Source organism: Flavobacterium pokkalii (genome assembly GCF_014596575.1).
In the GTDB taxonomy this organism is placed as follows: Bacteria; Bacteroidota; Bacteroidia; order Flavobacteriales; family Flavobacteriaceae; genus Flavobacterium; species Flavobacterium pokkalii.
Genome location: NZ_NASZ01000007.1, coordinates 1 through 57,671, shown reverse-complemented (window position 1 = coordinate 57,671; position 57,671 = coordinate 1). Strand labels below are relative to the sequence as shown.

General features: G+C 35.0%; 48 protein-coding genes and 3 tRNA genes (1 of these 51 running past the window's edge). 26 read left to right on the top strand and 25 right to left on the bottom strand.

Features of this window, described 5'->3' with window-relative positions; genetic code table 11:
- The 3 genes from B6A10_RS06735 to B6A10_RS06725 form a co-directional block, all read right to left on the bottom strand.
- On the bottom strand, positions 1–1,168 hold the 5' portion of the coding sequence (locus tag B6A10_RS06735; protein ID WP_188220248.1) for a sodium:solute symporter family transporter. It extends 554 nt beyond the left edge of the window; the window shows 1,168 of its 1,722 coding nt (coding positions 1–1,168); its start codon is at positions 1,166–1,168; its stop codon lies off the left edge, out of view.
- Between the two features lie 121 nt (positions 1,169–1,289).
- A complete protein-coding gene (locus B6A10_RS06730) occupies positions 1,290–3,824 on the bottom strand; it encodes a PIG-L family deacetylase (RefSeq protein WP_188220247.1) in 2,535 nt (844 codons plus the stop codon).
- 131 nt (positions 3,825–3,955) lie between these two features.
- A complete protein-coding gene (locus tag B6A10_RS06725) occupies positions 3,956–4,405 on the bottom strand; it encodes a YhcH/YjgK/YiaL family protein (RefSeq protein ID WP_055092478.1) in 450 nt (149 codons plus the stop codon).
- Between the two features lie 255 nt (positions 4,406–4,660).
- On the opposite strand from B6A10_RS06725, the gene B6A10_RS06720 reads away from it, so the two are divergent.
- Positions 4,661–5,308, top strand: coding sequence for a M15 family metallopeptidase (locus tag B6A10_RS06720; RefSeq protein WP_188220246.1), 648 nt, complete (start codon positions 4,661–4,663; stop codon positions 5,306–5,308).
- A 90-nt stretch (positions 5,309–5,398) separates the two neighbouring features.
- Here B6A10_RS06720 and B6A10_RS06715 read toward each other — a convergent pair whose 3' ends face one another.
- Together B6A10_RS06715 and B6A10_RS06710 are read right to left on the bottom strand one after the other, a co-directional pair.
- Positions 5,399–6,160: a C40 family peptidase gene (locus B6A10_RS06715; protein WP_188220245.1), complete on the bottom strand. Its 762-nt coding sequence runs from the start codon at positions 6,158–6,160 to the stop codon at positions 5,399–5,401.
- Between the two features lie 12 nt (positions 6,161–6,172).
- On the bottom strand, positions 6,173–7,351 hold the full coding sequence (locus B6A10_RS06710; protein ID WP_188220244.1) for an acetyl-CoA C-acyltransferase: 1,179 nt from the start codon (positions 7,349–7,351) through the stop codon (positions 6,173–6,175).
- 246 nt (positions 7,352–7,597) lie between these two features.
- Here B6A10_RS06710 and B6A10_RS06705 point away from each other — a divergent pair.
- The 3 genes from B6A10_RS06705 (at position 7,598) to B6A10_RS06695 (ending at position 7,875) form a co-directional block, all read left to right on the top strand.
- Positions 7,598–7,681: transfer RNA gene (locus tag B6A10_RS06705), tRNA-Ser, on the top strand.
- Positions 7,682–7,699: 18 nt separating this feature from the next.
- Positions 7,700–7,774, top strand: a tRNA-Pro gene (locus tag B6A10_RS06700).
- A gap of 27 nt (positions 7,775–7,801) precedes the next feature.
- Positions 7,802–7,875: transfer RNA gene (locus B6A10_RS06695), tRNA-Arg, on the top strand.
- An 81-nt stretch (positions 7,876–7,956) separates the two neighbouring features.
- On the opposite strand, the gene B6A10_RS06690 is transcribed toward B6A10_RS06695, so the two are convergent.
- The 11 genes from B6A10_RS06690 to tsaD form a co-directional block, all read right to left on the bottom strand.
- A complete protein-coding gene (locus B6A10_RS06690; protein ID WP_188220243.1) occupies positions 7,957–8,406 on the bottom strand; it encodes an SRPBCC family protein in 450 nt (149 codons plus the stop codon).
- Positions 8,407–8,552: 146 nt separating this feature from the next.
- The gene (locus B6A10_RS06685) at positions 8,553–9,011 is read right to left on the bottom strand and encodes an SRPBCC family protein (protein ID WP_188220242.1); all 459 of its coding nucleotides are present in this window, start codon (positions 9,009–9,011) and stop codon (positions 8,553–8,555) included.
- A gap of 357 nt (positions 9,012–9,368) precedes the next feature.
- On the bottom strand, positions 9,369–9,716 hold the full coding sequence (locus B6A10_RS06680) for a HepT-like ribonuclease domain-containing protein (RefSeq protein ID WP_055092468.1): 348 nt from the start codon (positions 9,714–9,716) through the stop codon (positions 9,369–9,371).
- Complete coding sequence (locus B6A10_RS06675) at positions 9,709–10,008, bottom strand: nucleotidyltransferase family protein (RefSeq protein WP_055092466.1); 300 nt, start codon at positions 10,006–10,008, stop codon at positions 9,709–9,711. The genes B6A10_RS06680 and B6A10_RS06675 overlap by 8 nt, the downstream gene beginning before the upstream one ends.
- Before the next feature lie 504 nt (positions 10,009–10,512).
- Positions 10,513–11,085 (bottom strand): hypothetical protein, encoded by a 573-nt coding sequence (locus tag B6A10_RS06670; RefSeq protein ID WP_188220241.1) that lies wholly within the window; start codon positions 11,083–11,085, stop codon positions 10,513–10,515.
- A gap of 15 nt (positions 11,086–11,100) precedes the next feature.
- Positions 11,101–12,282, bottom strand: coding sequence for a class I SAM-dependent methyltransferase (locus B6A10_RS06665; protein ID WP_188220240.1), 1,182 nt, complete (start codon positions 12,280–12,282; stop codon positions 11,101–11,103).
- Between the two features lies 1 nt (position 12,283).
- Positions 12,284–13,375: an AI-2E family transporter gene (locus B6A10_RS06660; RefSeq protein WP_188220239.1), complete on the bottom strand. Its 1,092-nt coding sequence runs from the start codon at positions 13,373–13,375 to the stop codon at positions 12,284–12,286.
- Positions 13,376–13,408: 33 nt separating this feature from the next.
- Positions 13,409–13,912, bottom strand: coding sequence for a TrmH family RNA methyltransferase (locus B6A10_RS06655; protein ID WP_188220238.1), 504 nt, complete (start codon positions 13,910–13,912; stop codon positions 13,409–13,411).
- A gap of 10 nt (positions 13,913–13,922) precedes the next feature.
- Positions 13,923–14,564 carry a DUF4159 domain-containing protein gene (locus tag B6A10_RS06650; protein ID WP_188220237.1) on the bottom strand — a complete coding sequence of 214 codons (642 nt, stop codon included), beginning with the start codon at positions 14,562–14,564 and terminating at the stop codon, positions 13,923–13,925.
- 78 nt (positions 14,565–14,642) lie between these two features.
- Positions 14,643–15,353 carry a 16S rRNA (uracil(1498)-N(3))-methyltransferase gene (locus tag B6A10_RS06645; protein WP_188220236.1) on the bottom strand — a complete coding sequence of 237 codons (711 nt, stop codon included), beginning with the start codon at positions 15,351–15,353 and terminating at the stop codon, positions 14,643–14,645.
- Between the two features lie 3 nt (positions 15,354–15,356).
- The gene (gene tsaD / locus B6A10_RS06640) at positions 15,357–16,379 is read right to left on the bottom strand and encodes a tRNA (adenosine(37)-N6)-threonylcarbamoyltransferase complex transferase subunit TsaD (RefSeq protein WP_188220235.1); all 1,023 of its coding nucleotides are present in this window, start codon (positions 16,377–16,379) and stop codon (positions 15,357–15,359) included.
- A 264-nt stretch (positions 16,380–16,643) separates the two neighbouring features.
- Here tsaD and B6A10_RS06635 point away from each other — a divergent pair, with 264 nt between their 5' ends.
- From B6A10_RS06635 to B6A10_RS06615, 5 genes are all read left to right on the top strand, one after another.
- Positions 16,644–21,020, top strand: coding sequence for a translocation/assembly module TamB domain-containing protein (locus B6A10_RS06635; RefSeq protein WP_188220297.1), 4,377 nt, complete (start codon positions 16,644–16,646; stop codon positions 21,018–21,020).
- Positions 21,021–21,267: 247 nt separating this feature from the next.
- Positions 21,268–22,254 carry a 6-phosphofructokinase gene (gene pfkA / locus B6A10_RS06630; RefSeq protein ID WP_055092448.1) on the top strand — a complete coding sequence of 329 codons (987 nt, stop codon included), beginning with the start codon at positions 21,268–21,270 and terminating at the stop codon, positions 22,252–22,254.
- A gap of 84 nt (positions 22,255–22,338) precedes the next feature.
- Complete coding sequence (gap, locus tag B6A10_RS06625; RefSeq protein ID WP_188220234.1) at positions 22,339–23,343, top strand: type I glyceraldehyde-3-phosphate dehydrogenase; 1,005 nt, start codon at positions 22,339–22,341, stop codon at positions 23,341–23,343.
- 138 nt (positions 23,344–23,481) lie between these two features.
- Complete coding sequence (locus B6A10_RS06620; RefSeq protein ID WP_188220233.1) at positions 23,482–24,333, top strand: N-acetylglucosamine kinase; 852 nt, start codon at positions 23,482–23,484, stop codon at positions 24,331–24,333.
- 7 nt (positions 24,334–24,340) lie between these two features.
- Positions 24,341–24,715 (top strand): methylglyoxal synthase, encoded by a 375-nt coding sequence (locus B6A10_RS06615; RefSeq protein ID WP_055092444.1) that lies wholly within the window; start codon positions 24,341–24,343, stop codon positions 24,713–24,715.
- Here the strand turns inward: B6A10_RS06615 and B6A10_RS06610 are convergent.
- Both B6A10_RS06610 and B6A10_RS06605 read right to left on the bottom strand, forming a co-directional pair.
- Positions 24,705–25,085 carry a RidA family protein gene (locus B6A10_RS06610; protein WP_055092442.1) on the bottom strand — a complete coding sequence of 127 codons (381 nt, stop codon included), beginning with the start codon at positions 25,083–25,085 and terminating at the stop codon, positions 24,705–24,707. The genes B6A10_RS06615 and B6A10_RS06610 overlap by 11 nt on opposite strands.
- 44 nt (positions 25,086–25,129) lie before the next feature.
- The gene (locus B6A10_RS06605) at positions 25,130–27,865 is read right to left on the bottom strand and encodes a putative LPS assembly protein LptD (protein ID WP_188220232.1); all 2,736 of its coding nucleotides are present in this window, start codon (positions 27,863–27,865) and stop codon (positions 25,130–25,132) included.
- An 81-nt stretch (positions 27,866–27,946) separates the two neighbouring features.
- Here B6A10_RS06605 and B6A10_RS06600 point away from each other — a divergent pair, with 81 nt between their 5' ends.
- From B6A10_RS06600 to B6A10_RS06560, 9 genes are all read left to right on the top strand, one after another.
- Positions 27,947–29,098, top strand: a complete 1,152-nt coding sequence (locus tag B6A10_RS06600; protein ID WP_188220231.1) for an N-acetylmuramoyl-L-alanine amidase family protein — start codon at positions 27,947–27,949, stop codon at positions 29,096–29,098.
- A gap of 47 nt (positions 29,099–29,145) precedes the next feature.
- Positions 29,146–30,108 (top strand): MlaD family protein, encoded by a 963-nt coding sequence (locus B6A10_RS06595; RefSeq protein WP_055092437.1) that lies wholly within the window; start codon positions 29,146–29,148, stop codon positions 30,106–30,108.
- A 6-nt stretch (positions 30,109–30,114) separates the two neighbouring features.
- On the top strand, positions 30,115–31,449 hold the full coding sequence (locus B6A10_RS06590) for a (Fe-S)-binding protein (RefSeq protein ID WP_188220230.1): 1,335 nt from the start codon (positions 30,115–30,117) through the stop codon (positions 31,447–31,449).
- A 71-nt stretch (positions 31,450–31,520) separates the two neighbouring features.
- A complete protein-coding gene (locus B6A10_RS06585; protein ID WP_188220229.1) occupies positions 31,521–32,312 on the top strand; it encodes a (Fe-S)-binding protein in 792 nt (263 codons plus the stop codon).
- 29 nt (positions 32,313–32,341) lie between these two features.
- Entirely contained in the window at positions 32,342–33,112 is a 771-nt protein-coding gene (locus tag B6A10_RS06580) for a phosphatase PAP2 family protein (protein ID WP_188220228.1), read from the top strand.
- A gap of 29 nt (positions 33,113–33,141) precedes the next feature.
- On the top strand, positions 33,142–33,624 hold the full coding sequence (locus B6A10_RS06575) for a hypothetical protein (protein ID WP_055092429.1): 483 nt from the start codon (positions 33,142–33,144) through the stop codon (positions 33,622–33,624).
- Positions 33,625–33,678: 54 nt separating this feature from the next.
- Positions 33,679–35,595: a serine hydrolase domain-containing protein gene (locus B6A10_RS06570; RefSeq protein WP_188220227.1), complete on the top strand. Its 1,917-nt coding sequence runs from the start codon at positions 33,679–33,681 to the stop codon at positions 35,593–35,595.
- Between the two features lie 94 nt (positions 35,596–35,689).
- On the top strand, positions 35,690–36,838 hold the full coding sequence (bshA, locus tag B6A10_RS06565; RefSeq protein WP_188220226.1) for an N-acetyl-alpha-D-glucosaminyl L-malate synthase BshA: 1,149 nt from the start codon (positions 35,690–35,692) through the stop codon (positions 36,836–36,838).
- A 31-nt stretch (positions 36,839–36,869) separates the two neighbouring features.
- Entirely contained in the window at positions 36,870–37,298 is a 429-nt protein-coding gene (locus B6A10_RS06560; protein WP_188220225.1) for a protease complex subunit PrcB family protein, read from the top strand.
- A gap of 48 nt (positions 37,299–37,346) precedes the next feature.
- Here B6A10_RS06560 and B6A10_RS06555 read toward each other — a convergent pair whose 3' ends face one another.
- On the bottom strand, positions 37,347–37,829 hold the full coding sequence (locus tag B6A10_RS06555) for a hypothetical protein (protein ID WP_026714155.1): 483 nt from the start codon (positions 37,827–37,829) through the stop codon (positions 37,347–37,349).
- Positions 37,830–37,945: 116 nt separating this feature from the next.
- On the bottom strand, positions 37,946–38,770 hold the full coding sequence (locus B6A10_RS06550) for a UDP-2,3-diacylglucosamine diphosphatase (RefSeq protein WP_188220224.1): 825 nt from the start codon (positions 38,768–38,770) through the stop codon (positions 37,946–37,948).
- 186 nt (positions 38,771–38,956) lie between these two features.
- On the opposite strand from B6A10_RS06550, the gene aroC reads away from it, so the two are divergent.
- Positions 38,957–40,021 carry a chorismate synthase gene (gene aroC, locus B6A10_RS06545; protein WP_188220223.1) on the top strand — a complete coding sequence of 355 codons (1,065 nt, stop codon included), beginning with the start codon at positions 38,957–38,959 and terminating at the stop codon, positions 40,019–40,021.
- A 164-nt stretch (positions 40,022–40,185) separates the two neighbouring features.
- The gene (locus B6A10_RS06540; protein ID WP_188220222.1) at positions 40,186–41,469 is read left to right on the top strand and encodes a dicarboxylate/amino acid:cation symporter; all 1,284 of its coding nucleotides are present in this window, start codon (positions 40,186–40,188) and stop codon (positions 41,467–41,469) included.
- Between the two features lie 24 nt (positions 41,470–41,493).
- Here the strand turns inward: B6A10_RS06540 and B6A10_RS06535 are convergent, their stop codons facing one another.
- Together B6A10_RS06535 and B6A10_RS06530 are read right to left on the bottom strand one after the other, a co-directional pair.
- On the bottom strand, positions 41,494–42,744 hold the full coding sequence (locus tag B6A10_RS06535) for a DEAD/DEAH box helicase (RefSeq protein WP_188220221.1): 1,251 nt from the start codon (positions 42,742–42,744) through the stop codon (positions 41,494–41,496).
- Positions 42,745–42,873: 129 nt separating this feature from the next.
- On the bottom strand, positions 42,874–43,917 hold the full coding sequence (locus B6A10_RS06530; protein WP_055092413.1) for a formimidoylglutamase: 1,044 nt from the start codon (positions 43,915–43,917) through the stop codon (positions 42,874–42,876).
- 108 nt (positions 43,918–44,025) lie between these two features.
- On the opposite strand from B6A10_RS06530, the gene B6A10_RS06525 reads away from it, so the two are divergent.
- From B6A10_RS06525 to B6A10_RS06505, 5 genes are all read left to right on the top strand, one after another.
- A complete protein-coding gene (locus B6A10_RS06525; RefSeq protein WP_188220220.1) occupies positions 44,026–44,901 on the top strand; it encodes a hypothetical protein in 876 nt (291 codons plus the stop codon).
- Between the two features lie 829 nt (positions 44,902–45,730).
- Positions 45,731–46,489, top strand: a complete 759-nt coding sequence (locus B6A10_RS06520; RefSeq protein ID WP_188220219.1) for a hypothetical protein — start codon at positions 45,731–45,733, stop codon at positions 46,487–46,489.
- Positions 46,490–46,518: 29 nt separating this feature from the next.
- Positions 46,519–46,911, top strand: coding sequence for a DUF5675 family protein (locus B6A10_RS06515; RefSeq protein WP_188220218.1), 393 nt, complete (start codon positions 46,519–46,521; stop codon positions 46,909–46,911).
- A 50-nt stretch (positions 46,912–46,961) separates the two neighbouring features.
- Positions 46,962–47,177, top strand: a complete 216-nt coding sequence (locus B6A10_RS06510) for a hypothetical protein (protein WP_188220217.1) — start codon at positions 46,962–46,964, stop codon at positions 47,175–47,177.
- Entirely contained in the window at positions 47,164–47,340 is a 177-nt protein-coding gene (locus B6A10_RS06505; RefSeq protein ID WP_157499553.1) for a hypothetical protein, read from the top strand. The genes B6A10_RS06510 and B6A10_RS06505 overlap by 14 nt, the downstream gene beginning before the upstream one ends.
- A gap of 388 nt (positions 47,341–47,728) precedes the next feature.
- Here B6A10_RS06505 and B6A10_RS06500 read toward each other — a convergent pair whose 3' ends face one another.
- Entirely contained in the window at positions 47,729–48,154 is a 426-nt protein-coding gene (locus tag B6A10_RS06500; protein WP_188220216.1) for a DUF6943 family protein, read from the bottom strand.
- Between the two features lie 564 nt (positions 48,155–48,718).
- Here B6A10_RS06500 and B6A10_RS06495 point away from each other — a divergent pair.
- On the top strand, positions 48,719–48,985 hold the full coding sequence (locus B6A10_RS06495) for a hypothetical protein (protein ID WP_188220215.1): 267 nt from the start codon (positions 48,719–48,721) through the stop codon (positions 48,983–48,985).
- Positions 48,986–50,002: 1,017 nt separating this feature from the next.
- Here the strand turns inward: B6A10_RS06495 and B6A10_RS06490 are convergent.
- Both B6A10_RS06490 and B6A10_RS06485 read right to left on the bottom strand, forming a co-directional pair.
- Positions 50,003–52,672 (bottom strand): UvrD-helicase domain-containing protein, encoded by a 2,670-nt coding sequence (locus tag B6A10_RS06490; RefSeq protein WP_188220214.1) that lies wholly within the window; start codon positions 52,670–52,672, stop codon positions 50,003–50,005.
- A 458-nt stretch (positions 52,673–53,130) separates the two neighbouring features.
- Entirely contained in the window at positions 53,131–57,387 is a 4,257-nt protein-coding gene (locus B6A10_RS06485; protein WP_188220213.1) for an NACHT domain-containing protein, read from the bottom strand.
- Positions 57,388–57,671: the final 284 nt, after the last annotated feature.

Sequence of the window (57,671 nt, the reverse complement as noted above, 5' to 3'; positions counted from 1 at the left end):
TATCATTGGTTTCGTTGCCGCTGTCGGCTTTGTGAATAATTTCTTTGGCGCGGTCTCTTAGGTCTTTTTCTTTGGTCGAAAGAGCCACCATTTCTTTTCTTAAAATAGGATTATCATAATCCTGATTCAATTGGTCAATATACAGCAGATTGATTACTTTTTTGTCTTCCGAGAGCGTTTCCAGTTGTTTTTCTAAATCATGGTATTCGTTTTTATACTTTGATTTTTCAATCATAGTTTTGTTGTTCGGATTGAAATTTAACGGAACCGGATTGAATTGGAAAAAAACAAAAACCATTACACCGGTCAATAAAATAAAGAACTGCATCGGAACTTTTAAAAGCCCGTTCATAATCAGTCCCATTTGACTTTCCCGAACGGATTTTCCGGATAAATAGCGTCCTACCTGAGATTGGTCGGTACCAAAATAAGCCAGAGCCAGAAAGAAACCTCCGGTAATTCCGCTCCAAAAAGTATATTTTTCTTCCGGATCAGTCGAGAAATCTACAATATTCATTTTTCCATTAGCACCGGCAATATGAAGCGCATTGCTAAAAGTCATATCGTTTGGTAAAAAATGCAGAATAAGAAAAAATGTGATAAACATTCCCGACATAATTACAAACATCTGTTGTTTTTGGGTTACGTTTACGGCTTTGGTTCCTCCGGAAACCGTGTAAAAAATAACCAGAATTCCGATGACAATATTCATGTAGGTTAGATTCCAACCTAATAATGCCGATAAAATGATAGCCGGAGCATAAATGGTTAATCCGGTTCCGAGACCTCTTTGGAATAAAAAAAGAATGGCTGCCAGCGAACGGGTTTTTACATCAAAACGTTTTTCGAGGTATTCGTAAGCGGTAAAAACTTTGTATTTGTGATAAATGGGGATAAACGTCAGGCATATAACAATCATGGCTATTGGAAGTCCAAAATAAAACTGAACAAATCCCATTCCGTCATGATAAGCCTGACCGGGAGTGGAAAGAAAGGTAATGGCGCTCGCCTGAGTAGCCATAACCGAAAGTCCTACCATGTGCCAGGGCGTTTCATTACTTCCCAGAATAAAGTCTTCTACGTTTTTACTTCCCTTTGTTTTCCAAACGCCATAAATTACGATGAACAGCAGGGTGATAATCAGTACAATCCAGTCAAATAATTGCATGGCTTAAGAATATAATTTCATTATTAAATAAAAAAACAGGATGTATATCGCATTAGCGACCAAAACCCAGCTGTAATCCGGTTTCCACTTTCTTTCTTTTTTTAATCCCATAGTGCGTGTTTTATTTTTGGGTTTCCTCCGTTTGTGAGGTTTCAGGAGTTTTTAATGCAATCATATTAGCGATTAATCGATAAGCTCCCGAAACGCCCATTGGTAATTCTCTAAATAAACTTAATCCGGTATAGATATATTGTCCTTTTCCATAAGTTGCTACTAATAATGCGCCTTTTTTAGGTGTTTCTCCTTTGTCATGTGAAGAAAGAATTGGCGTAAAGGCGGCGTCAAATTGGTTAGGATAATACAAGCCCTGTTCCTGTGTCCATCCTTTAAAATCCTTTTCAGTGATTTTGTTTGGATAATTTAAAATAGCATGATCAGGGGCTAAAAACGTAACTGCCGCATTTTCATCAGTAACACGGTCACTGGAAAGCGTTAAGGGATAAGGAGCAATATTGGCAGGTATTGTTTTATCCGGAGTATTGTATTGCACAATCAGAGTTTTGCCTCTTTTTACAAATTCGAGCAGTAAATGTTGTCTGAATTTTAAAAAAGAAAGCGTATTGTAAGCACGGATTCCGGTGATAATCACGTCAAAATTATTCAAATAACGGCTGTTGATTTCTTCCGGTGTAATTAATGTCACGCTGTATCCCATCTGATTTAAGCATTCCGGAACATCGTCGCCGGCTCCCATGATGTATCCAATTTTTTCTTTGGTTGTTTTTAAATCTAATTTTTTAAATTTTGCTTCCGATGGCAATAAGACCTGTTGTTTGCTAATATGGTCGTAATTGATAATATATTGTTCTTTGTCCTGTTTTTTGTTGTCCAGAAGAACGATACTTTTCGCTGTAATTTCAGAAGCTTCCTTTGGTGGAGTTACATCAAAATAAACGGTTTTTTCGCTGTCTTTTTTTTCCAGACTAAAAGGAATATAAGGAGGATAAACATTCCAGTTTTCGTCTAAATCTAATCGGACTTCTCCATTAATATTGTCTTTTCCGGCTTTTACTCTAACGGCCATTTTCTTGGTGTTTCCACTGTTGAAAAAAGAAATCTGGTCCACAATACGGCTGCTTACTTCCGGAATAATATCGAGGTAGTTGTACATTTCGCCCTTTACTTTATCGTTGAATTTGTAAACTACCAATCGTTCAAAAGGAATTGTTGTCTCATTAATAAGGAGTTCAAATTCCAGTTTTACGTCTCTGATAATATCCGGCAAACCAATATTTTTCTGGTCGGAAACCTGATACATTCCCACAGTTGGTCGTTCTTTGAGCCAGTTGGGCTGACTATAAGGAACGTCTGTAGGTAGTTGTAGGTTAATATGCAGAATTTCGGCCGTATTATTGTTTAATGGACGATTTAAAACCGTGTTTTTCTGATCCGGGAAGCTGGTGATACTTTTTAGTGTTATAGGTGTTTCACTTCGGTTAATAGCTTCAATTTTAATTTTAAGCTCACTTCCGGGAGTCGCCTGATCTTCGTTAGCAACAGCTTCCAGATACAATCCGGCACAGGCAGTAATAGTGTTTTTAATTTCTTCCAGTTTAATTGGTTTCCAATGATTTTCATCCAGAGCGAGAATCATTTTATAAGCCTTTAATAAATCAGGAATAGAGGCAGAAGGATTTGAGAAATCAAACTTTTTCTCAATACGATGCAACAATTCACCGATAGATTTTCCGCCTTTTACCCGATTCCAGCTGGTATCAATTCCATCAAAAATATTCGAAGGTTCTTTTAGAAGAGGATTTCCATTGATAAGTTCTAAATATTCGATGTCGTTTCCGCGGCTTCCGGTGCTGCCAAAACCTTGTGATTTATGACTGCTTCGGCTCAAAGCGGCAATTTCCTGATTCGATTTTCCTAAAGAGGGATAATAAACACCGGTTTGTAAACTGATAAATTTAGATTTATCGGCAGCATCAAATTTTTCCTGACTGCCATAAAACCAAACCGACGGATTGAAAAAAATACGTTTGCATTGCCAGGGTGCGTACCATTGCAATTGTTCCGGAAAACGTTCGGAATTATTGGATAAATCAAAAGCTTCCACGCTTAAAATTGCCGAAGCCGTGTGATGCCCATGCGTAGTTCCAGGCGAACGATGGTCAAAACGGTTGATGATAACATCGGGTTGGAATTTTCGAATAGTCCAAACAACATCAGCCAAAACTTTTTCTTTGTCCCAAATTTCAAAGGTTTCATCAGGATTTTTGGAAAAACCAAAATCATTGGCACGACTAAAAAACTGTTCACCGCCGTCAATTTTTCGGGCTTCAATCAATTCCTGAGTTCGGATTACACCTAATAATTCGCGCAATTCCGGACCAATTAAATTTTGTCCTCCATCACCGCGGGTTAAGGAAAGATAAGCTGTTCGGGCTTTTATTTCATTTGAAAAATAAGAAATCAACCGGGTGTTTTCGTCATCCGGATGTGCGGCAATATAGAGCACGCTTCCTAAGAAGTTTAGTTTCTGAATTTGATTGTAAATTTCAACAGCATTGGGTTTTTGTGGTTTTTGGGCATTGCTGAACTGAAATAACAAAAGGCATGTAACAATAAAAACGACTTTGTTTTTAAGCATTTGGATGTAATTTTATGGCAATAGATTCAAATGTAAGGATTATTTTTTGGAATAAAATGATTCTCATTTGCTTCCTAAAACAACAAAAACTACTCCGAAAAGTAGTTTTGCTGTAATAAATTTTATTTTTTTTAGATTTTCACCTTGATGACGATTTTTTTAATCTTTCCGTTGCTTATCATTGCTGCGTGGACATCATCGGGAAATAAAATGGTAAATTGTCCCGGATTCAATTCGAAAAACATATCCGGCTGATCAAAAAAGAAACGAACATCTTTCTCATCGCTGTAATCTCCGTTTGGGCTCACACATTTTTCTCTCGGTTTCCAGGCATAAGTTTCCGGACCGGCTACACACACCTGAATATCAATATTTTTGTCATGACATTCAAAGTGAACCAAACTTTGTTCTTTAGAATTTCCGTTTCCGGAATTTACGATAATTTTTAAATCATCGGTATATTGGGTTACGCCATCAGCCAGGTTGGCTAAGTCGTTTTCTTTTAAAAATTGAAATGCTTTTTCGAAAGCAGGGTGCAAACCGTAGTATTTCGCCGCATTGTTTAATGAATCTACAATCATTTTAAAGTTGTGTTTTAATATTAATGGGTAAAAGTTGTATCGCTTTTAGGCAACAAAAAATAAAAGTACATTTTTAAATTCAATAGAAGAATGAAATCGACGAAAAAGTTTTTTAAACAAAATGAAAGTGGTTGATGTTGAATAGGTTTTGTAAAAAAGAGATTCCAGAGTCCGAAGCTTAGGCTTTTTTAGAGATGGTTTTGTACATTTGTTAAAGCCTCAAAACGTTTTGAGACGGTTTTAATTATGCTTCAGATGACTACAACTTTCAGATTTCTCTTTTCTCTTGGTTTCTTTTTTGTGTTTTTGTCCTGTCATTCACAGTCGGCAATCGTAACATCCAAAACAGAAATTGCCGATACCGCTTTTGTAAACTTAAAAGACTATAGTTTGGATTTTGTGTATGATATGAAATATGCTACCGAGGATAATTTTTTGAAAGCCAAAGTATATGATTGCGATGAATGTTTTTTACGTTACAAAACCGTTAAGGCATTGATTGCTGCCAATGAAGAATTTAAAGAAAAAGGCTTACGGATTAAGCTTTTTGACTGTTATCGCCCGTTGGATATTCAAAAACGAATGTGGACGATTGTTTCTAATCCTGAATATGTTGCCGATCCGTCCAAAGGTTCGATTCATAATAGAGGAGGAGCCGTTGATATTACTTTGGTCAACAAAAGAGGAAGAGAGTTAAAAATGGGGACTTCTTTTGATTTTTTTGGTCCTGAAGCCGGACATCTTTATGAAGATTTGCCACAAAAAGTGAAAGATAACAGAGCTTTACTTAAAGAAGTGATGATTGCCAACGGTTTTAATTCTTTTGATTCCGAATGGTGGCATTACAATTTAAAATCCGGTTTAAAGGATAAATTGTCTAATGAAAAATGGGAGTGTAAGTAACTGTAAGTTCGAGTGAATTTTAAGAAAATGCAATAGCTTTTTATTAAAATTTGTATCGTGAACAATTACTGATTTCGATTCTTGTTGTAATTAAACAATCTTTTTAATCACTCTTAATTTGTGCGTATGCCTGTTGGTTTCGTTATTGAAAATCCCTAAATGGTCAATACGGTCAATGCGCACTTTTCCGCTGGCATGGATAATGTAATTGTTTTCCATAATAATTCCTACGTGAATGATATTGCCTTCTTCATTGTCAAAAAAAGCCAAATCTCCCGGTTCGCTTTCTTCGATAAAACTCAAAGCTTCGCCTTGGGTTGCCTGCTGCGAGGCATCTCTTAAAAGTTTGTAACCGTTTAATTTGTACACCATTTGGGTGAAACCCGAACAATCAATACCAAAAGGCGTTTTCCCACCCCATAAATAGGGTGCGTTCAAATACATATAAGCGGTATTGATGAGGTTTCTTTTGTCTTTGACACCGTTTACTTTAGTTCCTTCAAACTCGTAATTCTGCGTGTTGATTTCGTTATTATTCAAAAACGAAAGCGAGGCTCCCAATGGAATAGGAATCAACTGATTGTTGGTAGTAGTGATGTATTCGATTAAATCGGAATTGAGAATGATGGTCTCTTTGGATAATTGCTCATAATTCGCCTCTGAAATCACCTGATATTGTTTAGCATCTACCCAGCCTTCATAATCATCGTATTGCAATTTAATGCGCGACCATTGGTTGCGTTTTTCCAATATTTTAAAGTGTTCGCCAAATAAAACCTGAGAAACAATTTCGCTTTTGTCACTAGGTTCAAATCGAAGGGGAATAATGGCTAAATTACAGATTCCGAACATTAATTCAATTTTTTAGATTCTTTCAATAACAATTGCTGAAGCGCCACCACCACCGTTGCAAATGGCTGCGGCTCCTATTTTGGCATCATTTTGTTCCAAAATATGCAGTAAACTTACCAGAATTCGGGCTCCGGAACATCCCAGAGGATGTCCTAAAGAAACCGCTCCTCCGTTTACGTTTACTTTGTTGCTGTCCAGACCTAAAATTTTGATATTGGCCAGACCTACAACGGAAAAAGCTTCGTTGAATTCAAAAAAATCGACATCGTTTAATGTTATTCCGGCTTTGTCTAAGGCTTTTGGTAAAGCTTTAGCCGGACTGGTGGTGAACCATTTAGGTTCCTGAGCAGCGTCGGCATAACTTTTAATGTAAGCCAAAGGTTTTAGTTGTAATTCGGCTGCTTTTTCTTCACTCATCAGGATTAAGGCGGCTGCGCCGTCGTTGATAGTCGAAGCATTGGCAGCGGTTACGGTTCCGTCTTTGGTAAAAACAGCATTTAAAGAAGGAATTTTATCCAGTTTAACATTAGTATATTCTTCGTCTTTGGAAACGATAATTGGTTCTCCACGGCGTTGTGGAACTTCAACCGGAACTACTTCGGCATCAAATTTACCCGATTCCCAGGCTTGCGCCGAACGACGGTAGGATTCAATAGCAAAATTGTCTTGTTCTTCGCGACTAATATTGTATTCTTGAGCACAAAGGTCGGCATAAACGCCCATCGCCTGATTGTCATAAGCATCAACTAAGCCGTCTTTTTGCATTCCATCCACTAAGGAAGTTGGTCCAAATTTCACGCCGTTTCTTAAATGGGTATAATGCGGAACCAAACTCATGTTTTCCATTCCTCCAGCAACTACAATTTCGGCATCACCAGTTTTAATCGCCTGAGCTGCCATCATTACGGCTTTCATTCCGGAAGCACAAACTTTATTGATAGTCGTACAAGGGACTATGTCTTTCAAACCTGCAAAAAGTGCCGCCTGACGTGCCGGAGCCTGACCTACGCCTGCCTGAATAACATTTCCCATTAATACTTCGTCCACCAGGGCAGGATCCAGATTTATTTTATCCAAAGCGCCTTTGATAGCGGTAGCTCCCAGTTGCGGAGCGGAAACATTGGCTAATCCTCCCATGAAACTTCCTATAGGGGTTCTTACGGCTGAAACGATAACTACTTTTTTGCTCATATTTTAAATGCGGTTTGATTGTATAGTCCAAGCAAATTTACTCTTTTTTGTATTAAATTTATATTTTCGGTCGTGGATTCTCTTTTTGAAAAAAAAGTTTAAAAAATATCAGAATCTATCTGTTTGATTGTTAGTGTTTTTTAAAATAATCAAAAAAAAATATAAAAAAAAGCACAAAAATAGTTGCGAGAAATGAGATGTTGTGTTACATTTGCAACCGCAAAACGAGACACGTTCTTTGAGCTTGGAGAGGTGCCAGAGTGGTAATGGAGCAGATTGCTAATCTGTCGACGGGTAACCGTCGCCAGGGTTCGAGTCCCTGTCTCTCCGCTTATAAATTTTGCTACTCGGGGTGTAGCGTAGCCCGGTTATCGCGCCTGCTTTGGGAGCAGGAGGCCGCAGGTTCGAATCCTGCCACCCCGACAAAACCTTAATAAGTTTGAAAATTAAGGTCGCATAGCTCAGCTGGATAGAGCACCTGCCTTCTAAGCAGGCGGTCGAAGGTTCGAATCCTTCTGCGATCACAAAAAGCCTTGAAATCACCGATTTCGAGGCTTTTTTGTTTCTGTTAATTTCTTGTTTTTTATTTTTTTGCTAACTAAAAATTAAGCATCCGGAATATTGGGTTCTACTAAACGTTTTAATTTATCTAAGGATTCCTGCCAACCCAAATAGCACATTTCTACCGGAATAACATCCGGAATTCCTTCCTGGGTTACGAATAGTTCGGTTCCGCAAAGTACTTTTTTGAATGCAACGGAGGTTAACATTTTACCCGGCAGATTCGGATCGTCAAATTGATCGGTGTATTTGATGAGTTCGTTGGTTTTGATTTCCAAATATTCGCCTCCAAAAGAATGGCCATTTCCGGTGGAAAAATTAGTGAACGACATTTGGTACGTTCCTCCAATTTTAAAATCCATGTGGTGTACTTTGCATAAAAAACCGTAAGGAGGCAGCCAGGTCGCCATTGCATCAGCATCGGTGAATGCTTTAAAAACTTTTTCTATGGGTGCTGCAAATACCCGATGCAGCTTTACTTGATTGTTTGCCATGAAATTACGAATTTAGTTCAATACTTATTTACGTTATTATTTATATAGCGTTATTGAAGCCTAATAAAATTGTCTTATTTAACTCAAAAATTAAATTTTATTATTTGTTCTGATTTAGTCTCCTAACTGATGGAATTTTTGTTCCTTTACTTCTCGCAAATTTCTTTTAGTTTTTCGAGTGCCTTGGGGAAAGTTTGGTTCATGTATTCCAAAAAATCTTCGGTAACGTCTATATCAACTGTAACGGTAGTGACGCCATTGCTTTCTTCAAAAGTATAATTTTCGTATCCGTTGGCCCATTTTTCTACTTCCGGACCTGTCGTAATTTCTTCATTATTTTTTAAAATGCCGTAATGGCGAATAGAAACAAAACGGTTATTGGTACAATCAAAAACTTCTGAAACCATGCCGCCTTTGTTGCCATTTTCATCCGTTCCGATAAAGAGCATTTTGCTTCCTTTTTCCCAGTTGCCTTCGTAGGTAGAAGTAGGGTTGAATAGGGCTGTCCATGCTTCGTAAGTTGCTTTGTTGCTAATGCCCAGCATAATATTATAAACCTTGCCGACTAGGGCATTTATGGTTACTTTGAATTGTAGTTTTTGCATAGGATGTTTTTATCTTTAAAGTTAAGTATTGATTTAAAGATAAGTACTTTGCTTTTTAAAAGCAATAGCTGGCCGCGTTATAAACGCTGCGATTTGTTTATAGCAGTAATTTGGTACGCTTTGAAAAAGAGCGCCAGAGGAAGAAATCAATTTCAGACTTCAAATCTTGTTCTAATTCTAACTCCATAATATTTCGGTTTCGGATTTTTAAACTGAGGCATAACGTTTTGTGGTTAGTGGTTTTTTTGCGAAGCCAACGAACTGCGTACTGTCTGCTAGGATAAAAAGTTTTACGTGAAAAATAGGGTTGAAGCCAAGAAAAACTAGCAATGGTCATACTGTTACCAGTAGTTATTTTTAGTTCTCTTTGATTAACGCATCAACTTCCAGTTTCAATTTCGGAAGATGGTTTATGAGTATTGACCAAATGTTCTCATCTGAAATATTGTCATAAGCATGAATGACTTGATTTCTCAACCCAATAATTGCTTTTGCATTACTGATTTTCTCAGTAAACGAATTGTCACGAGTAATTATTCTATTTACGGCTTCGCCAATAATCTCAAGATTTCTTTCGATAGCTCTTTTAAGCATTAAGTTATTTCGGTACTTGAAAAAATCTTTTTCTTCTTCCTGGAAAAAACTATCAATTTCGTCAATACAGAGTTTAATATCATAAAGCCATTTAAGAATTCTTTCATCCATAAATTAGCTCTTTAGATTTATTTATGGAGTTGATTAAGATTGGGTTTCTTAGAGTTTGTTCTTCAACCAAGTCAACTTCACGTCCAAATAATTTCTCTAATCTTTCTTTGAAATTTATATAATTATCAAAATACTTTGACAACTCAATGGATTTAAATTTTACAAGTAAATCAATGTCACTTTTCTTATTGAAGTTAGAATTCAAAGCTGAACCAAATAGATACATCTTTTCCACGTTGTACATTGTACAAAGCATTTTCAAGTCCTCTATATTTTTGTCAACTATTCTCATAAAGCAAATTTAGGCAAAAAAAGTTCTCTTTTATGCGAGGTCCAAAATAATTACTGGTAATGTTATGTCCGCTAAAAGAAGTGCCTTCCTTTATTGGTTTTTTAAATATAAAACAATTTTTATAAAATTAACTATGTCAGCAGAAAAGCACTAAGGTGTTTTTTTTAAAATACACGACAATTCTATTTTCGTTTTTGTGTTTAATAGCTTTAGCAGACCATTTCATGACGAATTGATTTTTTGATATAAATATACTGAATAAAAAAAGCAATGATAATGGCAATGATAATGGCAATGATAAATTTTATTGTGTGCAGGGATTGCGTGAGGGATAGTAGCGGAAATCCTTTTTATTTTGTCCTTCGACATCCTGAGAGCTATCGGGACAGGATGACAAAATAAAAAGATTGTAGCGAATAGCCCGACCCCGATGGAGTGTAACGGAGACGGGGGCACGTCCTAAAAAAAAAAAATCCGACTGCTTGTGACAATCGGATTGAAGTTTTAGTTTTCTATACAGTGTAAGTTATCCATAAAATAGGTTTCGGGCTGGTAGGTTTTACCGTTGAGTTCAGAAACCAATTCTTTTTTGATGATATAGTCTTCGGTGTCGGTCAGGTATTTGATGCGCATCAGGGAAACCGGAGAGGATTTTAAATCTTCCATAGTCCCTTTCATAAACATAAAAGTCCCTACAATCACGCGGTTGTCAAAGCCTTTTTCGTCGCGCAGCATACTGCCGCAATATTCCATGTTGATGTGTAGCAACGTAATGACTTTTCCGTTGTTTAACTGTAAATAGAGTTTGGAATTTTTATCAAAACAATTGGCTTTGATGAATCCTTTGTTTTTTTGAATCAATTGGACGTTCAGGGTTGGCAGTCCGTCAGTAGTTGCCAGTGTGCAAAAAATATAACTGGAAGTTCCTGCAAAGTTTTTCTCTGACATCAGGTATTCTTTGGTTTGTTTGTAGGTTCCTATGGAGTCTTTTACATTACTGGAGTATTCGCAGGGGAATTTTTGTCCCAGGGCGTTTAAGGAAATAAAAAATAAGGCGGTAAGTAATAGTTGTTTCATTCTGGTTATTTCTGTTTATTTTATTTTGGTGCAAAATACTATTATTTTATTAGTATTCACATCGGTGGTGAAAAAAGAATAGTGATTACCACCATCTTTAATTTTCCATTTTTTACGAATGTTTTCCACGGTTTCAGGAAAATTTCGGGTGGTAATATTGCATGGTTTGCCGCTCAGATGGATTTTGATTTCGGTTTTGTTGTATGGAAAAACGGCTTTAATTTCAAAAATTCGTCCCGGAAAATCTATTAATTCTTCCGAAGTATAAAGGTGTGAATGTTTGTGCAGTTTCTCTAATTTGAAATGAATGGCAACTTCGTCAAAAGCCCCCGATTTCATAATGGCGCTGTTGGCTTCATAGAGGTATTTTTGAGGTAATCCGTAGTTGGGGAGGCTTTGATTTTGCTGCATTTCAAAGTCAAAAGTGTCAACGGAACCTTTGGTTATATTGGCTGTTTTTACGGAAATAGCGCCCGAATAATCGCGGTGCAGTTCCCATAAAAGTTCTTTAACTTCGTTTTCCAGTGCAATAATATGAATGGTTTTTACATTTTTCAACTCGGATAATCCGGCTGAAAGATCCAGTAAAGGTGCTGTTTTGATTAAAATAGCCGCTGATTTTTCAAAATAAAAATCCAAATTTTCGGGTACGTTGGGCAGGCAGTCTTTGAGCATAAAAACCTTGCCTTTTACATCGCTTCTTCGGGAAGGATCGATGTAAATCCAATCCCATTTTTGGGTGCTTTTTTTCAGGATTTCCAGGCTGTCGCCCGAACGGCATTCGATATTTCTAACTTGAAACTGTTCAAAATTATGTTGTACAATTTTCGAAAGTTCCCGGTTGATTTCGCAATGAACTACAGATTTTACTTTTTTGGAAAAATAATAATCATCCACACCAAAACCGCCGGTTAAATCAATCAGATTTTCGCCGGAAACCAAATTACTTTTGTATAAAGCGGTGGCTTCGGAAGAGGTTTGTTCGACCGAAATTTTGCCCGGAAAAAGAATATTTGGGGTATTAAACCAGCTTGGTAATTTGTCTTTAGCCTTTGCTTTGGCTTCAATTTGGTTCAAAATCAATTTCCAGTCCACTTCCGGAAAAGGATTTTTTTGCAAAGCCAATTTGGAAATCGAAGTATTACTATTTTTGTTTATAAACTCCTGAATTTCGGACTGTAAAATATTGATATTCAACTTAAATGTCTTTGGTTAGCAATTTGATGATTTTGTATTCCGGAAAGAATTCTTTACCAATTACTTTTATGATGGTATATAAAGGAACGGCGAAAATCATTCCCAAAATTCCAAAAAGAAAACCTGCAATTAAAATAACAAGGAATATTTCCAAAGGATGAGAACTGACACTTTTGGAAAAAATAAGCGGTTGAGAAACATTATTATCGATTAGTTGTACAATCCAGAACCCGATTAAAACATAGATGGTTACCGGTAAAATTTCGGATTGAAAGTCGTTTCCTAAGTGGCTTAACATCGTTAAAATGGCGGCTAATATTGATGCGATTAGCGGGCCAACATAAGGGATGATGTTTAAAACAGCGCATAAAAAAGCAATAATTAAGGCATTAGGTATTCCAAAAATGACTAAAACAATCAGGTATAATAGAAAAACGATGAATAATTGAAATAATAATCCAATGAAATAGCGGGAAAGTAAATCGTTTATTTTTTCGAAAGAGTTTAAAAATTGCTCTTCGTGGCTGTCGGGAATGAGTTTTTTAGCTCCTCTGAGAAAGAGTACTCTGTCTTTTAAAAAGAAAAAAGTAATGAATAATACCGAACCAAAACCAACACCTAAACTACTGATCGTTCCAAGAAGACCGTTTAAAAAATTAGGAATTACAGTAAAGTTGATGTTCGAAGTCAAATTGGCTTCTTTTAAAACTTTTGCCGAATCAATATTATGAGCATCTAAAAAAAAAGTAATTTGATTTTGAAGTTCGATGATGTTTTTTTCAATTTCGGCAGTATTGAGCAGTGATAAGTTTTGTCCCTGCGAAGAAATTAAAGGAATAAACATTAAAATAAACCCCAGAATAAGTAATATAAAAATAAATACCGTAGTGGTAGTAGCGAGGATATGGTTGAATTTTAAACGTTTTTTAAAAAAATGGGAGATAGGTTGCCCTATCATGGTTAGAATTATGGAGATTACTAAATAAGTAAGTACAGTGCTGATTTTATAGATAAAAAACAATAGTAAACCGACTAAGATAGCCGTTGCTAAAGCTCTTAAAATACCTCTGGAAATAGTTCTTGATGTAATCATTGCTCTTTGTTTAGCTGATAAAGATAAAAAATATCAAATCAATTTAGAAGTAAATTCATAAAGTGCAATACTTGCGGCCTGAACGACATTCATGCTGCTGTTTTTGCCAAACATATTGATGTGTACAATTTGGTTGGAAAGCGCCAAAAGTTCCTCACTAACGCCGTTGATTTCGCTTCCGATAATCAGAGCGATTTTTTTGTTGGTTGGCAAAAGAACATCTTTAAGTGCTTTACTGTTTGAAGCGATTTCAAGAGCAATGATTTCGTAATTCTGTTCTTTCAAATGTTCGATTAAAGTGTTTTCTTCTTCAAAAATAAGATGCGGAAGATGTAAATGAGTATTTCGGCTGGTTTTATTTATTTTTCTGGGATTCAACGGAATATCTTTTCCTAAAAAGATGATTTTTTCAATTCCGAAAGCTTCCCCGATTCGAAAAAGTGAACCGATATTTTGTTGAAAATAAATGTGGTCACAGATTAGTGTGATCGGAAATTGTGAGGATTCAAATTGGGTTTCTTCGTGAGTGAGTTGCACGGGAAAATAATTAGTTGTTAAAGATGTAATTGATAATATTAGCGCCCATTTTCAGGGCTTTTTCACGTACAGCAACCGGGTCGTTGTGAACTTCGGCATCTTCCCAGCCGTCGCCTAAATCACATTCGAAAGTATAAAGTAAAACCAATCGGTTGTCGATGAAGATTCCAAAAGCCTGAGGACGTTTACCGTCGTGTTCGTGAATTTTAGGCAGACCATTAGCAAAAACAAAAGGTTTTTGAAAAATAGCATGTGTTGCCGGAATTTCGACTAAAGCTTTGTCAGGGAATATTTTTTTGATTTCTTTTCGGATGTATTCATCCATGCCATAGTTGTCATCAATGTGTAAAAAACCACCGCCACTTAAATATTTTTGCAAATTTTCAACATCTGAAGGACTAAAAATAACATTTCCATGTCCGGTCATGTGAAGGAAAGGATAGGAAAATAAATCAGGACTGCTTGGTTCTACCGTAGCCGGTTTTGGACTAATGGTAGTATTGATATTGCTGTTGCAAAAACGAATCAGATTAGGCAGAGAAGTAGGATTGGCATACCAATCGCCGCCACCGCTGTATTTTACCAAGGCAATCTCCTGGGAAAAGGCAAAGCAGCAGCTTACAAGTAGAAGGATTGTGTGTAGTTTTTTCATTTTTGATTTGTTGTTTTTGGCTTTGTTTAAAGTTTAAGGTTTGAGCCAAATCAGAACTCACAACCCATAATCCATAACTCATAACTCGTTAAAAAACACCACACTATGACAGGCTACTACAGCTGCTGTTTCGGTACGTAATCTGGTATTTCCTAAAGAAACCGGAATGTAATTATTTTCTAAAGCCAAAGCAATTTCTTTGGTCGAAAAATCGCCTTCAGGGCCGATTAACAAAGTAATATCTTCGTTGGATTTTAAAACTGATTTCAGTGTTTTCTTATCGGTTTCCTCGCAATGTGCAATTAATTGTAAACCTTTGTTTTGTTGCTTGCTGATGAATTCTTTGAAAGTGACTGCTTCGTTTAATTTAGGTAAATACAATTCGTTGCATTGTTTCAAAGCTGATAAAACGATTTTGTCAAAACGTTCTTTGTTAATCACTTTTCTTTCCGAACGATCGCAAATAATGGGTGTGATTTCCTGAATACCAATTTCGGTTGCTTTTTCTAAAAACCATTCAAAACGGTCGTTCATTTTGGTAGGAGCAACCGCCAGATGCAAATGGAATTTAGAAGCTTCTTTTTTCTCTAAAGAGTTGATTTTTACCGTACATTTATTATCGGAGGCTAAGGTGATTTCGCATTCAAATAAATATCCTGCGCCATTGGTTACGTATAAAATATCGCCGTCTTTTTTGCGTAATACTTTAATGATGTGTTTGCTTTCTTCTTTGTCAAAAATGAAAGATTCCGTTAGCTCGTCAATATTTGGATTGTAAAATAATTGCATAGTTTAGAATTGAATTCGCGCTTTAGAAACTACCGAAGCATTTTCGAAATTTTGAGATAAAAACTTTTGATAACCTACAATTCCTATCATTGCAGCATTGTCAGTCGTGTATTCAAATTTAGGTACAAATGTTTTCCAACCGTATTTTGCTTCGGCTTCTTTCAGCGTATTTCTAATTCCGGAATTGGCAGAAACACCACCGCCAATCGCGATTTGTTTAATGCCGGTTTCTTTGACGGCCATTTTTAATTTGTCCATCAAAATTTCAATAATAGTATATTGAATGGAAGCACAAATATCGTTGATGTTTTCGTCAATGAAATTAGGATTCTCGGCTTTATTTTTTTGGATAAAATATAAAATAGCAGTTTTTAAGCCGGAGAAACTAAAGTCTAATCCTGGTACTTTTGGTTTGGTAAACTTAAAAGCTTTCGGATTTCCTAATTGTGCATTTTTATCTACCAAAGGACCACCCGGATAAGGTAAGCCAAGGATTTTTGCGGTTTTATCAAAAGCTTCGCCTACAGCGTCATCGGTGGTTTCACCAATGATGGTCATGTCAAAATAATTGTCCACACGCACAATTTGAGTGTGCCCGCCGCTAATAGTCAGAGCTATAAAAGGGAATTCGGGTTTGTCATAACCTTCTTCATCGATAAAATGAGCCAAAATATGTGCCTGCATGTGGTTTACGGCAATCAGCGGAATATTCAGCGCTAAAGCCATTGATTTGGCAAACGAACTTCCAACCAATAAAGAACCCATTAATCCCGGACCTTGTGTAAAAGCGATAGCTGATAATTGTTCTTTAGAAATGTTGGCTTTCTTTAAAGCGGCGTCAATTACCGGAACAATGTTTTGCTGATGCGCTCGCGAAGCCAGTTCAGGAACTACCCCTCCGTATTGGGTATGAACCAATTGATTGGCTACAACATTTGAGAGCACTTTGTCGTTACATAAAACAGCAGCGGCAGTGTCGTCGCAGGAACTTTCAATAGCAAGAATGTAAACCTCAGGATTGAGCATAAAAAGGTACAATTTTTGGGTTATCTTTTTAGAAACCGATTTTATTTTTTATAATTTTACGGCGCAGCCAAAATTAAAGAATTTTTATTAAAGGTTTCGCTCTTTCCTTGGGCAAAATCATTTTTCATCAACATAACAGCAAAGTATATCAAAAAAGCGATTAAAATAACTTCAAATATAATTCTTGGGCTCATCATTCTATTGTTGTTGCTGGGTATCGCATTGACCTTACCGACGGTTCAAACCAAAGTGGGGAAATATTTGATGGATCGCATTAATAATGATTTTGGTACTCATATAGCTATTGATAAGGTTAAAATTTCGGTTTTTGGCGGGGTTAAAATTCAAAATGTATTGATTTTGGATCATCATAAAGACACTTTGATTTATTCCAGAATTTTAAATACCAATCTTTTGGATTTAAATGCGGTGATGGAGGGCGATTTGATTTTTAAAACGATTCGTTTGGACGGGGTTTTGTTTGATATGAAAACCTATAAAAACGAAAAGAAAACCAATATGGATGTTTTTATCGAATCTTTTGATTCGGGAGCACCGCCATCCGGGAAGCATACCCTTTTTATTTCTGATAAAGCCTCTATCAGAAATGCGCATTTTAGATTGTATGATTATAACAGGGCTAACCCTAAAGATGTTGATTTTACAAAAGTCAATGCCGAATTAACCGATTTTAAGCTTTACGGGCCTGATGTGGATATCAAAATCGATAAACTATCTTTTTTAGATCATCGTGGTTTGTTTGTCGAAGATTTAAGCACGGTTTTTAGTTATACCAAGAAAAAAATTCAGCTTCTAAATTTTGATTTAAAAACACCATATTCGAAAATTAAAGGCGAATTAGCACTTAATTATAAAATTGAAGATTTTGCTCATTTTAATGATAAGGTAAAATGGGATTTGAAGATCCATTCGGCTACCGTTGGAACAAATGATGTGAGATGTTTTTACGACGGTTTAGCCAAAAATCAGTTTTTTTATCTTAAAAGAACAGATTTGAGAGGGACTTTAAACGATTTGTATGTAAGTCGTTTGCGAATGGTTGATTCCAATGGTTCTAAAATGGATGGAGATATTCATTTTAAAAATATTTTCGGAAAAGAGCAGCAGCGTTTTTACATGGATGGCGATTTTAGTCAAGTTGCAACCAGTTATGATCATTTGGTTCATTTGATGCCAAAGGTTTTGGGTGAAAAATTGCCTTTGGAAATCAAAACGCTTGGGAATTGCTGGATGGAAGGAAATATTCAGTTGACGGCTTCAACCGTTGATGCAGCTTTGAATATGAAAACCGAAATAGGAAGGGTGCAATCGGTTTTTTCGATGACAGATATTGACTTCATTGATAAAGCGGCTTATAACGGAAATGTTGTTTTTGAAAATTTTGATGTGGGAACTTTTTTAAATCGGGAAGATTTAGGAAAAGTAACAATGGATGTCAATGCTGACGGGAAAGGTTTTACGGAGAAATATTTGAATACGCAGGTAAAAGGAGCGATTAATACCTTGGATTATAAAGGTTATACATATAATGATATAACGGTTAACGGGAATTTTAAACTGCCATACTATAAAGGACAAATCACCGTTGCTGATCCAAATTTGGCGATGGATTTCGATGGTTTGGTCGATTTAAGTGCAAAAGAAAACAAATACGATTTTCATATTAATGTTACTAAGGCTGATTTGCACAGACTCAAATTTGTAAATGATAGTATTTCCAATTTTAAAGGAGATGTAGTGGTGCAACTTACCGGAAATACCATCGAAAATTTGCAGGGAAATGTTTTTATCAAACAAACTTCTTATCAAAATGTAAAGGATACTTATGTTTTTGATGATTTTAATGTGAGTTCTAATTTTGATGAAAAAGGAATCCGAACACTTACCATTAATTCGCCGGATATTGTAGAAGGTCAGATGGTGGGGCGTTTTCAGTTTAAACAATTAGGGAAACTCACCCGAAATTCGTTGGGAAGTTTATACACGAATTTCAAGCCGGAAAAAGTAGATAAAGGGCAATTTTTGCGATTTAATTTCACGGTTTATAATAAAATTGTAGAGATTTTGTATCCCGAAGTTGGGCTGGCAACTAATACGGTTTTGAGAGGCTTTATTAAAGCCGACAGTCAGGATTTTAAAATGAATTTTAATTCTCCTAAAATTACTTATGCTAAAAATACTTTTGATAATATTCGTGTAGCGGTTGATAATAAAAACCCTTTGTACAATGCTTATGTCGAATTAGACAGCATTAAAACGCCTTATTACAAAATGCGTGATTTTAGTTTGATTAACATCACGACTAAAGATACTTTGTTGTTCCGTTCGGAATTTAAAGGAGGTGAAAAAGGCGAAGATTATTTCAATCTGAACTTGTATCACACTATTGATAAGGAAAATAATAATGTGGTGGGAATTAGTAAATCGGAGATGAAATTCAAAGAAAATCTTTGGTATCTGAATCAAAAAGACCATTCGGATAACAAAATTGTTTTTGATAAGTCATTTAAGAATTTTGTTTTTGACAATATTATTTTATCTCACGAAGGACAGTCGGTTTCTTTAAACGGAACCATTGACGATCGATTGCATAAGGATTTAGAATTAAATTTTAAAGACATCGATTTATACAAGGTCACGCCTTTGAGCAGCAAATTTGTCTTTAACGGAAATGTTAACGGCGAGGTACATTTTAAGCAAAACAATCAAATGTACAAACCAACTGCTTCTTTAGTGGTCGATCGACTGAATATTAATAAAACCGATTTGGGTGTTTTGAAATTCAATATTGAAGGCGATCAAAATCTGGAAAAGTTTACTATTGATTCCTATTTAACTAATGATAATATTGAATCGTTCAATGCAAACGGAAGTTTTGAAATTGTAAATAAGAAAACCATTTTAGACCTGAAAGTTAAGCTGGATAAATTTAATCTTGGGGTTTTTAGTTCTCTGGGTGGTGAGGTTTTGTCTAATATCAGAGGGTTTGTTACCGGAAATTCGGTGGTTACAGGTGATGTTAATAAGCCAAAAATTAGCGGACGTTTGTTTGTAGATAAAGCCGGGATGACTATTCCGTATTTGAATGTCGATTATCAGCTGAACGATCGCTCGATTGTGGATTTGGTTGATGAAACCTTTTTATTTCGAAATAATACCATTACCGATTCAAAATTCAATACAAAAGGTTTGTTGAACGGAAGTATCGAACATCGTAATTTTTCCGATTGGAAACTGGATTTTGATATTAGTTCTAAAAAATTAGTGGTTTTGGATACTAAGGATTCTGAAGATGCGGCTTATTACGGAACCGCATTTATTAACGGTAATGCTTCAATAAAAGGGCCTACGGATGCTTTGTTTATTAAAATTGCGGCCAAATCAGAAAAAGGTTCAGATGTTAAGATTCCAATTAATTATGCCGAAAGTGTAGGTGAAAATTCCTTTATTCATTTTGTGACCGCTAAGGAGAAGTACAATAACAAAATGGGTATCGTTGAAAATAGCCGAAAATACAACGGACTTGAACTGGAGTTTGATTTGGATATTACTCCTGATGCTGATATTGAAGTAATTTTAGATCGTAATTCCGGTCATGGAATGCGCGGAAAAGGGTATGGTTCCTTGCTGTTTAAAATAAATACTTTAGGGAAATTTCAAATGTGGGGTGATTTCCAGGCTTACGAAGGAACGTATAATTTTAAATACGGTGGTTTAATCGATAAGAAGTTTGCGGTCAGAAAAGGAGGTTCGATTATTTGGGAAGGAAACCCAATGCGGGCGCAGTTAAACCTTCAGGCGGTTTATAAAACGATTGCAAATCCTGCTGTTTTATTAGATAATTCATCGTTTAACCGAAAAGTTCCGGTTGATGTGGTGATAGGTATTCAGGGAGATTTGGCGAGTCCGGATCCGGAATTTAATATCGAGTTCCCAACGGTAAGTAATGTCTTGAAATCGGAAATACAGTATAAATTATACGATAAAGATGTGCGTCAAACACAGGCTTTGTACTTGCTTTCTTCGGGAGGATTCCTGAGTCCGGAAGGAGTAAATCAGTCGGATTTCTCCGGAAGTTTGTTTGAAACTGCTTCCAGTTTGCTGGGAGATATTTTGAAAACCGATAATGATAAATTTAAAGTAGGTTTGAATTATGTTTCTCCGGATCGAAGAATTGGAAAGGAAACGGATGGGCGAGTAGTGGCAACGATTTCTTCTAAAATTAACGAACGAATTTCGATTAACGGAAAGGTTGGGGTTCCTTTTGGAGGAATTAATGAGTCAGCCGTTGTGGGAGATGTGGAAGTACAATACAGGGTAAATCAGGATGGAACGATGAATCTGCGATTGTTTAACCGGGAAAACGATATTAATTACATTGGGCAGGGTATAGGTTATACTCAGGGGCTGGGGTTAACTTATGAAGTTGATTTTGATACATTCAGAGAATTAGTGAGTAAAATTTTCAAAAAATATAAAATTCAAAAAGTAAAAACTACTAACGAATATTTTGAAGATTCTAATGTAACTCCGGAATATATAAATTTTAACAATAGTAAAGAGCCTAAAAAAGAAGAGTCTAAGAATAATTCGGAGGCCGTTCGAACGGATGAAGATTAATAAAAGTGATTTTATTTTTTTTGTAAAAATCTAATTTCGTAATTGGTGTTAAAAAGTTGTAAATAATAGGTTATTCTTATATAAAATCTGTAAAAATCGTTTTCTTTTAAAAAAAATAAGGCTTTTTTTGTTTTTCTTAAAACTTATTAACGAAAACGTTTGAATTTGTAATAAATAGTTAAAATAATAAAACAGAAGCTTTTAAAGTAATTTATGTTTCTTATTTTTACCTTTCAAAACTAAAACTATGCTAAAAACAATTAAAAAAATAGGTGTTTTAACTTCAGGTGGAGATTCACCTGGAATGAATGCCGCAATACGTTCAGTGGTTCGAACTTGTGCGTACCATAATATTGAATGTGTTGGGATTTACAGAGGTTATCAGGGAATGATTGAAGGCGACTTCGAAGAAATGGGACCTCGTAGTGTAAATAACATTATTAATAAAGGAGGAACAATTTTGAAATCGGCGCGTTCGTCAGAATTCAGAACTCCGGAAGGAAGGAAAAAAGCCCATGAAAATTTGATTAAAGCAGGAATCGAAGCTTTAGTAGTTATTGGTGGAGACGGAACTTTTACCGGAGCTTTAATTTTTAATTCCGAATATAACTTTCCTGTTATGGGAATTCCGGGAACTATTGATAATGATATTTATGGTACCAGTCATACTTTAGGTTATGATACGGCTTTAAATACTGTTGTAGAAGCAATCGATAAAATTAGAGATACAGCGAGTTCTCATAACCGTTTATTCTTTGTAGAGGTAATGGGAAGAGATGCCGGACATATTGCTTTGAATGCAGGTATTGCCGGTGGAGCCGAAGAAATTTTAATCCCTGAAGAAGATTTAGGATTAGACCGTTTATTAGAATCGCTTCAAAAAAGTAAAGCTTCCGGAAAATCATCCAGTATTGTAGTTATTGCTGAAGGAGATAAAATTGGTAAAAACGTATTCGAATTAAAAGATTACGTGGATGCTAATTTACCGGAATATGATGTGCGTGTTTCTGTGTTAGGACACATGCAAAGAGGTGGTTCGCCTTCTTGTTTTGACCGTGTTTTAGCAAGCCGCTTGGGTGTTAAAGCTGTAGAATCTTTACTGGAAGGAGTTTCAAACTTTATGGTAGGATTGAAAAACGATACTGTAAATCTTACGCCGCTATCATTAGCAATTAAAGGGAAGTCGGAAATTGATCGTGAATTGTTGCGCGTTTCTGATATTATCACAACTTAAAAAAAAATTGTAGCAGAATTAATTCTTAAATTTGCACACGCAAAAAACAAATCACATAATAAACAATAAATAAATAAAAAAGAAATGTCAAAAGTAAAATTAGGAATAAACGGTTTCGGAAGAATCGGTAGAATTGTTTTCAGAGAGTCTTTTAACAGAGACAATGTAGAAGTAGTTGCTATCAACGACTTGTTAGATGTAGATCACTTAGCTTACTTATTAAAATACGATTCTGTTCACGGTCAATTTAACGGAACAGTTGAAGTAAAAGATGGTAAATTATATGTAAATGGAAGAAACATTCGTATCACTGCTGAAAGAAACCCGGCTGATTTGAAATGGAACGAAGTTGACGTAGATGTAGTTGCTGAATGTACAGGTATTTTTACAACTCTTGAAACTGCAAATGAGCACTTAAAAGGTGGTGCTAAAAAAGTAATCATTTCTGCTCCTTCTGCTGATGCTCCAATGTTTGTAATGGGAGTAAACCACGAAACTGCAAAAGCTACTGATTTAATTGTTTCTAATGCTTCTTGTACTACTAACTGTTTAGCTCCTTTAGCTAAAGTTATCAATGATAATTTCGGAATTGTTGAAGGTTTAATGACTACAGTTCACGCTACAACTTCAACTCAAATGACATCTGACGGTCCTTCTAGAAAAGACTGGAGAGGTGGACGTGCTGCTGCAATCAACATCATTCCTTCTTCTACAGGTGCTGCTAAAGCTGTTGGAAAAGTTATTCCTTCTTTGAATGGAAAATTAACAGGTATGGCTTTCCGTGTTCCTACTGCTGACGTTTCTACAGTAGATTTAACTGTAAAATTAGCTAAAGAAACTTCTTACGAAGAAATCATGAAAGTTTTAAAAGAAGCTTCTGAAACTAACATGAAAGGTATCTTAGGATATACTGAAGATGCAGTTGTTTCTCAGGATTTCATCTCTGACAAAAGAACTTCTATCGTTGATGCTACTGCAGGAATCGGATTGAACTCTACTTTCTTTAAATTAGTTTCTTGGTACGATAATGAGTACGGATATTCAAGTAAATTATTAGATTTATCAGTTCACATTTCTGGATTGAAATAATAATTCTAATCAATATAAAATCCCGTTATTTAAAATTAACGGGATTTTTATTTTCTAAAAACAAGAGATTGTAGCGGAATTTATTTAAATTACAATCTGAAGGCTAAAAACAAAAACTAACACACCAAAAACAAACAAATGAAATTAATAGTTGACAGCGGTTCTACCAAAGCCGATTGGATTGCCATAGACGACCAGGGAAAAATATTATTTACCACCCAAACTTTAGGATTAAATCCGGAAATCTTAGAAGGAGACCAAATTATTGCCCGATTAGACGATCGTTTTGATATTCAGCAAAGTAAAAAGTTAGTGACTCATTTGTATTTCTATGGAGCAGGTTGCGGAACGGATCGAATGAAAATTACGTTGAAGGGCGTTTTTCAGGAGTATTTTCCAAATGCTGAAATTGTAGTGGAAGAAGATACTTATGCCGCTGTTTATGCAACGACTCCTAAGGATCAAAAAGCCATTGTGTGTATCTTGGGGACGGGGTCTAACTGTAGTTATTTTGACGGAACTATTTTGCATCAAAAAGTACAATCGTTAGGCTACATTGTGATGGATGATTCCAGTGGTAATGTTTACGGAAAAGAATTAATCAGAAAATATTATTTCAATAAAATGCCAAAAGAATTAGCAGTTGAATTTGAAAAAGAGTTCAATGTTGATCCTGATTTTATTAAAAACAAATTATATAAAGAGGAAAATCCGAATGCATATTTAGCGACTTTTGCTAAATTTTTAATTCAGCATAAAGACACGGAATTTTGTCAAAAAATCATTCGTAAAGGAATGAAGTCTTTTATCAAAAATTATGTAATGCAATACGAAAATTGTCATGAAGTACCGGTGCATTTTGTAGGTTCTATCGCTTATTATTTAAGAGAAGAATTGCAACAGGCATTTGATAAATACAATTTAGAATTAGGTAATGTGTTGAGAAGACCTATTGACGGATTAATTTCATATCATGTAACGAATCAATAAAAAAAATATGGAAATCGCTATAATTTCACATGATGGAAAAAAAGTTGACATGGTTCAATTTTTAAACAAAAATAAAGAGGTGTTGTCAAAAGACAACATTCAGTTGATTGCAACCGGGACAACGGGAGGAAGAGCTGAAAAAGCAGGTTTTAAAGTGATGAAAATGCTTTCGGGACCTGTGGGAGGTGATGCGCAAATTGCAGCCAGAGTAGCGGAAGGAAAAACCAATATGGTTTTCTTTTTTAAAGATCCTTTGGCAAGTCACCCACACGAACCGGATGTAAATATGCTGGTTCGTGTATGTGACGTGCATAATGTGCCTTTAGCTACTAATGAAGCTACTGCACAATTGTTATTGGATGCAATTGCAACTAGATTGTAGCGATTACCGAAATTTCGATATTAACATTTTTTGGCAAACAAGCCACCTGAACCGTTTCACGTGCTGGAGCTGTTACTTCGTTAAAATAGGAACCATAAACGGTATTAATTGTAGCAAAATCATTCATATTCATAATAAATATAGTTGATTTAATCACATTTTCAAAAGTCATTCCGGCAGCATCCAGAATGGCTTTTATGTTTTCCATAACCTGTTTTGTTTCGGCTTCAATGCTGGAAGTTACCAGATTTCCGTCGGCTGGGTTAATGGCAATTTGTCCTGAAGTATAAAGCATGTTTCCGGTTAAAACAGCCTGATTATACGGACCGATTGGAGCAGGTGCTTTTTCGGTGAAAATTATTTTTTTCATGACATTATTGATTTAAAATGATTTGTTGTATTTAAACTAAAGAATTAACGATTCGAATAGTTTCGTTTTTCCCATTTAATATCACTCAGGATACCGGATTTGATTCCGATAAAGAAATTCCAGTTGGCATTAGTACCAAAAGGTGTCCAGTTGAAACTTAATCTCCAACTAGCTAAATCACGTTCAAAGCGTAATTGTGTGTAAGTTACTCCTTTTTGAACAAAATCGTATCCTGTAGAAGCTCCAACTTTCCATTTTGGTGTTAAATCAGTATTGGCGGAAATCATTAAGGAGTTTCCTGAAATTCTGTTTTCCCGATTATTGTTGCTATAGGTAAAGGAATAAGCAAAAGTCATATCCCACGGAATTTTAGAATTAAAAAACTCCGAAATAGTATCTTCGCCTTCTTCTTCGCTGCCGTCAAACATGCTTTTTCGGTTGTCGTTCAAATCGGTAGCGGTTCCAAAAAGGTCGTCTTCACGTCCACCGTTTCGGGTAGTTTGAGTATCTTTGTTGTCTTTTTTATCCTTTTTATCCCTGCTTGAAAGAGCATAATTTAAGGTAATATTGGCACTGGTCATTCTAAATAAACTACCGCCGTTTTCAATGTTGTATTTGTTAATTCTTTGACCGGAATTATCAATCGCATAAGGATCTAAAGTAGCTGCTAAGTTGGCGTTTAATTTGTTTTCAAAAAACTGTGCTCCAGTGCTTACACGAACCGGAGACCAGGCCAGGGCGGTTACACCGTCGGCATCCAAATTATAACTGGTAGAAAGATTCAGGTTGTTCAGCAGCATTACTTTTTTAGGTTCTGTTTTGGTAGAGTCTTTGTCTCTTACTTTTGCTTCAAAAGTATTACTGATACTGATTCCTAATATGTTTGAATTACTTAATCCCGGCGCTCCGAAAATTCCGCCTTCAAAACGGGTGTATCGTTGATCCATTCTTCCGCTGGCATCAGAAGAATAGGTATCGTAATATTTTTCAAAACTAGGCGTGTAGGAATAAGAGAAAGACGGACGAATCACATGTCGGATTGCTTGAATTTTTTTATCGTCACCAAATTTAAAAGTTCCGTAAATAGTGGTTCCTAAACTGGCTGAAAAATTATAAGTTCTGAAAGCGTCAAATCCGTTAACTGTATTAGTAACAACGGCACTTTGTTCTGTGTTGTATTCTTTTCGAATCGTTTTAGTGTACCAAACTTCTTCGTAGTTAGCGGTGGTGGTGGCACTAAAATATTTGAATAATTTAAAGTTTGTACTCAAAGGAATACTGTGTTGGAAACCAATTTTAGCATCTTTAAACATTTCCGGTTTAAAGAATAAGGAGTCTGTAGTATTGATATAGTTTCGACCGTTAAGGTTGTATTGTAAGTTAATATTTTTGAAAAAACCTTTCTTAACTCCGTCTTTTCCAACAAAAGGATACATTCTGTCCAAGCTAAATTGCAAAGTTGGCAGTGTCATATTGATGGATTCCGTTTGGGTATTTTGCGAATGCGTCGCGGTTAAAGATAATCTTGCCTGAGGAACAATATTAAATGTCTTTGAATAAGAAATCGAAGAGCTCAGTGTGTTGTTTAAGGTCGAACCGGTGTTGGATTGGTTAATGGATTGTTGGAAATATTTACTACTTCCTAAGTTCACCGATGCCGAGAAAGAGGAATTCGGGTTTGCTTTAGAATCCCGGGAGTGCGACCATTGGATGTTGTAAATATTTTGTTTGGAATAATCCGGATAACCTCTTTCGCTGTTAATCAGGTTTTCAAAACGAACGTTAATGTTTCCTCTGAATTTGTATCTTTTAGCATAAGAAGACTCAAATCGCATACCGTAACTTCCATTGGTGTAATAATCTCCCAAAACAGTTAAATCATAATGATCGCTCAGGGCAAAATAATACCCTCCGTTTTGCAAAGAGAATCCGCGGGTATTGGAATTGTTATAACTCGGTAAAATAATTCCCGAAACGCTGGTTTCTTTACTCATTGGAAAATAAGCAAAAGGCAAAGCAATTGGGGTTGGTACATCGGCAATAACCAAGTTAGTTAGTCCGGTAATGACTTTTTTTCCGGGAATGAATTTTACTTTAGAAGTTCTGAAATAATATTCGGGATTTTCTTTATTTGTAGAAGTGGTGAAGCGTGCGCCTTTTAAAAAGTAAACGGAATCGTTTTCTTTTTTCGTAATGGCTGCTTTTACATTGAATTCTCCCTGATCGGTTTTAGAATTCCAAATTAAAGCTTTTTTAGTTTTGAAATTAAAGCGGATAGAATCGGGTTCTACCACATTGGTACCTTGTTTAAAGTTGGGGTATTGGGTATATTTTCCTAAAGAATCTTTGATTCTTCCGGCATAAACTTCATTTTTTTCATAATCCATTATGATTATTCCGGATTTCAATTCGATATCCTGATAATAGAGTTCAGCATTGTCATAGAGCGTGATTAATTTTCGCTTCTGATCAATTTTAGCATATTTATCGGCTTTGTATTTTACTTTTCCTTCTAAAAAAGCTTTTTTGGGCTTGATACTATCCTTTTTAATGCTGTCGGTTTCTTTGTGAATAGTGTCTTTAACGGTAGTTTTGGTTTCTGCTGATTTTTTTGTTTGTTTCGCAGAGATGGCTTTCGTTTTCTTAGAAATATCCTGTGAATAGACGTCAGACGCCCCAAATGTTAGGAAAAATGATAATAAAACGATATGAAATAAGTTTGTATGCAAAGGGATAAATACTATTTTTGTAAAATTATGGCTTGTTTTTTGAAGTGTCAAACTTACAGATTATTTTTCGTCAAAAATAGTCAAATAATCAAATTCTAGCCGTAGTGTTTAATTAAAATTAACTTTAGATTTATGTTTGTAATTACTAAAACAAAAGTTGTACTAACTTTTTTACTTCTCTTTCTTTCTTTTACTAATTATAGCCAGTCGGGTAATTTTAAAGTAACTCTGGATGCAGGTCATGGTGACCATGATTTTGGGGCATCTTATAATGGTCACGTAGAGAAAAAAATAAACCTGGCTATTGTTCTTAAAGTAGGTAAAATATTAGAGTCTTATCCTAAAATAGACGTGATTTATACCCGAAAAACCGATGTTTTTATTGATTTGGTTGAAAGAGCTAATATTGCTAACAGAGCCAATGCAAATATATTTGTTTCGATTCACTGTAACGCCAATAGAAATACCTCTGCCGATGGAACGGAAACCTATGTGATGGGTATGAGTAAAATTGCTTCCAATCTGGAAGCGGCTAAAAAAGAGAACTCAGTAATCACTTTAGAAAAAGATTATAAAAGAAAATACGAAGGTTTTGACCCGAATTCGCCGGAAACGATGATTGGTTTTACCTTAATGCAGGAAGAATATTTAGATAATAGTATTTCTTTGGCAAGTAAAATACAAAATGGTTTTGCTGCTTTAGGCAAAAAAATCAGAGCCGGTGGAGTAAAACAGGCCCCTTTTATGGTGTTGCATAAAGCGTATATGCCAAGGGTTTTAATCGAGACGGGATTTGTTTCTAATTATACAGAAGGAAATGTTTTAGATTCGGAAGAAGGACAAAACGATATAGCCCGGGCGATTGCTAATGCCATTATTAGTTATAAAAACGAATATTTTGGCGGCGGTGAATCGGAAGTTGGCGTGAAACCTTCTCAAAGAATGAACGAAAGAATGCCTGATACCGCTACTCCGGAAAAGAGTAAATCAGATTCTGTTGTGGCTAAAAAAACAGTTTCTCAGTCGAATTCAGATGTGATTTTTAAGGTTCAACTGGCTGTTTCGGGAAGAAAATTAGAATTAGCACCTAAAAATTTTAAAGGACTCCGTAGTGTTACCATGGAACGCATAGGGAAAAATTACAAATATTTTTACGGACAAACGGCTGATTATGAAGATTCCAGAAAGCTTTTGAGTGAAGCTAAAGAAAAAGGATTTAATTCCGCTTTTGTGGTTGCTTACAAGAACGGGAATCAAATCGATATTCAGGATGCAATAAAATAACGTCAAGTTCTATTATTTGTTTTAAATTTGCACTAAAACCTATTATTTTGAAATTAACTAGAGAAATTAAGACAGCAATTTTAGTAATTGCAGCAATATTGATATTTATTTGGGGTTATAGTTTTTTAAAAGGGCGCGATCTTTTTAATAGTTATACTACATTATATGCTGAATACGAAAGTGTGGAAGGTTTAGCTCCTTCGGCGGCAGTAACCATAAATGGTTTGGTAATTGGTAAAATTGAACAAATTACCATCAATCCTTCGAACGGAAAATTATTAGTTGAAATGCAAATTAAAACTGATTTTCCAATTTCAAAAACCAGTTTGGCAACAATTTACGAGCCGGGATTTATCGGTGGAAAACAAATTGCTATTGAACCTGATTTTTCAAATAAAACAGAAATTGAAAACGGGGATAAACTAAATGGAAGCGTTCGTTTAGGAATGACTGAGTCGTTGAGTAAAAAATTAGTTCCGCTTCAGGATAAGATTGAAAAATTATTGGTAAATGCTGATAATCTGATTGCCGGAATTAATAATGTCTTGGACAAAAACACGCAGGAGAATTTAAAGAAAAGTTTAGCTGAATTAAGCAAAACCATGGAACAATTCCATCAGGCATCGGCGGGAGTGAATTCTTTGGTGGCTGAAAATAAAACCCAAATCAGCGGAATGGTTACCAATTTTAATAAAATTTCCGGAAATTTTTCTAAAATCTCTGATTCTCTAAGTAAAGCCGATTTAGGGAAAACGGTTAAAAGTTTAAACTCTACTTTGGCTAAAGTGAACGGAATTATGGCTGGTTTGGAAGCCGGTGACGGAAGTATGGGTAAATTACTTAAAGACGAAGCTTTTTATAATAATTTGTCGAATACTTCTAAGGAATTAGAATTATTGCTTCAGGATCTTCGTTTGTATCCAACCCGTTATGTAAATATTTCTCTTTTTGGAAAGAAAAACAAGCCTTATGTAGGACCAAATGATACTATTTCCAAAGCAAAAAAATAACAAATTATGAGTTATTTAGACAATATATTATTTGCCATCGTCTTAATTATTGGTTTTGGATATTTTATTTCAAATATCAAAAAAATCTATCGTAATATTAATTTGGGTATTGATGTAAACCGCAAAGACAATCCTAAAGAAAGATGGAAGAATATGGTGATGATTGCTTTAGGGCAGTCAAAAATGGTAAAAAGACCTATTGCCGGAATTTTGCACATTATTGTTTATGCAGGGTTCATTATCATCAATATTGAGTTATTAGAAATTATTATTGACGGATTGTTTGGAACACACCGAATATTTGCTTCTTTGGGTGTTGTTTATAATTTTCTAATCGCTTCTTTCGAAATTTTAGCAATTTTAGTTATTGTTTCGGTAACGGTTTTTTGGATCAGAAGAAATATCATCAGACTAAAGCGTTTTGCAAACCCGGATTTGAAAGGTTTTCCGAAAAATGATGCCAATTACATCCTGTATTTCGAAACCATTTTAATGTTTTTGTTCCTGTTTATGAATGCTTCCGATTTGCATTTGCAAAATATTCCCGGAGGTTATTCTCATTTTATCAAAGCGGGTTCTTTTCCTGTAAGTCAGTTTTTAGCGCCTTTATTTGATGGAGTAAACAGCAATGCGGTTGCCATGCTTTATGATGTATTCTGGTGGTTGCATATTGTTGGGATTTTGTTGTTTATGAATTATCTATATTTTTCTAAACACCTTCATATTCTTTTGGCTTTCCCAAATACGTATTTTGCTAATTTAAATCCGTTAGGAGAATTTGATAATTTAGAAGCAGTTACCAAAGAAGTAAAATTGATGATGGATCCTAATGCCGATCCGTTTGCCGCACCGGCTGCTGCCGAAGGAGAAGCACCGGCTAAATTTGGTGCCAGTGATATTCAGGATTTAAACTGGGTTCAATTATTAAATGCCTACACTTGTACCGAATGTGGTCGCTGTACCTCTGTTTGTCCGGCTAACATTACCGGAAAGAAATTATCGCCTCGAAAAATTATGATGGATACCCGCGACCGAATGGAAGAAGTGGGAAGAAATATTGATGCTAACAAAGGCATTTTTGTACCGGATAATAAGTCGTTATTAAACGATTATATTTCTCCCGAAGAACTTTGGGCCTGTACTTCCTGCAATGCCTGTGTGGAAGAATGTCCGGTAAATATTAGTCCTTTGTCTATTATTATGGATATGCGTCGTTATTTGGTTATGGAACAAAGTGCAGCTCCAATGGCGCTTAATTCTATGATGACCAATGTTGAAAATAACGGAGCACCTTGGCCATACAATCAACAGGACAGGTTGAATTGGAAAAACGAAATTTAGTTTAATCGTTTAATCGGTAACTGTTTAACCGATTAATCAATTAAACTTATCAACGATTAAACAAAAATAAAATGTCAGAAAATTTGATAGTACCTACAATGGCCGAAATGCTGGCTCAGGGAAAACAACCGGAAGTGTTGTTTTGGGTAGGTTGTGCAGGAAGTTTTGACGATAGAGCCAAAAAGATTACTAAGGCTTTTGTACGTATTTTAAATAGTGCTAATGTTTCTTTTGCTGTTCTTGGAACGGAAGAAAGTTGTACCGGAGATCCGGCCAAAAGAGCAGGAAACGAATTTTTGTTTCAAATGCAGGCCATGATGAATATCGAAGTGCTGAAAGGCTATGAAACCAAAAAAATCGTAACAGCCTGTCCGCATTGTTTCAATACTTTAAAAAATGAATATCCGGAATTAGGAGGCGAATTTGAAGTACTTCATCATACAGCGTATTTGAAATCTTTGTTGAATGGCGGAAGATTGACCATTGAAGGCGGGCAATTTAAAGGAAAAAAAATTACATTCCACGATCCTTGTTATTTGGGAAGAGCCAATAAAGTATATGAAGCGCCACGTAATTTAATTGAAAAATTAGATGCCGAACTGGTCGAAATGAAACGTTCAAAATCCAATGGTTTGTGTTGTGGTGCCGGAGGAGCGCAGATGTTTAAAGATGCCGAAAAAGGAAATAAAGAAATCAATATCGAAAGAACGGATGATGCTTTGGAAACCTCTCCGGATATTATAGCAACCGGATGTCCGTTTTGTAATACGATGATGACTGACGGGATTAAACACAAAGAAAAAGAGGCAGAGGTGAAGGTAATGGATATTGCCGAACTGATTGCTAATGCGCAGGATTTGTAAGGTTTGATTTAAGCTGAAATTGCTTTGAAATGAAAACTAAGAGAGCTGTTTTTTTTCTATTAATGATTTTAGGGTTTGCTATGCAAGCTCAGCAATCTGTTGAAAAAGAAGTTGATTCTTTAGCAATTAAAAATAGTTCACAATTAAAATTCAATAAAAAGCAATTAATTATTCCTGCTGTATTTATTACGTATGGTATTGTAGGATTAGAGAGCGATTTTTTGAAAGGAATTAATGCCGAAGTAAAAGAAGAGGTTAATGAAAATATAGACCATAAGCTTACCATTGATGATTTTTCTCAATATGCTCCGGCGGTTTCGGTCTATGCATTAGGCGCTTTAGGAATAAAAGGGAAAAATAATCTGAGGGACAAAACGATTATTCTGACGACTTCATATTTAATTATGGGATTGACAGTTGAAAGTTTGAAGAAAATTACTCATGTAGAAAGACCTGATGGTTCCAGTTTTAATTCTTTTCCATCCGGACATACGGCGACTGCTTTTATGGGAGCCGAATTGTTGTATCAGGAATACAAAGATGTTTCACCTTGGTATGGTATTTCGGGATATGTAGTTGCTGCCGGGACAGGAGCGTTCAGAATGTATAACAACCGTCATTGGCTTACTGATGTGGTGGCCGGAGCGGGAATTGGAATTTTGAGTACTAAAGCAGCTTATTGGTTGTATCCTTCTGTAAATAAATTATTGTCATCTAAAAAGCATCAAAACAGGAAGTCGGCATTTTTACCTTATTATGACGGAAAACAATTTGGATTTGGTTTAGTGTCTTCTTTTTAAAATTATTAATTATAAAAATCTAAAATAAAATGTACGTTCCATTTGAAAATTTACCGGAAGAATCCAGAATTTGGATTTATCAATCGAACAGAAAATTTTCGGATGCCGAAATTTCTGAAATAACAAATGATTTGGAGTTGTTTTTAAACGGTTGGGCTGCACATGGCACCAGTTTAGAAGCTTCTTATCAAATAAAATACAACCGTTTTATAATCATTGCGGTGAATCAGGAAATTCAGGCAGCAACAGGTTGTTCTATTGATGCTTCAGTTGCTTTTATTCAAAAATTAGAGCAAAAATACGATGTAGATTTATTGGATAAGATGAATGTGACTTTCAAATTAGGAGAACATATTGCTCACAAACCATTGCTGGATTTCAAAAAAATGGTGAAAGATAAAGCGGTTACTCAAAACACCGTTGTTTTTAATAATTTGATTAATACGATTCAGGAATTTAACGAAGTTTGGGAAGTGCCTGCAATAGATAGCTGGCATAGTCGTTTCTTTTAAAAAGACTAAAACAAATTATTATGAAAAATAGAGACATCAAGATTTTAATTCTTTATGTCTTATTTTTTTTTTGTAGCTGCCTGTAGTCTGACAAAAAAGAATAAGTCTGAGTCAACTTCGTCAGAAACAATAACGCAGCTAAAAGAGATTTCAACGGTTAGAGAAATAGCTTTGGATACAATAAAACTGCGACAATTTTATCAAAATTTAGATGCTTCAAAAACAGAAGCGACACAATATTCTTCCTTTGAAAAAAACATCACTGTTTTGAAAAATGAAGAAGCTGTTTTGCCTATTAAAAATCTGGAAAATCAGAAAATTGCTTATGTAAAAATGGGTAATGCTTCCAATGAAACTTTTTTAACTACATTGCGAAAATATACAGAAGTAACGGAAATTACCGATACGAATCTGATAAGTTTACAAGCAAAATTAACAGGATTTTCAAAAGTTATTATTGGTTATCATCCATTGGAAACGAATGTTGAAACGATTCAGTTTTCCGCTGCTGAGTTGACAATGATTAATACTTTAGCGCAGCATAATTCGGTTATTTTAGATGTTTTTGCTTCTCCGGCCGTATTGCAATCCATTCCGGATTTTAGTAATATTAAAGGTTTAATTGTTTCTTATCAAAATTCACCAATAGCTCAAACGGTTTCAGCCGAATTGATTTTTGGTACTATAAGTGCTGAAGGTAAATTGCCACTCAACATATCTTTATTATTTACAGAGAATTTTGGTTTATCAACTGAAAAATTAGATGTTTTAGGTTTTTCGACTCCGGAAAGTGTAGGTATGAATGCAGCTATTTTATCTAAAATTGATGGTTTTGCTCAAAAAGCAATTGATGGCAAAATGACTCCGGGAATGCAAATTTTAGTCGCCCGAAAAGGAAAAGTCATTTATCAAAAAGCTTTCGGCTATCATACTTACGAAAAAGACATTAAAGTTTCTAATTCGGATGTTTATGATTTGGCTTCTTTGACTAAAATTATTGCAACGTTACCCAATGTGATGCAGCAATACGATCAGGGAAAAATAAACATGGAAACGACTTTAGATACGATGTTGCCGGTTTTTAAAAAATCGAATAAAAAAGATATTACGTTTAAAGAATTATTGTCTCATTATGCACGTTTGCAACCCTGGTATCCATTCTATAAAAATACCGTTGATAAAAAAGGAAATCCTTTGCCTCAATATTACAGAAACGTAGCAAGCGAAGATTTTGCTTTAAAAATTGCCGAAAATCTCTATTTAAGAAGTGATTATGAGGATACGATTTTGAAAATTATTGTAAACAGTAAATTATTGCCAAAGAGGGAATATAAATACAGCGATTTTACTTTTATGATTTTAAAGGCCTATTTGGAAAATGCAACCGGAAAGAAATTAGATGTTTTAAGTACCGAAAACTTTTTCCAATCCTTAGGGTTGAATAATTCGATGTATAATCCTATTGGGAAAATAGATAAAAACCGAATTGTTCCAACAGAAGTAGATACTTATTTCAGGAATCAGACCGTTCAGGGATATGTGCATGATATAAGTGCAGCAATGCAGGGCGGAGTAGGCGGTCATGCCGGATTGTTTTCGAATAGTTTGGATGTGGCTAAAATAATGCAGTTGTATCTGCAAAAAGGAAGTTATGGCGGAAAACGTTATTTCTCGGAAAAAACATTCAATGACTTTAACAGTTGTTACTATTGTCCGGAAGGGAACAGAAGAGGAATTGGTTTTGACAAACCGCAACTAGGTGATTCAGGCCCCACTTGTGGTTGTGTTTCGATGACTAGTTTTGGGCATACGGGTTTTACCGGAACAATGGCCTGGGCTGATCCAGCTGAAGAAATTGTTTATGTTTTTCTGTCTAACAGAACTTATCCGAACGAATCGATGAATAAACTTTCCAGAGAAAATATTCGCGAAGATATTCAATCGGTTATTTATCAGGCTATTGAAAAGTAGTTAGAAAGTAAAGGAATTGGCTAGACCAGTTTTAGTCTTCTTTTATGAAATAAAAGGCTTATTTTTATTAATTTAGGCGTATTAAAAATTACAGATGAAAATAGCAATAGTTTGTTATCCAACCTTTGGAGGAAGTGGTGTTGTCGCTACCGAATTAGGGTTGGAATTAGCACGTTTAGGTCATGAAGTTCACTTTATAACCTACAGCCAGCCGGTTCGATTAGCCTTGTTGAGTCCTAATGTGCATTATCATGAAGTAAATGTGCCGGAATATCCTTTGTTTCATTATCAGCCTTATGAATTAGCCCTTTCGAGTAAATTGGTCGATATGGTGAAACTTTATAAAATCGATGTGTTGCATGTACATTATGCCATTCCTCACGCTTATGCCGGTTATATGGCTAAGCAAATGTTGAAAAATGAAGGAATCGAAATTCCGATGATTACTACTTTGCACGGAACCGATATTACTCTGGTGGGGAATCATCCGCACTATAAACCGGCGGTAAGTTTCAGTATCAATAAATCGGATGTGGTGACTTCTGTTTCTCAAAGTCTAAAAGACGACACGTATAATTTGTTCAAAATTAAAAGGGATATTCATGTGATTCCTAATTTTATTGAATTGGACAAAAACAATAACGAATACAACGTTCCCTGCCGACGTTCTTTGATTGCAAAGCCCGAAGAACGCATTATTACGCATATTTCCAATTTCAGAAAAGTAAAACGCATTCCGGATATTATTCGAATATTCCATAAAATTCAGCAAGAGATTCCGGCGAAATTGTTAATGGTTGGTGATGGTCCGGAAAAAGAAAAAGCTGAATTATTATGTCAGGAATTAGGCATTTTAGAGAAAGTAATCTTTTTTGGAAACAGTAATGAAATAGATAAAATATTAAGTAATTCGGATTTGTTTTTGTTGCCTTCAGAAACCGAAAGTTTCGGATTGGCAGCTCTGGAAGCAATGGCCTGGGGAGTTCCGGTAATTTCCAGTAATTCGGGTGGTTTGCCGGAGGTAAATTTCGAGGGAGTTTCTGGTTATTTGAGTGATGTGGGTAACGTTGACGAAATGGCTGAAAATGCGTTGAAAATTTTAAAAGAGGATTCGGTTTTAGCTCAGTTTAAGGAAAATGCTTTGTCGGTGGCTAAGAAATTTGACATCAAATTAATTTTGCCTTTGTATATTGATATTTACGAGAAAGCCATCAAAAAATATTCTAAAAAATGTAAGCAATAATCTAAACCGGATAATGATTAAAAGATTAGAAATGAAAAAAAGTATTCTGGTATTAGTTTTAATGATAACCTTATTTTCCTGTAAAACGACTGTAAAAGTTCCCGAAAAGAAAGCTTTATATGAAGTTTTGCTACAGCAAAATGATGGCGGAGGAAATATTAATTTCTATGAAATTTTAACCGAACCCAAAGAAATTAAAATGCTGTTAGGCGACGAAAAGCTGAAAGGAAAAATTAGCGCCAATGATGTGCAGGAATCTAATTTTATTATCCTGAATATGGGCGAAAAACCTACCGGAGGTTATTCTATTACGGTTGATAAAGTTACGGAAACTGATACAAATATTGTGATTAAAGTTAAAGAACTGCATCCGGAACCCGGAGCAATGCTCACACAAAGTATAACTTATCCTTATACGGTAGTGAAAATAAATTCGAAAAAACCGATAGTAGTCCAATAAAAAATGCCACCTTAAACGGGTGGCATTTTTATGTGTATTTTTTTAGGATTAGAATTGGTATCTGATACCTAAAGCGATGTCCGGACCAAAATTATCTCCGCTAACATTATCAGAAAAATACAATTCAGGTCTGATGTCTAAAGAAAGTTGGATTGGCACTTCGTCAAAACCATATTCAATACCAAGATCTCCGGCTACAAAAACGAAAGTTTTGTTGTAATCGGCATTTTTAGCATTCCAGTTACCAACACCACCACCAACACCAGCATACCAGTTAAAACCACCATCAATGTTCCAAACCCATTGGTAAATACCTGTTAATTTGAAGGCATCCACATTGTTGTTGTTTCTCCATCCTAAGTCTAACTCTAAACGGTTATTGTCAGACAAACCTCTTTGGTAGGATATCTCACCACCAAAACCATCGTTGTCTCCTAAACGTAAACCCAGAGCGTTTTTTGAAATTTCCTGTGCTTGTGTGCTGAATGCTAATCCCATTAGCATAAAAGCTGATAAAATGATTTTTTTCATAATTTAAGTTTTGATATTACAAATCTACAATTATTCTTAAACGTGACATTTATTATATAATTATAATCTTTTACAGAATTCCCATATTTTTTTAATCGGAATCTATATACAAAACTTTATTTGGGAAGAATAATAGAGGCAATGAGTTGTTCCTCAGTAAGTTCCTCTTTTTCTGTGCTGGTTTCTGTTTCGGCGTATTTGGATTCTTCGTAGCGAAATAATTTCCATTTTTTTCGGTTGTATTCTAAAGCAGTCAGATTTTCAACCCAATCTCCGGAGTTTAAATACATCGTTGAGCCATTTTTATTATTTTTTTTCAAAATTTTTGGTTCGTGAATATGACCGCAAATCACAAAATCATAATTATTTTCAATGGCTAATTCGGTTGCCGTTTCTTCAAAATCCGAAATATGTTTGACCGCTTTTTTAACGCTGGCTTTTATTTTTTTCGAAAAAGAATAAGGTTCCTGACCTATTTTTTTGAGACACCAATTGATAAAACGATTCATCAGAATCAGATAATCATATCCTAAACCGCCTAATTTAGCAATCCATTTGGCATGATTTACCGAAGCGTCAAAAACATCACCGTGAAAAATCCAGGCCTTTTTATCATTTAGTTCTAAAACAAGTTTATCCGCCAGAATAAAATTTCCCATATTCATTTCGGTAAATTTTCGTAGCATTTCGTCGTGGTTACCAGTAATGTAATATACTTTAGTACCTTTGGAGGCAAAGCTGATTATTTTTTGGATAACTTTTAAATGAGATTTTGGGAAATAAGATTTTCTGAATTGCCAAATATCGATAATATCTCCATTTAATACCAGAATTTCAGGTTTTATGGATAATAAATAGTTGTTTAGTTCTTTGGCATGACTTCCGTAAGTTCCCAGGTGAACATCTGAGATTACAACTACTTCAACTTTTCTTTTTTTCAATTGACTTATTAATTTGTTGTTATGCAAATTAACATTGAATGTGTGAACTTATCTTAAAGTTAAGGTTAATAAATGAGGTGATATTTGTAAACAAAATGGACAATTTTAGAGCTAAGACTTAAATCTTTAAATCTTTAATTTTTAAAGCTAAAACTAAAATATTACATTTGTTCAAAATTTTTTATAATGGCAGGAAATAGCTACGGAACCCTATTTAGAATCACAACTTTTGGAGAATCACACGGAGAAGCTTTAGGAGGAATTATTGATGGATGTCCATCAGGAATTGCATTAGACTTTGATGCAATTGAATTAGAAATGTCAAGAAGAAAACCGGGACAGTCAGCGATAGTTACCCAACGTAAAGAACCGGATGCCGTACAATTTTTATCCGGAATTTTCGAAGGAAAAACAACCGGAACACCTATTGGGTTTATCATTCCCAATACCAATCAAAAATCAGACGATTATTCGCATATAAAAGATAATTACCGTCCCAGTCATGCCGATTATGTGTATGATCAAAAATACGGTTTCAGAGATTATCGCGGAGGAGGAAGAAGCTCTGCCCGTGAAACAGCCAGTAGAGTAGTAGCCGGTGCTGTTGCTAAACAAATGTTGTCTGATATTAAAATTCAGGCTTATGTTTCAGCTGTTGGTCCGTTATCTTTGGATAAACCCTATCAGGAATTAGATTTTTCTAAAATTGAGAGCAATCCGGTGCGTTGTCCGGATGAAGCAATGGCGGCTACAATGGAAGATTATATCAAACAAATTCGTAAAGAAGGAGATACAGTAGGTGGTGTGGTGACTTGTGTAATCCAAAATGTACCTGTTGGTTTAGGAGAACCGGTTTTTGATAAATTGCACGCCGAATTAGGAAAAGCCATGCTTTCTATCAATGCTGTAAAAGGTTTTGAATTTGGAAGCGGATTTGAAGGTTCAAAAATGAAAGGAAGTGCACATAATGATTTGTACAATGCTGACGGAACTACTAAAACTAATCTTTCAGGTGGAATTCAGGGAGGAATAAGTAACGGAATGGATATTTATTTCAGAGTGGCTTTTAAACCTGTGGCGACTATTATGCAAAAACAGGATTCTTTAAATAATAAAGGTGAAATTATCGAGATGACCGGAAAGGGACGTCACGATCCTTGTGTGGTGCCACGTGCAGTGCCAATTGTGGAAGCCATGGCAGCGATTGTTTTGGCAGATTTTTATTTGATAAATAAAACTTACGCAAAATAGCAAGCTAAGGATTTTTTTCTATTTTTGCCTATAAGAGGTGATTTGTTGAAATATTCTTTTGGTTTCTAAATAAAATATTATAATCTTTCAGTGAAACTGTTAAAAACTCCTCTGTTCTCAGAGGAGTTTTTTTTATTGCTAAAATTTAACTAACATAAAAAAGGATGAAGAAAAAAGGCTTGGCTTTGCATTGGAAAATAGTTTTAGGAATTGTTCTGGGGTTGTTGTTTGGATTCCTAATGAAAAATTTTGAGTTGAAAGATTTTGTGGTGGATTGGGTAAAACCATTTGGTACTGTTTTTATTAATTTATTAAAAATGATTGCCGTTCCCTTAATTATTGTGTCTTTAATTGTGGGTTTAGCCGATTTGAAAGATATTTCCAAGCTGTCAAGATTAGGAGGGAGAACGGTATTGTTTTATTTAGGAACTACTTTTTTTGCAGTTTCTTTAGGATTGGTTTTGGCCAATATTGTAAAACCGGGAAGTTATATTAATCAGGAAGCAAGGGAGAGTTTGTTGTCAAATTTTGCCGGTGATGCTTCGCAAAAAATTGAGTTGGCACAAAAAGCTAAAGAAAGTGGTCCTCTTCAGCCATTGGTAGATATTGTGCCGGAAAATATTTTTACGGCTATGGGAGATAATTCCAGTATGTTGCAGGTTATTTTATTTGTAGTTCTTATTGGTATAGGTTTGATTTTAATTGAAGAAGAAAAAGCAAAACCGGTTGTTGATTTTTTCAAAGGCATGAATGATGTCATTTTGAAAATAATAGACATTATTATGTTGTTTTCACCTTATGGAGTTTTTGCCTTAATGGCAGCTTTAATGGTTGAAATTCCGGGATTTTCAACTTTAGGAGCACTGGCTATTTATGGTTTGACTGTTTTATTAGGTCTAGTGATAATGGCTTTTTTGTTTTATCCTACCTTGCTAGTGTTATTTGCCAAAGTAAGTCCTAAACGTTTTTTTAAGGCGATGGCTCCGGCTCAATTATTAGCTTTTTCAACCAGTTCCAGTGCCGCTACACTTCCGGTAACAATGGAATGTGTAACAGATAATCTGGGTGTTGATGAAGAGGTTTCCAGTTTTGTTTTGCCTTTGGGAGCTACAGTAAATATGGATGGAACCAGTTTGTATCAGGCTGTCGCTGCTATTTTTATTGCTCAGGCGATGCTTCCTTATTCATTGGATTTCTCTACACAGGCCATGATTGTAATTACAGCTACTTTAGCGTCAATTGGTTCGGCAGCTGTGCCAAGTGCCGGAATGGTAATGCTGGTAATTGTTTTAGGACAGGCCGGAATTCCTGAAGCCGGATTGGCTTTAATTTTTGCTATCGACCGACCTTTGGATATGTGCAGAACAGTGGTGAATATTACCAGCGATGCTGCTGTGGCGACGATTGTTGCTAAATCGGTGGGCAAACTAAACAGTAAAGAATCTTAATTTATAGAAAACAAAAAACGTTGGCTAGTACCAACGTTTTTTGTTTTTCTTAGAAGCATCTGATTTTCTGGATTTAGTCGATTTTCCGCTTCGGTTGTTGTTTTTGGGTTTGCTTTCCGTTTGTTCAAGACTTCCGGAATGCCATTGATACGGATGATCAGTGATGGTTTTTACATCAACTTTTATGAGTCGTTGAATATCCTTCCAATAGCCATGTTCGTCTTTTCCGCAAAAAGAAATCGCAATTCCGCCATTTCCGGCACGTCCGGTTCTTCCTATTCGATGGACATAAGTCTCCGGAATGTTCGGTAAATCAAAGTTAATTACATAAGGTAACTGATCGATGTCAATTCCTCGTGCAGCAATATCTGTTGCAATAAGAACACCAATTTCTTTATTTTTAAAAGCATCAAGAACGCGTTGTCTGGCGCTTTGTGATTTATCACCGTGAATGGCTTCGGCGGCTACATTTTTTTTGCGCAGCGCTTTTACAATATTATCGGCGCCGTGTTTGGTTCGGGCAAATACTAAAACATCCGTCAGATTTTCATTGTGCAGCAAACTGTAAAGCAGGTTTCTTTTTTCGCCCTTTTCAACAAAATAAATACGTTGTTCTACTTTTTCGGCTGTGGATGAAACCGGAGAAACTGTAACTGTTTCCGGATCGGTTAAGAACATTTCGGCTAATTCCCTGATGGCAATTGGCATTGTGGCCGAAAAGAATAAGGTTTGACGGTTTTTAGGAGTCAGTTTTACGATTTTTTTTACATCGTTTACAAATCCCATGTCGAGCATTTGATCGGCTTCATCTAAAACTAAGGTGTGTAAATGATCTAAGTTTACAAAGCCTTGTTTGTGTAAATCCAACAATCGTCCGGGAGTTGCAATCAGAATGTCGATTCCTTTTTTTAATTCATCTACCTGTGGATTTTGGGAAACTCCTCCAAAAATAGTCAGCTGTGTAAGGTTTGTATATTTGGCATATGTATCAAAACTTTGACCAATTTGCACCGCTAATTCCCGAGTAGGAGTGATGACCAATGCACGGATTTGTTTTGGTTTTTTGGAAGAACCAACTATTCGGTGCAATTGATGAATGATAGGAATAGCAAAAGCCGCCGTTTTTCCGGTTCCGGTTTGGGCGCAACCAATCAAATCATTTCCGGCTAATATAAGGGGAATCGCTTGTTCCTGAATAGGGGTAGGTTCGGTGTAACCTTCTTCAAAAACCGCTCTTTGAATACTTTTTGAAAGGGATAAATCTTCGAATAACATAAATTTGGTGTTAATTATCCTGTAAGCGTTACAGTGATAAGTGCTGCAAAGATAGTATTATTATTCCGGATGCTTATTGCGTAATGCGGTTTCCAAGTTTTAAATTAAGGATTCTAAAAGCCATTTGTTTTAAAGAACGTTTTTGCTTGTTCTGGATTTGATAAAATCAGTAACCAGATAACCGATTAATTTTCCAACGAGATGGTTGTTTTTATCGACATCCAAATCAGGAGCGCCTTCGCAAATGTGTAAATAAGACGCATTTTTGTTTTTAGCAAAAAAAGTAACAAATTGGCGCAATTCTTCAACCGAAAAACCGCTTAAAGTCATAGCATTACTGGCAATATTAGGAATAGCACCCAAATCGACTTCAATACCAAAAGAATCATTTTTGATAAATTCTAAGGCATCATTCATTTCCTGAGTGAAGTTTTTTTCTTTTCGGATATTGATGCTGTCGTAGGTGTTAAAGCGAATTCGGTCTTCGGTTTTTTTGATAAAGTCCAGAACACTTTTAGAAGTATAATTTTCGTGCAGTCCAAAAACAAAATATTTTTTTAAAAAACCTTCTTCGTAAGCATAGGAAAAACCATTTCCGCTATGGCGACCTTCCAAAATTCTAAAGTCGGAATGCGAATCAAAATTGACGGCATTAACGGGTTTTCCTTTTGCTAAAGCAGTTCCTTTTATGTTTCCGTAGGCATTGTTGTGTCCGCCACCAATAATAATGGGAATTTTGCCTAATTTGACAATGCTAAAAATAATATGGGAAACATCCTTGTCAATTTTTTTGACTAACTGACTCAGTTTTACGCGGTCGTCAATAGTATTAAAATCTAAATTTTCTACTTCGGCCATTTCTTCCGAAACATTAATTTGTCCTAAAACCAGTATTTGATTGCCTTTACAAAAGCGATTGTGCTGAATATTAGCGATGCTTTTAATGGCTTCATTCCAGGCTGAAGCCGCTCCGGGTCTTCCAAAATTAGCTCTGATACCAATGTCTTCCGGAATTCCTAGTAAAATATATTTTGCTTCGGTATTTTTGATGTAAGAAATTGGATTTTCGCCCATGGGAACCGTAAGCATTTTTTCTCCAAATTTGATTTCGCCACTTCTATGGTTCGTTACTTTAGCAAGATCATTGATTGTAAACGGCAGAAATTTATCCATAAAAAGAAAATTTTTTCTCAAAAATAATATAATTTCTCTACTTACGTTATAGGTTAAAAATTATATTGTTAAATTTGATATTATTAAAATTGAAAAAAAGTTAAAAAAATGGAAAACAAGCAAAGTAGTACAAGTCTTAAAGCAGTTATTGCTGTATTGGCGGTTTTATTAGTTGGGAGTTTAGTTTATATCTTTAAATTATCTTCTGACACCGAAAAAGTACAAACAGTATTAACCACGACTGTTAGCGAAAAAGAATCGGTATTGAAAGATTTAGAAGAATTAAAAGCGACTTATGATGCTGCAATTGCTGAAAATACTTCAATGTCTGATGAGTTAATACAGGAAAGAGACAAAGTGGTAAGTTTAATGGCTGAAGTAAAAAAATCCAAAGGAGATCTTTCGGCATTTAAAACTAAAATGAATCTTTTGCAAAATAAGTTAAAAGCTTTGATGGCCGAAAACGAAGGTTTAAAAAATGAAAACACAGTAGTAAAAGCACAACGCGATAGTACCGCTGTGGTTTTGAACGAATCTAAAAAATTCAATGAAGCTTTAGTTGGTCAAAATGACGAATTAGCAAAAGTTGTTGAAAAAGGTTCTAAATTGACGGTTTTAAACATCAAAAGTTCGGCTTATAAAGTAAGAAGCTCAGGAAAAGAAATCGAAACGGAAAAAGCAAGAAGAACTAATATGCTTAAAATTAGTTTTACAATTGCCGGAAATGAAATTGCACAATCAGGTGATAAAACCTATTATGTACAGGTAATTGACAGCAAGAATAATGTTTTAGGTGAAAAGAAAAACATTAGTTTTGACGGAAAAGATTTGACTTATAGTTTTACCAGTACTGTAAAATATGAAAATAAAACAGTTCAGGTTTCTGAAAACTTACCAGGAAAAGATTTCCAAAAAGGAACTTATTATGTAAATGTTTTTGATAAAGGAGATTTAGTTTCTAAGTCAAGTTTCGAATTGAAATAATTTAATAATAATCGAATATAAAAAAGAGGAGTTTAAAGCTCCTCTTTTTTTGTGTCTATTTTTTCGTAAATTCAAAATAAAAAACCTTGTAAATGAGTTGTTTACAAGGCTTTTAGTGGAGTCGCCGGGAATCGAACTATTCCCAAAACGCCATATTTTAATGGAGTTAACAAAGGTTACATATTAAGGGTAACCGATTTTACCACCTATTATTTACTATTCAAAGTATCATAAATCGTATGTGTAAATTTAAGCATAATATGTTGTAAATAAAAATGCTTAGTTTATTTTTTGAACTAGTTAAGTTTAAATTTGGTGATTTATTTGGGAAAATTAGAAGTACTAATACTTTTAAATTTTAACCAAAAATCAAGTGAGTTACTTGTTCATATTTTATACCTGAATAGGTACAGAACTCATCAATCGTTAGGAACTCATTTTCGAGCTTATTGAGGTCTTTTTTTATCTTTTGCATCAATCTGGTGCTTTGACGATAACTTTTTCCTGTTATACGCTGTATGTCCTTTGGATAGATGCATACCCTCTGGGTATTTGTTTTCATACTTTATACTTAACTTTGATATAGCGATGCTATACTTCTGACGTGCAGAAATTCTTTTGCAATTTAGTTATAATTCTTCATACTTATTTACCGTGTTTTTAGGTTCATATTGGACACTTATGCCATTTTTGGACATATGGTACACTAGTGGTTTTTCCTTTTGAAAAATGCTTTGTAAACTTTGCTGTAATCATTCAAAATGTAGTTGCAACTGATTGAACGAATGAAAGAGATTTTAAATGAATGTTGAATTAAATTTCAGAAATTATGGCAAGGCAAAAGGGCATAATTAAATTGAAAGGTACTATCGGGGATATTACTTTTTATAAAACGCAGGATGGTCATTTAGCGAGAGAAAAAGGCGGAATTGACGCTAACAGAATCGCGACTGATCCTGCGTTTCAAAGAACACGTGAAAACGGTTCTGAGTTTGGTAGAGCTGGGAAAGCAGGAAAGGTTTTAAGAACTGCTCTGCGCGTACTGTTGTTAAACTCGGCAGATAGCCGAATGGTGAGCCGTTTGACGCAATCTATGGTTAAGGTGATTCAGGCTGATTCTACTAACGAACGTGGATTGCGAAACGTAATTGATGGTGAGGCGGAATTGCTAGCTGGATTTGAATTTAATATTCGAGGAAAGCTAGGTACTAGTTTGTTTGCTCCCTATACCGGAAGCATCGACAGAGTTACGGGTGAAATTACCGTGGATATTCCATCTTTTATTCCATCCAACATGATTGCTGCTCCTGGAGGAACTACTCATTTCAAAATTATTTCGGCTGGTGTTGAAGTAGATTTTGAGAATGAAAGCTTTGTTGAGCAACATGCAGAAACCGCTATTTTGGCATGGGATGCTACGGCTACAGCTGTGATTAACCAAGTAAATACCGTTACTCCTAACAGCACAAAACCATTGTTTTTAGCTTTAGGTTTGGAGTTCTACCAAGAGGTGAACGGAAGTATGTACTCTTTGAAAAACGGTGCTTATAATCCTTTAGCGCTTATCCAAGTTGACGGAGGCGTTTAAGCAGAAGTTAGAATTTAGAAATCAGAATTATGGTTTTGTTTTTAACTAGAACTTATTTCCCTGAAGGAACCAATGGTAAACTCGAATGTGAAGGCAAACTGATTTGTAATACTATTGAATTGCCGTGGAAGAGAAACGAAACGAAGGTTTCCTGTGTTCCGGAAGGGAAATATTTTATAAGAAAGCGATACAGTGCCAAATACAAATGGCATTTGGAATTGGTGAATGTACCCAATAGAAAGTTTATTCTATTTCATCCAGCTAATAATGCTATAAAGGAATTGCAAGGCTGTATTGCTCCGGTAACCAAACTTTCCGGTCCAGGACTTGGATTAATGTCGCGAATAGCTTTTAATAAATTGAAAGAACTTGTTTATAAAGCATTGGACAATGAAGAAAGTGTTGAATTGATTATTGAATAGAGCTCCTTCTCCCTAAAAGCAGGGGGCAGGATGACAAATTAAAAAAGATTATGAAAAAAATTATAAGAAGAGCTTCAGCTCCCACACCAAAGTTTTTTAAAGTGCTTCGAAATGTTGGTTTGGCATTAGCAGCCGTTGGAGGAACTATTTTAGCTGCTCCTATCACTTTGCCAGTAATAGTCACTACCATTGGAGGTTATGTTGCTGTAGCTGGAGGTGTTTTGTCGGCTGCAAGTCAGCTTAGTACAATTGATGACAGCGAATAACCATACCTTAATGGGAACTGCAGGAGGCACCTTTTTAAGTATAGTACCTAATATTCAATCTGAAGATATTGTAAAAACTGCTGTTTTAGCTACTGTTGGAGCCGTTGTCAGTTTTATGATTTCGTTATTACTTAAAAGCCTAAATAAGAAGCACAAAAAATAAGTTTAGCCCTAGTTGTGGTGACCTTTGGGTTAAACAGATAAAAGTCAGGTCTGAGAAGACTTGACTTTTTTTATTTTATCATTATATTTGAATTAACTATTTTATGAATACTAGTAATACTTAGTTTTTTATCGATTACTCTTTTTAGATGTCCTCCAGCAACATTTTTCCAGTTTGCATTGGGCGGAATAACAGTTTTTAACTATATAAAAAATCTAGAAGATATGAACGACATTGGAATTTTTTTGAAAAGGTGGATTGGAGTTAACGCGGGCAGACCAAAAAGTAGAAAAGTCTAATTGATTAAAATTAAGGATGAACATATTGCAGTTAACTTCTCAGGTTCGAATCCTGACTGTCCACAAGTAAATAACCCAGATCTGCTGGGTTATTTTTTATTGCAATAACGATATAAAATTACTCTACGCATATCGTTTATGATATTAATGTTCTCGTTAAATTGCTTTTCTTTTTGCTCCAGCAATTTTAAGGCCGTCACTTGTTTTTGATGTTCTTCGTATTCCTGCATCATCAAATTTGCTTTTAAATTGAACTCTTTTGAAAAATTTTGAAGGCGTAAAAACGGAATAACCGAACCTACTAAAAATGGATGCCAAAACTTGGTTTTCCATAAGCTGTGAGCCACAAAATAAATATTCTCACAATCTTCCTCATTTTGAAAAATGATTACAAAACTGTTTGCAAATGGCTCTTTTTGGGGTTTACCGCTGTTCATCCCTTTGTTCAGAATGAACAAATGAGGTTTGCTGTAGTGTGTGTCTTTTTGGTGCGTTTTGATGATGAAATTTGGCATAGCTTCAGGTTTTAAGGTTAGCTTTTCTTCTTATTCCTTGCTATTTCTGATGTATGCCTTAATGCCTCGCTACGCTCTGCACCAATAATCATTTCAAAAGAAAAAAAAGAAAAAAAGAAAGCCGTTCTTCAAGTGGAAGGTTTCAAAAAAGCAGGTTTTTCAGAAAAAATACTACCTAAATAGAAGTGTTCAGTAGGCAGTTTTTAGTGTTCAGCTAAATTGTCAACTGGAAATATAAGGGTGGAGATTTTTTATGAAACCTGGAGGGCTTGAACTTGCTTTTTTGAATACCTGGAACTTAGTTTTGCTCTCTTTTTTTTATTTTTTATTTTGAATATCTAATTCAAATGTTCTTGTTTAATCGGATTTAATCTGAAGTATTGGGTGTTGATTTGGAAAATGGTCGTCTTGGAAAGGGTATAAAATTCTTTGGATGGATGGATGAACCAAATCAAAAATAAAAAGCTATTCATCAAGCCAAAGAATTTGATACTCTTTCTTTGATTTGATTTTTGAGGATGCTTTTTAGTTAGTCGGCAGTGGCAGTTTTCAGTTAGCAGTATATTGTCTTATGAAAAGGAAGCATCTTCAAAAAACAATGCAAATACTTACCTAGTGCGATGGGGCAGCAGCGCAGGCAAGGGTATTATTTTTTTATTTGTTTATCGGGATGATGTGATTGTTTTTGTGAAAGCTGATGCCGGAATTAGTGTTCAGTTTTCAGTCCCGATAGTTTCGGGATTAGTATTCAGAATTATTTGGTTTGGTAATGCAAAGGCATCAGCTATTGCGGGAACAATGTATTTTGGTGTTATGGCAAATAAAAAATAATACTCTTGCCGGGAATTTTGGTTTTGTGTGTAATAAAATGGCTTTTACTATAGGCGAATGAACTGAAAATCTAAAGCCATTTTATTACTTACAAAAGCAATGCAACTATTTCCTATTTAAACACAAAGCTGATAAAGACAGTTAACGCAAACGTTCTTAAAAGCAATGATAATCGTAAAGCTTCAGATAGAATACAAAACATTGTTTAAGCCAGTGGCGAAGGACGGTGTTTTTTTGTAGCTGGGTGGTGCGATGGGAGCTGCAAAAAATGTTGTCCTGAAGCCACCGGCAAGTGCGTTGGGTGAGCGGCTTTTTTACATAATGTTATTATAGTGCATCCTTAAATTTCATTAAGAGTAGGGAAGTAGTACATGCACTATAATGCCACATTATGTAAAGAAGCTTTGGGAAAAAAATTAGTGGCATGAGTTGTGGAGCGAACGAGTTATTGCAGCAATAACCATGACAGTAATTTTTTTTGAGCGTTGGTAAAGGAGGGACAATTGAAAGTAAAACATCCTTTTTGTCTTCAAACTTAAAAGCTACTGCATTCAATTCAGGAAAAATAAAAACTGAAACGGAACAAAGCAAGCGACCGGAGTGAGACAGCTTATTTGCTTCTGAATTTACCTTGTGCGATTTCGTTGTAATGCATTTCTAAATCAAAGGGTTCGTATTTTTTGTTTTTCCAAGTGCCGTTGTGATATTGAAAACAATGAGTAAAGGGATATTGATATTTACTGCTGTTTAAAACAAGTTATAAGACTTGTTTGTTTTGAAAAGCCAAGTGCGTATCAAACACATCAGGTTCGTTGAGGCGCTGTAAGAGTATTTTTTGATTGGCTTTGTAATCGCTAACTCATATGGTTAAAGTCTACCATAACTTCGCCGACAATTATTATGCCTTTGTTTTTATTATAGTTATGCAGAACCCAATAGTTTTTGAGTTCTCGTGCGTTTTTGGTGGCGCAAGTGCAGAGCTTTATTTTGGGGGTTATTTGGCACATGGATTTTTACTTACTGTAATTTTATAGTTTTGTTGCATTTTGGATAGTTGGTGCAGCCTAAAAAATTACCGTACATGCCGTTGCGTAGGGTCATAAATCCGCTTTTACAACTGTCGCAAAGGATGGTGTTATCTAATATTTTGATGTCGTTAAATGTTTGATTGCAACTAGGATAATGGGAGCATCCTAAAAATTGATTATGGTTTGCTGGATTTTTTCGAATTACAAGGTGGCCCGTTATACAATACGGACAATTGGTTTTACGTACTATTTCGTTATTTACATCGAATATTAAATCGTTGTCTTTAACTAATTCTTCAGCAAATAAAGATACTTCTGTAGGGATTAATAAGACTACTTGGTTTTTTGTCCTGGTTAATGCCACATAAAACAAGCGTCTTTCTTCGGCAAAACGGAATTCTTCGTCATCGCTGAGCAATAAGGACAACATGGGATCATCGGTCATTTTGTTAGGAAAGCCTAGTAAATGGTTTTTTAAATTCAGTACAATCACATTGTCGGCTTCTAAGCCTTTTGATTTGTGTACGGTTATGTATTTGATATCAATATCTTCAAAACCTTGGACTTCTAATTTATCGTTACGCTCGTAATATTTTATTTTGCTGTTTGGTTTGAGTTGGATAAATTCGTTGATATCAAAGGCATGACGCCCTAACACTAAAATGGGTTTGTTGCCATTTTTTTCTTTGATTTTTTTGATTTCATCTACAAAAACGGCTTCTGCATTGTCTTGATTGTAATAGGCAAATAAGAGCGGGTTTGATTGTGCCTCTTTTTTAGATTTTGGATTTTTAGGGATTTGTTTGCTGTTTTTTTGAATGTACTTAGCGGTGATATCAATGAGTGCTTGTGAATTGCGATAGGTTTGCTCTATAAATAATTGCTCATGTTTCCCTACGTACTTTTCGAAATTACTAAACAGCGAAATGTCACTGCCAGCGAAACGATAAATGGATTGCCAATCATCACCTACACAAATTAATCGTGCTCCGGACTCTTCACGAATTTGTTTAATAAGATTAAAACGGGAATAGGATATATCTTGGTATTCGTCGATGATGATATGCTTGTATGAATATTTTGGTTTTTGCTCTCGCACCAGATCGGTTGCCCGATTAATCATATCATTAAAATCGATTTCACTTTTGTCTTGGAGGATGTCGTTGTATTTTTTTAGAATGGGCAATGCAAATTTCAAAAATAGCTCTTGCCTTTCTTGCTTGAATGGATTTTCAGTTTTCTTTTTATCTAAAAACAAAGTGGTTAATTTGTGAAAATTTAATTGTCTTGATTTGCTAAGATTGATGAAAGTAATAATGAGATTGGCTATTTCTTTTCCAAATTTTTTATCCTTATGGGCAACTGCTTGAAAAATTTGTTTAGTATCTCGGGGTTTGAAAATTACATTTTCGTTTTCTAACATGTTGCGCAATTTATCAAGTAAGATTTTGTCTCTATTGTAATAGGAATAGGTTTCTAAGAGTTTTGTATTGTGTGCTTTATGCCTTTCTCTTTTTAGTTCCATCTCATTTACATAGTCTTCTTCATTTTTGGGTGTAAGCCATTTGGCGCGATTGTTTTCGTCGACACCAAAATGTTCTAAATAAATATCGTAGTCGGTTAGATAAAAATCGGGACGATACATGGTTGTTTCATGAGGATAGGCTTTTTCGTACTCGTAATTGATTCCGTTTAAATACAGGAAATTGGCAATGGTAAGTTCTTCGACACTTTTTACTTTTTCGCCTTGGATGGTGTCAAGGGCAGCTTTATGTACTTTATTTAAGTCAGTTTCTGATTTAGATCGTAATGTTTCAAAATCAATACCTTTTTCGGTATCTAGTTTTTCGCCAAGGGAATCATACTCATCGTTTTCTTCGGGAATGTTCATATAACAGGCCACGTAAACAACGAAGGCTTCTAGGGCTTCTTCGTTGTTGAAAATTTCTTTCGATAGGAACTCTTTTACCAAATTGCTCAAGGTGTTTTCATTGGTTAAGGCTGGAATGGTGGTACTATGTTCTTTTATGGTATCATATCCCAGTTTATGGAAAGTGGTAGCACGGACACTAAGCCCCATATTTATTAGTCGTTCATTTAATTCATCGACTGTTTTTTTGGTAAACGATAATAATAGAATGTCTTTAGGATTGCTGTTTTTTTGTTCGATGAGGTATTTTACTTTACCCAAAATGGTTAGGGTTTTTCCAGAACCGGCACCGGCAATAATGAGGTTAGAATATTCGTCGGTTATTACAGCCGTGCGTTGTTGATGGTCCAGCTGCTTGCCTTCAATATCGTCAAAATAGTCCTTAAGTTTTTCTATTTGTGACTGAACATAATTTTGGTTGTATTGGATAATATAGTTATCTAAATCATAATAGTTTTTATTGAATATTCTGACTGACTCCTCTTTCTTGTAAAAGTTGGTTTTGTTTTTAAAAAACTTAGCTACGGGTGAATATTCTAATTTAATCTGATCGCGATGTACCCATGTAACGTAATCATTTAAAGATTGAATTGTGTCAAAATACGAGGTAATCTTATTTAAATTTTCCAGGTAGTGGTTGTCTTGATATTTAGTTTTTTCCTGTGCTTGTCGGAATATGATATAAAAAGCTACCAAGGCAATAATAATGATACAAATTATAAAGGTCATGATTTATACTTATGTGTTTAGGTTTGGGCAAGTTGATTAAAATAGCTTTTGTAATAAATTAATAATTATTCAAAGTAAATTACAAAATTACACGACATGGTATATTTTTAAGAATTTACAGTAATGAATTCAAAAAAGTATAAGTATTAATACATGAAACGTAGACTGACAATTAAGAGCCAATTGCGCTAGGGATGAGAGCGGCAGCCTGCTACGTAGTAGCAGCTACAGTGGACAGCCCGACCCGAAGGGATGCACCTTAAAACAGGCAATCAGCAATCGGCATTGGACTAGCTGCAATAAAAATAGGATTAACCTTAACCTTAACGGTTGAAGAAATTACTATTTTTGATCTTATTAAGCATGAAGATCCAAGCGAGACGCTCGAACCAGCCGGGAGAAGGAGTGTCAATTTTAAAATTATATGAATAAAAACCATAATCACAAAAGTTAATTTATTATTTTCTAATTAAAGTTTCCAATTTACCTTTAATTTCCTTAGAATCTAATTTATATAAGCCTGATAAATATAATTGCCCTAAAAATTCATCTTTCTTCCAATTCTGGTTACCTATGACTTGTTTCTCGCCTTTTACATTCCATAATAATATGAGGTCTTCTTTTTGTAACCACTCAATTAATTTATCTTTTCTAACAATTAATCCAGTAGGACTCTTATTATTTACTGAAGGGTCAAAACAAATAAGTTCCCCTTTGCTGTTTATGAATTCTCCTTCATTCTTAGAAAATTCTATATTAAGTCCTTCTTTAATCTTGTGAACTGGCTTGTGATAGTAAATAGAATCCGTTTTTGAACAATCATATTCTTCTTCCCATAAAAAATATTCACTAGTACGATGAAACTCTCCAATTATCTTGTGATTTTTTCTATTATATACTTCAATCCAATCTTCACCATTATAATACGGTTTATTATGGCACGTAAAAGCCTCAGACCAATAATATTCCTTAGAAAACACATGTGTCATTGTTCTAATTTCTGGTAGACTGCTACGGAAAAAATCACCTTTAAAGTTCTTTTCTATTTTTGAGAGATCACTCTTACGGACAAGATAACTTGATACCCAGTAAGCGAGTTTCTTTCTGTTACTACCGTACCTATTTTCACCAAGTATTTCTGGCTCAGTCCAACTTAAATCAATATCCAGCCACAGCCACTTATTTCCATCAGTATCATCAACTTCTAATATATTGGATGGTATTGGCAGATTATCTTTGGATATAAGCCAATCTTTTATCGGTAAATCGTATGAATTGAAGGTCGTTTTAAACCACCAATTTCTTGTGTATTGCGTATATCGCTCTGCTTTAGTTTCTTTAATTATCATTGTAGGATCAATATCCCTAACATTTGGGTTCCAAGGACCATCGTAAAGAATTGTTTTCTCTTTTTCATCCCATTCAGATTCATCTAAAAGTTCAAATTGGTCTGAAACTCTTGCTAACAATTCATAGAATACAATCCATTGATATTTTTTTCCAATACGCTCTTTATGGCCGCTTCCACGTCCAGAACTTTGTCTACTGTCAAACTCACTGAATATTTTTGGATCATAACCCAACTCGAAAATTCTTTCAATAGCATAATTGCTCAAGCCGTTATAATCTACTTTCCAATTACTTAGTGCACTTTGAAAAACATATCGACCGAAATCACCATAACCTCCTGTATCTCGTCCGTACTCCGTAACCATTGAACTAAGAATCGCAGTGACGCCCCATTGACCTTTACCATAATGTCCTTCATCACCTTTAGGCTTAAATTTATAGTCAATTTCTTTGTTGGTAGGAAATTTTGTTGGAAGCAACTGGCTTTTATAGGGTGGTCTAATTTTAGCAACATCGAAGTCTAATTTAGTATTTTGGTATAATGCAAATTCAATCACACCTCTGGCATAGTCACGTAACAAGATATTAGGTACAACCTTGTCTTTATTGAAAACATTGTAGTATATATAATTACACAATTCTATCAAAGACTGATTCTTTCCTGAACGTAATACACATCCATAGGAAACTGCATATAACCTTTCTAGTATGTATAAATCTTCTATATCCTTAAATTTCTTCAAAAGAGCAGGAAGCAAATGTATTCTATTTTGAAGCAAACAAATTAAAGCTTTTGTAGAACCATCCCTTAGGTAACGATTAGAGCTACTTAAAAACCATGAAATTGTAGTACAGGCTAATAACACAGACTCTTCTGAAACATGAAGTTTAACATCATCCTTCCATGCCCAATCTATTAAGCGACTGACTGAGTTTGTATAGTTATTATCACCATATTTATCCTGAAGCCATTTTGTCCAAATTTCATCTCTTTCTGACATAGCAAAGCCACTTAAAAAGTTGTGCAAACTTTCTGCATTAAAATAAAACTTAGGTTTCATTGATGCGGATACAACTGTCTCTAAGAACCTATCAAATAATTCATCGTCTTGAATAATGACATCATTTACAAAATCTTTAGCTGCTTCACCCACACTTTCCGGTTTTCTCCATATTAAGGAATTTAAAAACGCATCGGCTATTTGATAAAATGTTTTTGTATAATCTGAGAATTCGAATATTTCTTTACCTGTTTTTTCCGGAAGTTGTATTGCTAAAGCCTCAATCAAGTTTTGATTTTTCCAGCAATTTATATTATCCTTAATCAATTCATGAAGCTTTCCTTTTTCAAAAGACTCTTGTGGATTTTCTATGTTCAAATACTTATCCAGCAGCATTGAAACTGTGAGATGATCCTGGAATTTCTGATACGCAAAATATATTACTTCAAACTCTTTTCCATCATTCGACCATCTAAGATCTTTATTGAAGACTCCTTCAGAAAGCAGTTTTTTTAAAAACGGCTCAGGCTTATAACAATTCCCAGTAAAAATGTAATCTATTGTCCTATTACTATCATCATAGGAAAGGAATTCTTGGTCATCATTAACCATTTGAGATAATACGTTATTGACTGCTTTATGTACTAATTTTTTATTTTCATCATAATGTAACTCACTAGCCAATGACAGTTTAGCGTTGATACTGTCAAGATAAAATTCGATTATTGAAGTAATACCGTCAACGCCAGGAGGAATCTGTGTTAAACCTTTTGCCTGTATGGATTTGCAGAATAATTTTAGAAAAAGTGGATTGTGAAATTCTGGATTCAATATAGGTGTTCCTGGTTCAATGATATTGTAGTACTCGAAAAAGCGCTTTGTAGCTTCATACTCTAAGTTCGCAAATCCCTCATGATGGACTTTTAAAATTGAGGATTCATCAAATTGAGCATCGGGCGCAATTAGTCGTTCATAGGAAGAACGTAAACTTAATATCAAACCAAGCCACGGAAATGCTTTAACGGAGTCTATAAATGATTTCAATCGATTAGGCCAAATGTGTACTCCTTCACCTTCATTGATTGCATCTATAAAAATTATAGTTCTCTTTTGTACACTTTCAGCCTGAGAATTAAGTGCACTTAAAAAAACGAGCTCATCAATTCTGTTAATTCGTAATTGATTGTGCAGTATTTGTGTCCATGGCAAATCTTTGTTTGAAAAATTTTCGCCAAGCAGGAAAAGGCTTTTCTGTTGATTTTCACTTCTTGTTTTTACAATGTCGGCAAATAAATGAGATTTTCCAATTCCTGCTTCACCTACCAATAATAGAAATGGGTTATTAGCAAGAAAAACTGTATCGCCTTGCAAAAAATCTTTATAATCACCTATTGCAGAAATAAATTTGCCAAGAGTATTAATTTCAGTAGCGAAAGGACGGTTATGTGAGTAAGATGCTAGTGTTTTTTCTTTTTCAGATCTTATAGCATAAATTTGTCTCAATACTTTCTCTATTAGATCATATGCTGTATCCAAGCTTTCAACAATATCATTAAAACCTAAATTTTCGCATCCTTTAAAATTAATTACTTTGTATGAGTCTTTAATAGCAAGGATAATTTCCGGTAATTTACTGAGGTTCTCTTTTATAATTTTGTCATCGACTTTAATATTAATGTTGTTAAACTTTTCTATAAAATCGGAGTAATTCTTGTCTGATAGCTTTTTAAAGTTATTATCTCTAGCTAATCCCTCAAAAAGTTTGACTATCGGTAATTCGATATTCAGATCTTTTGTATATCTTGCTCCTAAAGCATTAATGCTTTCCTGATTTTTATAGTCGAACCAAGCATCGAGAAATTCTTCCTGATTGAACCAAAAATACTTTAGTCCTTCATTTTCTTTTCTTGAAAGTCTTTTAATTAGTTCAGAACTACCCCAAAAATCAAATGTTATGTTAATACCTTTAGTTTGGGCATAGTTTATCCACTTTTGTGTGTTTGATTTCCATTTATCAAGCATTGAAGTTTTTCCTTTTACCTTGCCATCAGGCATGTCGATAGGTATAGCTATATAATATTTTTTAAGTTCCGGATGGTTATCAATTGCAGTTATAACAGATTTATCAATTTCTTTCCACTGAGTAGTCGATAGACTTGTTGTAAAATATTTGGTTTGCCACATATGCAAATCATCATTTTTTAAAACCCAGTAACATTCTTTTCCAGCATCTGGCTTGCCCATTCTCCAAAATTTATTCTGACCTTCAATTATTTCTCGTGAAGCCAATTGGCAAACTAATTCTTCGAAGCCATCATTGAGGCTGTTATTTAATGGGCGTATATTGTTCCAGTTTACTGTCATTTTATGATTGTCTCTAGTATTTTATCTATTTAGAAATAAAGCTAATTTGTCACAAATAATGAATAAATCATAGGAGGTATTTTTTTTCAAAAAGAAAACAAACACTTTTTTACAATTTATCATTTTGGATAAATAACTATGACTTACTTTAAATTTTTGATTAAAATGTTTAATGCTATTAAAGCTTTATTTAACGTGAGTTCGATATAAACTTATTGAAAAAGAACCAATTGTTTTGTATCTACAAAGTTGTTTTTCAAAGACGGTTTTTTCTCTGCAAAATT

Coding starts and splice junctions, on each gene's coding strand:
- aroC (WP_188220223.1), top strand. CDS start 38,957: ATGGCAGGAAATAGCTACGGAACCCTATTTAGAATCACAACTTTTGGA.
- B6A10_RS06535 (WP_188220221.1), bottom strand. CDS start 42,744: ATGTTATTCGAAGATTTATCCCTTTCAAAAAGTATTCAAAGAGCGGTT.
- B6A10_RS06485 (WP_188220213.1), bottom strand. CDS start 57,387: ATGACAGTAAACTGGAACAATATACGCCCATTAAATAACAGCCTCAAT.
- B6A10_RS06500 (WP_188220216.1), bottom strand. CDS start 48,154: ATGCCAAATTTCATCATCAAAACGCACCAAAAAGACACACACTACAGC.
- B6A10_RS06710 (WP_188220244.1), bottom strand. CDS start 7,351: ATGAGCAAAAAAGTAGTTATCGTTTCAGCCGTAAGAACCCCTATAGGA.
- B6A10_RS06685 (WP_188220242.1), bottom strand. CDS start 9,011: ATGCAAAAACTACAATTCAAAGTAACCATAAATGCCCTAGTCGGCAAG.
- B6A10_RS06520 (WP_188220219.1), top strand. CDS start 45,731: ATGGCAAGGCAAAAGGGCATAATTAAATTGAAAGGTACTATCGGGGAT.
- B6A10_RS06725 (WP_055092478.1), bottom strand. CDS start 4,405: ATGATTGTAGATTCATTAAACAATGCGGCGAAATACTACGGTTTGCAC.
- B6A10_RS06680 (WP_055092468.1), bottom strand. CDS start 9,716: ATGGATGAAAGAATTCTTAAATGGCTTTATGATATTAAACTCTGTATT.
- B6A10_RS06580 (WP_188220228.1), top strand. CDS start 32,342: ATGAAAACTAAGAGAGCTGTTTTTTTTCTATTAATGATTTTAGGGTTT.
- B6A10_RS06675 (WP_055092466.1), bottom strand. CDS start 10,008: ATGAGAATAGTTGACAAAAATATAGAGGACTTGAAAATGCTTTGTACA.
- B6A10_RS06650 (WP_188220237.1), bottom strand. CDS start 14,564: ATGAAAAAACTACACACAATCCTTCTACTTGTAAGCTGCTGCTTTGCC.
- B6A10_RS06530 (WP_055092413.1), bottom strand. CDS start 43,917: ATGGATAAATTTCTGCCGTTTACAATCAATGATCTTGCTAAAGTAACG.
- B6A10_RS06720 (WP_188220246.1), top strand. CDS start 4,661: ATGACTACAACTTTCAGATTTCTCTTTTCTCTTGGTTTCTTTTTTGTG.
- B6A10_RS06540 (WP_188220222.1), top strand. CDS start 40,186: ATGAAGAAAAAAGGCTTGGCTTTGCATTGGAAAATAGTTTTAGGAATT.
- B6A10_RS06730 (WP_188220247.1), bottom strand. CDS start 3,824: ATGCTTAAAAACAAAGTCGTTTTTATTGTTACATGCCTTTTGTTATTT.
- B6A10_RS06600 (WP_188220231.1), top strand. CDS start 27,947: ATGTTTGTAATTACTAAAACAAAAGTTGTACTAACTTTTTTACTTCTC.
- tsaD (WP_188220235.1), bottom strand. CDS start 16,379: ATGCTCAATCCTGAGGTTTACATTCTTGCTATTGAAAGTTCCTGCGAC.
- B6A10_RS06610 (WP_055092442.1), bottom strand. CDS start 25,085: ATGAAAAAAATAATTTTCACCGAAAAAGCACCTGCTCCAATCGGTCCG.
- B6A10_RS06555 (WP_026714155.1), bottom strand. CDS start 37,829: ATGAAAAAAATCATTTTATCAGCTTTTATGCTAATGGGATTAGCATTC.
- B6A10_RS06715 (WP_188220245.1), bottom strand. CDS start 6,160: ATGTTCGGAATCTGTAATTTAGCCATTATTCCCCTTCGATTTGAACCT.
- B6A10_RS06620 (WP_188220233.1), top strand. CDS start 23,482: ATGAAATTAATAGTTGACAGCGGTTCTACCAAAGCCGATTGGATTGCC.
- B6A10_RS06660 (WP_188220239.1), bottom strand. CDS start 13,375: ATGATTACATCAAGAACTATTTCCAGAGGTATTTTAAGAGCTTTAGCA.
- B6A10_RS06615 (WP_055092444.1), top strand. CDS start 24,341: ATGGAAATCGCTATAATTTCACATGATGGAAAAAAAGTTGACATGGTT.
- B6A10_RS06585 (WP_188220229.1), top strand. CDS start 31,521: ATGTCAGAAAATTTGATAGTACCTACAATGGCCGAAATGCTGGCTCAG.
- bshA (WP_188220226.1), top strand. CDS start 35,690: ATGAAAATAGCAATAGTTTGTTATCCAACCTTTGGAGGAAGTGGTGTT.
- B6A10_RS06575 (WP_055092429.1), top strand. CDS start 33,142: ATGTACGTTCCATTTGAAAATTTACCGGAAGAATCCAGAATTTGGATT.
- pfkA (WP_055092448.1), top strand. CDS start 21,268: ATGCTAAAAACAATTAAAAAAATAGGTGTTTTAACTTCAGGTGGAGAT.
- B6A10_RS06690 (WP_188220243.1), bottom strand. CDS start 8,406: ATGGCAAACAATCAAGTAAAGCTGCATCGGGTATTTGCAGCACCCATA.
- B6A10_RS06570 (WP_188220227.1), top strand. CDS start 33,679: ATGTCTTATTTTTTTTTTGTAGCTGCCTGTAGTCTGACAAAAAAGAAT.
- B6A10_RS06505 (WP_157499553.1), top strand. CDS start 47,164: ATGACAGCGAATAACCATACCTTAATGGGAACTGCAGGAGGCACCTTT.
- B6A10_RS06515 (WP_188220218.1), top strand. CDS start 46,519: ATGGTTTTGTTTTTAACTAGAACTTATTTCCCTGAAGGAACCAATGGT.
- gap (WP_188220234.1), top strand. CDS start 22,339: ATGTCAAAAGTAAAATTAGGAATAAACGGTTTCGGAAGAATCGGTAGA.
- B6A10_RS06590 (WP_188220230.1), top strand. CDS start 30,115: ATGAGTTATTTAGACAATATATTATTTGCCATCGTCTTAATTATTGGT.
- B6A10_RS06635 (WP_188220297.1), top strand. CDS start 16,644: ATGGATCGCATTAATAATGATTTTGGTACTCATATAGCTATTGATAAG.
- B6A10_RS06645 (WP_188220236.1), bottom strand. CDS start 15,353: ATGCAATTATTTTACAATCCAAATATTGACGAGCTAACGGAATCTTTC.
- B6A10_RS06525 (WP_188220220.1), top strand. CDS start 44,026: ATGGAAAACAAGCAAAGTAGTACAAGTCTTAAAGCAGTTATTGCTGTA.
- B6A10_RS06510 (WP_188220217.1), top strand. CDS start 46,962: ATGAAAAAAATTATAAGAAGAGCTTCAGCTCCCACACCAAAGTTTTTT.
- B6A10_RS06560 (WP_188220225.1), top strand. CDS start 36,870: ATGAAAAAAAGTATTCTGGTATTAGTTTTAATGATAACCTTATTTTCC.
- B6A10_RS06670 (WP_188220241.1), bottom strand. CDS start 11,085: ATGAAACAACTATTACTTACCGCCTTATTTTTTATTTCCTTAAACGCC.
- B6A10_RS06490 (WP_188220214.1), bottom strand. CDS start 52,672: ATGACCTTTATAATTTGTATCATTATTATTGCCTTGGTAGCTTTTTAT.